This window comes from Paraburkholderia sediminicola (assembly GCF_046027825.1).
Classification (GTDB): Bacteria; Pseudomonadota; Gammaproteobacteria; order Burkholderiales; family Burkholderiaceae; genus Paraburkholderia; species Paraburkholderia sediminicola_D.
In genome coordinates this window covers 57,672-114,398 of the sequence record NZ_JAQQDU010000019.1, presented here as the reverse complement: position 1 = coordinate 114,398, position 56,727 = coordinate 57,672, and the positions used below count along the sequence as shown (strand labels likewise).

Genomic DNA, 56,727 nt, shown 5'->3' with positions numbered 1-56,727 from the left:
AGACGCCATCGCGCTCGCCACCTCCACGCCGATCAGAATCCCCGACAGGTAGTCCGGCAACCCCGTCGAGGGCAATTCATCCATCAGACGTGCCGTGCGCGCGGCAAACACGACATGCGTCGCCTGGTTCGGGTATTTCAGCCCGAGTGACACGCCCGCATGAAACGCGTCGTCGTCGCGCGAACCGAATTCCATCAGGCGCCCGAGAATGCCATGCTTGGTCAGCAAACCATACAGTTCTCCCGTTATGTATGTCGCGAAGTGAGTGATCATGGAGTCTTCACCGACAGAGACCCACTTGCTGTGCGTGCCCGGCAAGACGCAAAGACGTTCAGAGCCGACGCCCGCGCCCCAGATCTGCGTTTCTTCGCCCCGCATCACATCGTGTATCGAATCCGCACCGCCGCAGCGCACGCCTGGAATGATGTGCATGTCCACCTTGTCAGCTATCGGCAGCGTCGTGAACGCCAATGCGGCCGCGGCCGGCGTTGCCGGACAAGCCAGATAAGGCGCCTCGACCCAGCCCTGGCGGCTGCCGATCATCCCGCTTGCCACGATCGGGCAACCGTGAATCTCAATCCAGTCCTCACAGATCGCGTTCAACGGTGTATGAAAATCCCTGTCCTTCACGGTCATGACACCGCCAGGGGCGCTTCGGCTTTCCATGATCTCTCCGTCAGCCGAGACCAGCGTCGCCCTCAAACTCGATGTACCCCAATCAAGGCTGATAAAAGATGGATTCATAATAAGGTATCCTTAACTCACAAAGTACGCTCCGGGAATAGGCATCGGTTCCTTATTCCCGGTCTGTTGATATCAGGTTATGGTTCGCTTTCGCACGTGCTGCCAAACCTCGTCGCTCGGCTCGACACCGAGCCCGGGTCCCTGCGGCAATTGAAACACGCCATTCACGCATTGCATCGCCGTCTTCACATAACGCAGGTTGCGATCGAAAACGGAATGCTGGTACTCGTGCATAGGCACATTTGGCAGCGCTGCCGCCGCGTGCAGGCTGGCCGCCTGAAAAATGCCGATACCGATGGTCGCGTGAGGAATCACCTTCACGTGAAAGGCGTTCGCCATCCGCGCAATCTGCATGAACTGGCTGATGCCCGTATGCCCCATCTCCGGCTGGATAATCGACATCGAGCGCTTTTCCAGTCGCGGACGATATTCGTATACCGTGCGCCATTCCTCACCGAGTGCAAGCGGCATGCGAATCTGTTCGCCGACGCGCGCCTGCCCTTCCATGTCTTCGGGCGCGCACGGCGCTTCGATGAAATAGGGACGCCAGCGCGCCAGTTGGTCGGCAAGCTGAATCGCTTCCTGCGCGGTGAATTTCCAATGCAGATCGACCATGAGCTTGACTGCATCGCCGAGCCCTTCGCGCAACGCCCGCATCTCTTCAACGATGCCATCGAACGAGACTGCGGCGTGAAACTTGAAGGCGCCGAAGCCCTTGGTTACGAACGAACGCGCAAGCTCCACTCGTTCGTCGAGCGTACGACCGGGCAGCCCGGACACGTAGGCGGGAATCTCATCCAGACGCTGCCCGCCGATCAGCTTGACGACCGGCTGCCCGACGAGTTTGCCGAACAGATCCCAGATCGCAATATCAACACCCGCGATGGCATCGACGTAGAAGCCGCCGAAGAAACCGCGCACGCGCATCAGGTCATACAGATCTTCCTGTATCACCACCGCATCGCGTGGATCGCGACCGATAACAGCGGGCCCGAGTACATCGTCGATGATGGCCGTCACGGCCTCCGGCGCGACGATACCGTACGTCTCGCCCCAACCCACTGTTCCGTCCTCGGCAGTCACCTTGATCAGCACCGACATGTCGGTGGTCGGATAGATCGTTTTGTTGCCCTTGCGGATCAGATAGCCGCGATGATTGATCTGCTCGTCTTTGCCAAGTCCGCCGAGGTACGGTTCGTCGCGCGGAATCGACACGATGAACGTTTCGACGCTGGTTATTCCAGGCACGTTTGTCGCCATGGCTTGGCTCCTCATCGGGCTGGTGCGAGGAGATCCTCGATATCGTGCAGGAAAGCATCGACGTCGGCGGCATCCTCGTTATCGAGCAACGGGCCGGCTGCGCGTTGCAGACGGCAGGAAATCAGGCCACGGCGATGCAGCACATACTTCGTCAACGACCAGCGAAACACCGCCTGCACGTTCAGAATCGGCAACATGCGCGTGAACAGCTGCCGCACGCGATCGGTCTCGCCCGCGCGATGTGCGGCAAACAGGGCGACGTGAACTTCCGCCAGTTCGATCGCAGGCATCGTGCCGCACGCGCCGCGCCGCAGCTCGTCGGTGATATAGCGGCCGCCCGCGCCGCCCAGTACACCGAGCAGCGTGCGGGGCGCCGTGTTCCGGATCGACGTAAGCCGCTGGCCGCTCGGCAAGGTTTCTTCCTTGACGTAATGGATGCCCGGCACCGCGTTCAGGATGGCAACCAGCACGTCCGGATCGAGACCCGCACCCACGGGCGCCGGCACGTTCTGCAAGACGATCGGCGTGCCAGGCACGGCGCGCGCAACTGCGAAAAAGAACTCAATCTGCGCTTCAGCCGTCTTGCGATCGGGCGGCACGGCAATCATTAACGCGCTCGCGCCCTGCTCGGCAGCCGCTTGTGCAAGCTGAACCGTCTTCTGAATGTCTGTGCTCGACACACCCGCAACCAGCGGCAGACGACCATCGAGCTCGTCGAGCACGATTCCCGTCAATGCGAGTCGCTCCTCCGTCGTCAACTGGTTGAACTCGCTCGCGACACCCGGGTACGTCATGCCGTCGACACCCGCGTCGACGAGATAGCGCACCAGTCTGCGCAAACTGTCGACGTCAGGCTTGCCGTGTTCGTCGAACGGCGTCGGCAAAACAGGAAACACGCCTGAAATGGGCGCAATGCTTTCGTTCTTGTTCATGTAGTAGTCTCCACGCTCAATATGCAGGCTTGGTCGAGAACCATCCGGGGCGTCGTGCATCGAGATACGCGCCGCGAATGTGATCCGCCTTGTAGTGGTCCAGCTTGTCGAAATCCGGTTGCATGCCGAGGCCAGGGCCGTCCGGCAGTGAGAACACACCGTCCTTCACTGCGGGCGCCGAACGCACGACGTCGTCGGCGAAATAGGCGCGCTCGGAGTCGATCGAGATCGACATGTTTGGGATGCTGCTCGCGAGATGCACGTACGCAGACTGCGAGAAGCCCAGTTCGCCGCCGCTGTGCAGCGTGACGGGAATACCGTGCGCTTCCGCGATTGCGGCAGCCTTGATGGTCTGCCACAGCCCACCGATTTCGTGCGGATCGAGCAGGATCACATCGGCCGCCGCGTGGCGCACGATATTGCCGACGTCAGCGAGCGTATAGGCCGACTCGTCCAGCGCAATGGGAACGGGTTGCGCGCTACGCAGTTGTGCGTGGCCTTGCAGGTCGTCGAGTTCGAGCGGCTGTTCGACATATTGCAGATCGAACGGACGCAAACACTCCAGCATGCGTTTTGCCGTACCTGGCGTCCACGCGCTGTTGACATCCGCGCGCAGCGGCAAATCGCCCGTTACCGACTTCACGGCTTCGACATTCGACAGATCGCTCGAAGGCGTCATGCCGATCTTGACCTTGAAGCTCCGATAGCCGTCGTCCAGAAAACGCCGCGCACTGTCTTTCAACTCCGCCGCGTCCGTTCCGAACAGATACGCGGAGACCTCGACTTGCGAGCGATACACACCGCCCCACAGCTCCCCCAAGGGGCAATCAAAGCTGCGTCCCTGCGCGTCCCACATCGCCATCTCGACGGCGGCCATCGCCATCACGACCGCGCGTTTGTGATGGTAGTAGCCCGCCCCGAACACGTGCCGCGTGAACCGTTCGACATCGCAGGCACGGTGTTGCTTCGCAATCGGAATCACGGTGTTGAGCAGCACAGGCTCGATGAATTCGAGCAGGCAGATTGTTTCTCCGTAGCCCTTCACGCCATTGGCCAACGTCAATTCGACGACCAGCCGCGTCGCCGCGGGCCGTGCGCCGGAACCCCATTCGAGCGCCTGCCTGAACGGCATCGCCACTTTCCAGTGACGCACCTGGACGATTTGTAATGGATGTTGTGCCATCGTCTCAAGCCCGCAATGCTTGCGGTTCGGCGACAGAAATGCGCAAACCAGCCGAGTTGAAGAGATGCGCCTGTTGGGCGGGAATGGACAGGCCGATATTCTCGCCGGCGCGAACGGGCGAATCGCCCGCCGTCTTGACCAGCACCATCGCCGACGCCACCTGCGCATGCACGTAGGTTTCGCCGCCCAGACGCTCAGCCAGCACGACGCGACCGCTCAAATGGCCGTTGTGCGGATCGACCAGTTCGAGGTGCTCGGGTCGCACACCGAGCGTGATTGACCTGTCGGCCGGCAGGCGCACATCGCCGGCGAAGGACAGCTTTCCGCCGCCGGGCAGCGCGAGATCAAGCGCAGCGCCGCGTCCGCTCGTCGCGCCCACGTCGAGGAAATTCATCTTCGGCGAGCCAATGAAACCGGCGACGAAGCGGTTTGCCGGCTGCGCGTACAACTGCAGCGGTGAACCGATCTGCTCGATCTTGCCATCGCGCAGCACGACAATCTTGTCCGCGAGTGTCATCGCTTCGATCTGATCGTGTGTCACATAGACAAACGTGGTGCCGAGTTGCGCCTTGATCTTCGACAGCTCGACGCGCATCTCGACACGCAGCGCGGCATCCAGATTCGACAGCGGCTCATCGAAGAGAAACAGCTTGGGATCGCGCACGATCGCGCGTCCGATCGCCACGCGCTGGCGCTGGCCGCCCGACAGGTCTTTCGGGCGACGGCTCATCAGGTGCTCGATTTTCAGCGTCTGCGCGGCGCGTGCGACGGCCGCGTCGATCTGCGTCTGCGGCACGCCCGCCATCCTGAGCCCAAAGCCCATGTTCTGCGCGACGGTCATGTGCGGATAAAGCGCGTAGGACTGGAACACCATCGCAATGCCGCGACGCGCGGGTTGCGCGTCCGTGACGTCGACGCCGCCAATCGAAATGGTCCCTTCGCTGCACTCCTCAAGACCGGCAATGAGTCTGAGCAGCGTCGACTTGCCGCAACCCGACGGCCCGACGAATACGCAGAATTCGCCGTCGTCGATTTTCAGGTCGACGCCGTGAATCACGGTCGCGGCGCCAAAGCTCTTGCGCACCCCTTTCAGCTCAACTTGAGCCATTCGTAGTCTCCTTCATGAATGTTGTCCTCGATGGATCGCGCCGATGCCATCGCTGCGTCAAGCGTCCGGCAGTACGATCGGCGCACGGCCCCACCAGCCGCGAATTCGCGTCGACAGCACAGCGCTTGCGGCGAGCGAGGTCAGACCGCCATCCACGGCTAGGTCGACCCCTGTGATGAACGATGCTTCGTCCGACGCGAGGAACAGCACCGCATTGGCGACGTCGTCGGGCTCGCCAATGCGGCCGACTGGGTAGCACTCGCGGTTCAGGCGCATGTCGTGTTCAGTGACGCCTTCCATCGTGCGCTCGGTCGCAATGAACGCGGGCGACACCGCATTGCAGCGAATGCCCTGCGTGCCGTACTCGATCGCGATCTGCTTGCTCAGCGCGGCAACGCCGCCTTTGGCCGCCGTGTAGGCCGCCAGTCCAGGATTGGCGACGAGATGGTTGATCGAAGCCAGATTCACGATCGAGCCACCGTGGTGGCGAACCATCTGCGGAATGGCCGCGCGGCAGAAGCGGAAGGTCGAGCCGAGCGCCGAATCGATCGTGGCGGCCCAGTCCTCGTCCGTGCAGTCGACCACATTGCGCTCCGTGTAACGCACGGCGTTGTTCACCAGCACGTGCAAACCGCCGAACCGGGTCAGCGCCTGTTGCACGGCATCGTCCACCGTCGCTTGCAGATGGACGTCGGCACATATCAGATGCACGCGCTCTTCAGGCAAGCCCTCGAGCGCCGCCTCACCCGCCTCACGCGACCATTCGACGGCGACTACCCGTGCGCCCTCCTGCACGAACCGCCGCAACACCGCGCGGCCGATGCCCTGCCCCGTACCGGTAACGATGGCAACCTTGTCTGCGAGTCTCATGATTTGACTGCTCCTGCCGTGAGCCCCTGAATGAAGAACCGTTGAAGAAACGCGAAGCCGATCACGACGGGCAACGAACTGACGATCGATGCCGCCATCGCGCCGCCCCAGTCGCTCTTGCCCTCGCCCATGTAACCGAGCAGTAGCCCCGGACCGACCGTGCGCAATTCAGGCGACGTGATCAGGGTCAGTGAGAACAGCAGGTCGTTCCATGCCCACATGAACGAATACAGCCCCACGGTGACGAGCGCGGGCATGGCCAGCGGCAACACGATGCGATGCAGGATGTAAAGCTCGCTCGCACCGTCGGTGCGCGCGGCTTCGATGATTTCGTTCGGAATGTTGACGAAGTAGCTGTACAACATGTAAGTACCGCTCGGCAGCGCCAGCACGATGTACGCGATGATCAAGCCGATCCGCGTGTTGAGCAGCCCGAGTGCCTGCAGGATCGGATAGAGGCTGACCAGCAGCATGGCGAACGGAAACATCTGCGCTGAGAGCATCAGCACCATCAGCGCCTTGCGTCCGCGATAACGGAACTTCGCGAAACTGTAGGCCGCGTAAGTGGCCAGCGTGACCGTGAGCAGCGCACCGCCGCCCGCAGTCAACAGACTGTTGCGCAGATACCCGATCATCTCGCCTTGCGCAAAGAGGCTGCGATAATTTTCAAAAGTCGGCGCATGCGGCCAGAACGATGGAAACTGCACGAAGACTTCGCCTTGCGGCTTGATCGACGTCATCACCATCCAGACGATCGGCAGAAACAGAAACGCCGCGATGGCCACGAATGCCACGACGAATGTCGTTTTGGCCGGTCCAGTTCGAAGATTGAGCAGCATCATGACTCCCGCTTGAACAGCGCACGCAGATAAAACACCGTAGGCACGGCAATCAGCACGAACCACAGCACACCGACCGCGCACGCCATGCCCATGTCCCAGTTCTCGAACGCCTGTTTGTAGACTTCGACGGAGAGCATCGTGGTCGCGCCGACCGGTCCGCCTTGCGTCAACGCGTAAATCACGTCGAACGCCTGCAGGTTGCCCATCGCGCCGAGAATCATCACGATGATGAGGGTGGGCGCGAGATGCGGCAGCACCACGTGCCGCAGGACGCCGAAGTTCTCGCATCCATCGACGCGCGCGGCATCGACCTGGTCCTGTGAGACGCTTTGCAGACCGGCGAGAAAAAACGCCATGAAGAGCGGCACGGAGAGCCATACCTTCGTGACGACGACACAGGCCATCGCGCCTTGACGTTCCGCCAGCCAGATAATCGGCTCGCTGATCAGTCCCGTCGAAAGCAGGATGGCATTGAGCACGCCGTATTGGCCGTTGAAGATCCAGGCCGCGAGAAACGCCGTCACCGTCGACGGTAGCACCCACGGCAAGAGCGACGCCGCGCGTAGCAACGCCCGCCCCTTGAACGCCTGGTTCATCATCAGCGCCCATGCGAGCGAGATCACCATCGTCACGCAGGTCGCGCTAACCACGAACACCAGCGTGTTCAGACAGACGTTGACGATGGCCGGGTCGCGAAACAGCTTGACGAAGTTCTCGAAGCCGACGAACAGCGGCTCCGGCGTATCGATCGTGTACCTGAACAGCGACAGCTTCAGGGACTTCACGAACGGAATCAGGATGACCACGACGAACGCCGCCAGCGCGGGGAGCGCAAGCGCCACGCCGACCCTGCGCTCATGTTGCTTGAGCGTCGAATGGCGACGCGCTTCGCGCGGCGGATCCGCGGACGCGATGGATGAATCACTCATATCAGAACCTCGAAATGCCCGCTGTCTGTTCCTGCAAGCGTTTGCTCATGCTGTCGATCGCCTCCTGGGGCGACTTCTGGGCCAGCAACGCAGCCTGCACTTCTTCGCCGATCACCGTGGTGAGCTGAGCCGAATTCGGCCAGAACGACGCCTCGTCGCGCGTGGCGCTGCGTGCCGACTTCGACCAGACCGACACATACGGATCGGATGCCAGCTTGTCGAGCGCGCTGTTCGTGACGGGAAAGAGCCCGAGGTCCTTATAGATGCGCAACTGCGAATCGTCGTTGAGCGCGAGATACGCGAGCAGCTTCGCTTGCGGCGAGTTCGCGTCGATTTTCTGCTTGCCGTCGCTGAAAATGCTGAGCAGATGCCCCCATGCGAACGAGCGCGGCACATCGCCCGCGTGCAGCACGGGCGTCGGCATTGCAATGACGAGCGCGTCGAATTTGTCGCCGATGCTCGAATTGCTGCGGGCGAAGCCACGCGCGAGCGGCGCATCGTTATAGAAGCCCGTCTGGTACTGCGCGAACATGCGGCGCGCGTCCGGCCGGTCGACGTCTTTCGCAGCCAGTCCGTCCTTGACGAGGTCCGCCATGAAGCTAAGCGCTTTCACGCCTGCCGGGCTGTTCACCGCCACCTTGCCGCTGTTGTCGAACAGGTGGCCGCCGAACGTCCACAACCAGACCTGGAAGTCGGGGCTCAACGCGTTGTTGTTCTTCGTGGCCATCGCGTACGGCACGCTGCCGGGGTTCGCCTTCCTGATCGCCTTGAGTGCGCTCAAAAATTCGTCCACCGTTGCAGGTGGCGTCGGAACGCCCGCGTTCTGCAACACTTTCGCGTTCGCGACCATGCCGATCGAACCAGCCGACCACGGCAGTCCCATCTGCTTGCCGTGGTAATCGCCGAGTTCCAGCACGCCCTTGCTGATGCGGCTGCGTAACTGCGCCGCGCCGAACACGCTGTCGATATCGACGAGCCGGTTCGTTGCCGCGAATTGCGGCACCCAGCGTTCGTTCAGTTGCACGACGTCCATGGGCTGACCCGAGCGCAAACGCAGCAGCACGTTCTGCTGCATCTGCGCCCACGGATAACCGACCGTGTTGAGCGTTACGCCCGCGCTCTGGCGATAGCCGTTGAACAGCGCGGCCAGCGTCGGCTTGCTGGCGGCCTCTTCTTGCGACCAGCCGACGTACGTGATCCCGCGGGTTTGCGCCTTCACCCCCGCCGCCGAGAATCCCGACGCGACCGCTACCGCACCGATGAATTGTCTCCGTGATATCAAAATGCCTCCTGAACGTTGGTTCGTGGGACGTCGGCGTTCGGCGTCGACGATCCCTGACGCGCGCTTCGCCGCGAGCGCGCGCCGGTCAAAATACCTGCTTCAAGCCCACTGTAAACCCGGTTCCGCTCGCTGTCGTGCCAGTCGGCTGCCAGCCATTGGCGCCCGTCGTGCTGCCCGTGCGGTACGCGTATTTACCGCAATTGGCGTCATAAGTGGCATCGGCATAAACCGAGGTGCGCTTCGAAAGGAAATACGCGTAGCCCAGCACACTGCGGCTCTGGATCGTATGTCCGTAAGCGGTGGTGTGTGAGAACGTGGCGCGGACCACGCCGTACACACCCGTCGGGATCGAGATGCCCGCCATCTGGTTGTGCATGATCTGCTGGAATGTGTTCTGGCCGAAGCCATAGCCGGCGTAGAGCCGCGCCAGACCGACATCGTACTGACCCGACGTGTAGGCCCAGTGCGCGTTGTCGCTTTGCGGACGAAGCCACGACACGCCCAGTTTCAACGACTTGTCCTCGTAGATGAGCGATGCCGAATACGGAATGTTGCCCTCACCGGCCTGAATGGCGCTGTCGCGTGCGGCCACCATTGCGCGGAACGTCAGGTTGGCCCAGGTGTAGGCGTAATCCGCCGAGTTGTTGGTCCGCACGGTGTCGATCTGGCCTGGCCCGCCGTTTGCCTGCGAAATGCCGCCCCGCGCCCCATAACCGGCAACAAGGCCGTCCTGGCCAAACGGATCGGCGCTCACTTCCACGTAGTGGCTGGCGTTGACGTCGCGTCCCATGACGAGATGACCGAACCACCCTTCCAGTCCGACGGTCGACCGGCCACTGAAGAACGAGCTGGAGTTGTACAAGGTACCGTCATTCGGATTGAACTGCTGCTCCAGCCAGAAGACCGCGCGATACCCGCCGCCGAGGTCCTCCGAGCCCTTCAAACCCCAGCGGCTCGTCGCGCCCGTGTTTTCACGTATCGCCGTACTCCCGTCGTACTTGCCTACTTCCAGATCGACAATTCCGTACATCGTCACGCTCGATTGGGCCATTGCGGCCGATGCCCCCAACGCTGCCGTCGCCATGACGAGCAACTGTTTTTTTGCTTTCATTCTGGCTGGTCTCCTCCTGGTTATATGTTCCAATCATCGGAACAACATGGAGCGGAGTCTACCATTGAATGGGACGAATGGAAGGGCGTGGCGGCCAGGGATGTCCCGTATATTCGCAGCGCAAAACGTGTCAGCGCCCGCGATGAAATCGGGACATATTCAGCCGTAGCGGGGCTCTGCGCCGGTACGGCAACGATTTTCACCCCTAGTGTAATGTTGCAGACTTATGGGAGACTTAGCGACGAAATTCCCAACCAGTGGAACTTTGGCGACGAAAGCGCGCGAGAACCACCAGCGGAATTCCAAAGGGGGAAGGAGAATGCCCGATCAGGGCAGAAAGACGTATGCACCGGCCAGCGGCGCAATCTGAGGGAAAGGGAAAGGGAAAACGGAAGCTCAGCCCGCGAACGTCGCCTCGGGCAATCCGCGCACACCGGGAATTTCCATCGCGAACAGCGATCCCGACAGCGGCGCCTCGGCCAGCGCCTGCTCGCCAAGGCGCACGGAGGCGCTCGTGACATACAGCGTGTCGAGATTGGGGCCACCGAAACAGCAACTGGTCGGCCTCGGCACCGGCATGCGGATGCGCTGGATTTCGCGTCCGTCCGGCGCGTATCGGACAACGTGCCACGCGTCCCACATCGCGATCCAGATGCAACCTTCGTCGTCGACGGTCAGGCCGTCCGCGCGCCCCTCGGTGGGGGCAAATTCAATCAGCGTGCGCCGGTTCGCGATGGACCCCGACATCAGGTCGAAGTCATATTCGTACAGCGCGCGGCGGTGGGTGTCGACAAAGTACATGCGCGAGTCGTCAGGGCTCCAGCCGAGGCCGTTAGGCACCGTAAAGCCGGTGTCCATCTTGCGCCACGAGCCGTCCGCCTGGACGCGAAACAGGCTGCCGCGATTGAGCGCCGTCGCCATGTCCATCGACGCGATCCACAGGCGCCCGCGCCGGTCGCACTTGCCGTCGTTGAAGCGATTCGCGGGGCGCTCCGCTTCGGGATGGCACAACGGCGCCATGCGCCGCGTGGCGGGATCGAAGTTCATCAGGCCACCCGGCGTCGCGAGCAGCAGGCCGCCCGTGGCCTTGGGAATCGCGACGCTCGACATCGAGCCCAGCCGTACTTCCGAGCTCGAACCGTCCGCGGCATGGTACGTGTGGACGGAGGGCGTCAGGATATCGACCCAGTAAAGCGCGTTGTCGCGCGGCGACCAGATCGGGCCTTCGCCCAGCAGCGCCTGCGCTCGCGTGACACAGCGCACCTCCACGGTGGACGTCTGCTTCGGCTGTTCGCGCGGCGCGATCGACATTGCCGCGCCGGCAGCCGAATGAGAAATGCCGCGGGCCGCACCAATCAGAACCGGACTCAGGCCATGCAGACGCTCCGCCTTCAGGCGTGAAACGTCGCCCGTCACCGTGACCGCGCCGATCGGCCGGCCTTCATAGTCGAAGATCGGCGCCGCAACCGACACGCTTTGCGCGCTCCATTCGCCCTCTTCGAGCGCATAGCCCCGGGCCCGCGCCAGATCGAGGTCATCACGCAGCGCGGCCGTGGTAAGCAAGGTCCGGTCGGTGAAGCGCCGCATCTCGAGCCGCTCGATCAGCTTGGCCGATTGCGCCGGATCGAGATTGGCGACGATCGCCTTGCCCGCCGCCGTCGCATGGACTGGCAACGGCATCCCCACGCTCGACGTGCGCGCCATGTCGTGCGCCGCGTCGGCACTGGCGACGATCACTACTTCGTCGCCATTCAGAACCGCCAGTTGCACCGTCTCGCCCAGCGAGTCGCGCAGCGCGGCGAGCGTATCCTGCGCGGCCACGCGCAGGTCGAAATCGCTCCATACCTTGTGGGCCATTTCGAGTAGCCGCAAGCCAAGCTGAAACTTTTTGGTGTACGCGTCGTAGCGCAGCAGCCCCTCGTGGACGAGCGTCTGGGTGAGACGATGCAACGTGGACTTCGGCAACGCGGACGCGCGCTGCAGATCGGTGAAGCTCATGGGCGCGCGCTTCGCCGACACGATGTTCAGCAGCGCCAACGCCTTGTCGAGCACACCCAGGCCGGCGGAACCGGAGACTTCAGAGGCTGGCATGTCGTTGAGCATGGTCGAGAGCGTTGTGGCGACGGGAGAACACCGGCATTTGTTGGGAGCGCATGCTATCAGACTACTGGAAATGCCGGAATGTGACCGCCGACGGTGCTTCCGTTTAATGAAACAGATGTCGTTTTCAATCAGTTTTCCGGTCGATTGGTCGCGCAGAAGTTCCAATCAGTAGAACAGCTCCTGTGCATAATGGGCTTTCCGCGTACAATGCCAGCGCAGACCATTCCATTCGAAGCAGATCCGACACCTTGAACACCGTGAGAGAAAAACTGCCGGCCGCGCCCCGCTCGGCCACAACAGCGGCGCCGAAGCGGTCGGATGCCCCGGGATCCGACGTCGTTGCCGCCGACAAGAACGCGAGTGGAATCGGCGTGCTCGAGAAGGCAATGGCGCTGTTGAACATCGTGTCAAAAGCGCCAGCGCCGATGACATTCACCCAGCTCCTGCACGCGTGCGGTATGCCGCGCGCCACGCTGCACCGCATTCTCGCGACGTTGCAACGGGAAGGACTGCTCCAGCACGACGCCGGCGGCAAGACCTTTCGCCTCGGCCTGCGTTTTCTCGAACTGGCGCACGAGGTATGGAGCGACTTCGACTTGCGGGTTGCCGCCCAGGACGAACTCCTGCTGCTGCGCGATCAGATCGGCGAGTCCGTCCATCTGGTCGTACTCGAAGGCCATAGCGCCGTCGTGATCGCCGGAGAACAGGCGCGCCAGTCGGCGCGGCTCTCGCCGGGCGTCGGCGAACGTCTGCCGCTGCACGCGAGCGCGGTCGGCAAGGCGGTGATGGCCTGGCTGGACCCGAGCCAGCAACAACATCTGCTGGAATCGATCGGGCTGCCGTCGCTCGGTCCGCGCACCATTACGTCGATCGGCGCGCTGAAGAGCGAGCTCGATCTGACGCGTGCGCGTGGCTATGCGTTGGCGATCTGCGAGAGTTCGGCGGATACCGTGGCATTGGCGGCGCCAATCTTCGATTTCGAAGAGCGGCCCATCGGCGCGCTCGCGATCTCCGGCACGCTGACGGAACTGGACGAGACGCGCGCGCATAGTCTGTCGGCGACCGTCATCGGCGCCGCACGCAAGATTTCACACAACGCAGGTGGCCGCTCGATGTCGATCTCGGCGAAGGGACAACCGGAAACACAGTCGAACGCCGAGGTCCGCTGCGTCAGCCAGATTCCGTCGCTGCTTGGCGAAGGTCCGCTCTGGTCGCCGCGTGACGAGGCGCTCTACTGGGTCGACATCCTGACTCCCGCGATTCATCGCTTCGACGTGGCGACGGGCAAAGATACCGAAACGAAGCTCGGCTCGATGGTCAGCCTCGTCATTCCGAAGGCAACGGGCGGACTGCTGATTGCGACGCCCAACGGCTTGATGACGATAGATGACAGCGGCACGCTGACGCGGCTGTCCCACCCCGAGGCTGACCGGCCCGGCAATCGCTACAACGACGGCAAATGCGACCGCATGGGCCGCCTGTGGGTCGGCACGATGGACATGGGCGCGGCGCCGAACCGCGGCAACCTGTTCAAGGTCGACCCCGACGGCTCATGGATCAAGATGGACACCGGCTTCACGGTGGCGAACGGTCTCGGCTGGAGCCCGGACAATACGCGCATGTATTTCACCGATTCGCACCGTAAGCTCGTATTCCAGTACGACTTCGATTTCATCAACGGCACGATCGACAATCGCCGGCCGCTGATCTCGTTCGACGCGTCGGCAGGCTCGCCCGACGGTCTCACTGTCGATGCGGCAGGCTGCCTGTGGGTCGCCATGTGGGACGAGTGGTGCATCGCGCGCTTCGACCCGGAAGGCCGGGAGATGACGCGTGTCCGAATGCCGGTGCCGCGTCCGACCAGTTGCTGCTTCGGCGGCCCCAACCTCGACATCCTGTATGTCACGAGCGCGCGCGTACGGCTCGCACAAGATGTGCTCAAGAGCGCCCCGCTTTCGGGCTCGCTCTTTGCCGTTCAGATCCCTGGTGTACGCGGGATACCCGAGACCATTTTTGCGGGTTGAATCGAAACAGCCGACGAGTTTCTTGTCTCGCATCCAGTCGAGCACGATTGCGGCGATCAGGTCGATGTTATTGTCGGCGATCAATTCGAGCAATCCAGCGCGCCTGTCACGTCATTCACTTCCAGCGTGCAGTTGGTGAGGCGCGGCACGCGAAGCGAGCAGGTAGCACCATTCAGCGCAAGTGAATGCTCTCGAGCAATTGAGACACGCCCAGCCACAACAGTTGGACACCAATACAAAAGAGCACGAACGAAAAGAGGCGCATCGCGATCTGCGTGCCCACGTCCCCAAGCAGCTTTTCCAGACGCCCGGAGTAGCGCACGCAGAAGAAAATGCTCAGGCAAAGCAACACCAGCGCAACGCCTACACCCGCCAGATGGACTGGCTGCAATCCTGCGTGCGGCGAGCCCGTACCCAACGCGACCGCGACCGCGATCGATCCCGGCCCGACTGTAATGGGCAACGTCAGCGGATAGAACGCCTTGGCACGCAGCGACGCGGATCGATCGGGGGTTGGTTCGGGCGTGGAACTATCGTCGGAAGGCGCCTGCAATAAGTTCCAGCCAGCCATCGCAATGACGAATCCGCCTGCTACACGCAACACATCCTCCGAGATGCCGAAGAACGACAGCACATACGCGCCGACGGACAACGACGCGAGCAGAATCACGAAACCGTTAATCGCAATGCGGCGTGCGAGTTCCCCAAGGTCTTTGTCGCTGGCGCCCCGGACCATGCTTAATACGATTAGCGCAACCGCGGGAGGATTGATGATCGGAAAGAGCGTAGTGACGATCAGCAACACCGATTTAGAGAATTCGTTCAGCATCAATATGACATTAGACCGGTTGTACTTCAGTGTAGAAAGGTCGCTTTTGCGTTGCAGCGAAGGCCAGAGGACAGAACCGTCCATACTGCAATTTCCTGATCGCCCGGCGCTGGCCGTATGTCGTTCTCTAGCGGCTGGCCCGGCGCGCCGACCATCGCAAGCTCAGTGAGTAATATTCTTAATTTCCTCGTTACGCAGGCAAATCGCTGATCCACCGCTGATATTAGAGTCAGTAAATTAGCGCAGCGTTACAAGGTGATATCTGAAATCGCCGCCGTCAGCGACGCGGTCTGACCGAGAGGATTCATCCCGTTGTGTTGTATGTCGATAGACGAATCGTCGGGCATCTCTCCGGTTAACACTCGCCTAATTCTCAGGTTCTACGATACAGGGGACTACTGGCTTAGGTGTGCATCGCCAGTCTTCCACCTCTCTAGTCGCAACCATTGCGGCGAACCCGACCTTTTCACTTCATGGAGTGTTTGATGAAATCCGCCAAAATTCTCGTGGTTTTGCTTTGCTTAGCCGCTGCTCAAGCAGCTAGCGCATAGGAAAAAGATAAGCCCCGCGAAAATGACCTGTGCAGACTATGTTGCAGTCGACGAAGCGTATCGACCGGCCTTGATTTACTGGGTTGCCGGCGTCGACAAGCTCGGCGTCAAGGAAACCGACACACTGGTAGTCGATACGGCTCCCCCCGTAGGAGAGACCGTCGCGCAAGCATGCATCCTGGACCCGCACGCCTCGTTCGTGTCGAAAGTCAAATCCATGATCAAAACAAAGAAACTTTCGCTGTTCGAGCATTCATAAGCGTTCTCGCGGCGATCACGATCGACGGAATGCGTGCCGGTATGCCGGGCTAGCTGACTCCACCCTCTGACCACGCGTCCTAACCCACGCGTGGCGTATCTGTAATTCTGATCTAATTTTCGACTGGCATTCTGCGCACCATGCCTGATTGCCCGATATTTTCTGTCTGCCAAAAAGAGGATGGTTATGAAGCCTGGATGGACTACTGTGTTGATTGCAATAAGCACCAGCATTGCGATTTCCGGATGCGCCACGCCTGTCGAACGAGCCAACGAGAAAAATGACCTGCTGGCGGCCGCGGGCTTTCATATCGTTCCCGCGACGACCGATCAGCAACGCGTGCAGCTGGAGACGCTGCCACCGAATCGCGTCGTCCAGAAGGTGAAGAACGGAAAGGTTGTCTTTTTATACGCAGACCCGTATGCATGCGGCTGCCTCTATATTGGCGACGAAAATGCGTGGGATAGCTACAAGCGGGAACAGCTCCAGCAAAACCTGATAACCCAGGAACGCATGAACGCAGAAATGAATGAAAATTCGGCATGGAACTGGAGCATGTGGGGCCCGGGATGGTGGGCGTATTGACGAGCAACCATTCGAATGTCGCCGCACCATGAATACTCCTAGCATCAAACTAATTTCGCGCTAATTGTTCGCGTTCATGATGGCCTCATCAAATCGGAGGACATGAACATCATGAAGCTCTTCAAAATCACACGCATCGCATTGCCCTTCTGCGTGATCGCCACTGCGCTCACCGGCTGCGCCGTCATTCCTCCGACTGGCCCGTCTGTCGTCGCATTGCCACCAAATGGCAAACCGATGGCAGCGTTCCAGCAGGAAGACTACGCATGCCGGGACTACGCATTCCGCTCGGACCAAGGCGCCACACCAGCCGATGGCGCCATACCGAACGGCGTAGGCAGCAGTGCGATCGGAACCGTGGGAGGAGCGGCCGCTGGGGCGCTGTTCGGCGCCGCAGCAGGCAACGCCGGCATCGGTGCGGCGATCGGTGCGGGCGCGGGGCTGCTTCTCGGCAGTGCCGTCGGTGCAAACGGCGCTCAAGCCAGTTCAGCCACCCTGCAGGCGCGATACGACGCTGCCTACGCGCAATGCATGGCCTCAAAGGGCAACAGTATTTCGCAACCCGCCGTCTATACCACGGCTCCGGTCTACGCTCCGCCTCCCGCCGCGTACGCACCGGGCCCCGTCGTTTACGGTTACCCGCAACGCTTCGGCTACTGGTCTTATTGAGTGAGAAAAAAAACTAGCACTTGGCCACATCATGACCACGAACACATCCGCAAGCATGTCCGCGCCTACCGATGAACGTCTCAACACGTTGAGTGAGATTGCCCATGATTGTTTCGGCGTCGAGACATTTCCTTCTGATCAAACAGAGGCACGATATGTCGTCTGCGCCGAAAGCATCGCGCGCGCGTTGGAAAGCGCGTATGACATCGGACTGATCGCCGGTTACCGATTGACTCGGGCCATCCAGGCACGATGATGCTAATTCTCACCTCATTTCCTTCAGCGAATATAGGTCATGCGAATCAACGATTCGCCCCAACTGATCGAAATGGAGGTCCATTATGTTCTCACTCATCAACCCTCGCGCACGTTCAAGTGGCAACGGTACCGAGCTGCTTTCCACCGGTCAGGTTGCGACGCAGCCCGCATCCTTAAGTACAGGCGATGAGAGCAATGAAGTCGCAGAACGGGCAGCAACCTACGAGGAATTACTTCCGTACCTGATGCTTGCGATGGCCGCCGCTATCTGACGTCAGGCTATCGTCACGGAACCGAAATGAGGAAACGACCTCAAGCCTTGGCGGAGCCACCCAGCATGACGGTCCAGCCGAGGCCTCGCACATTGTGGATGACCGACTGCCCGAACTTCTTGCGCACCGAATGAATCAGCACGTCGATCGCATTGCTCTCCACTTCCTTACCCCAGCCGTATAGGCGGTCTTCCAGCTGAGCGCGCGAGAAGATCGTGCCGGGGCGTTCGAGAAGCGCCAGCATCAGCGCGAATTCACGCGCTGATAGCACCGACGTCACGCCATTGCAGCACAGCGTGCGCTTGTCGAGGTCGAGATTGAGGGAATCGTCGCCGAGGCGCGAAACCGCATAGCCCGCCTTGCGGCGCAACACCGCGCGAATGCGGGCAAGCAGTTCGGGAACATCGAAGGGTTTGAGGACGTAGTCGTCGGCGCCGATGTCGAGCCCTTGTACTCGCGCCTCCAGATCGTCGCGCGCGGTCAGGATCAGCACCGGCACCTTGTTACCGGTCGCTCGCGAGGTTTTCAGCAAGTCAATTCCGCTCATGCCCGGCAAGCCGAGATCCAGCAGCACAACCGTGTATTCAGCGGCCGCGATCGCCGCACTGCCGGCGTTGCCGTCGCGTACCCAATCGACGCTGTAGTCCGCGTCCTGCAACGCACGCAGCAGGCTTTGTCCAATCTGCAGGTCGTCTTCAACCAGTAGAACTCGCATGATGTCGTTTCCACAGCAACGAATAGTGTCGTTGGCCGCGGCGCAAGGAACGGAAAACGGGGTGCGATTCCCAGCCGGAGCCCGCCCGTGCAGTCGCTACGCGGGCACGGGTCAGATCGCATCATAACTGACGTGCGCCTGTGGCGGCCACCGCGCACATCGCCGTGTCAAAGCCTGAGGGAGTGTGCTTTCACGGCTTCAGGTTAAACGCGGCGAACTGGAAACGAATGGGTTAGTTGACACGCCTAAGAGGCTGACGGAAATCCGATCGACGCGACGATCCCCGACGGGCCGTCACGACGATTGCGAAGACTCGCCGCGCCGCCATATTTGCTCGCGATCGCCTTGACGATCGACAGTCCGAGGCCGCTACCCTCGATCTGCGTATTCGCTCGAAAGAAGCGGTCGAACACCCGTGGCAGCAGTTCTTCCGCAATGCCGGGCCCGGTGTCGGTCACGTCGATCCATACCATGTCGTCGCGCACCCGTACGCTCAGATCGACCTTGCCGCCGTCCGGCGTGTAGCGGATCGCGTTGCCGACCAGATTGCGCACGGCAATGCCGACATCGGCTTCGACTGCGTGGACAAACGCGCGGGTCATTTCGTCAGCGCCGATGTCGATGCCGTGCTTCATCGCGATCGGCAACACTTCGGCCACTGCGTTGACGACCACGGCAGGCACGTCGACGCGCGTCAGCGCATCGGCTTGCAGAGCCGCATCGGCACGCGCGAGCCTGAGCAGTTGCGCGATCAGACCGCCACTGCGTGCGATGCCGCTGCGCAGTTCGCGAAAGCGCTCTCGGTTGCCGGGCACAATAAGCGGCTGCAGATTGTCCGCCTGCAATTGAAGCGCGGTGAGCGGCGTGCGCAGTTCGTGCGCGGCGTCGGAAATAAACTTTCGTTCCGACTCGATCGATTGTGCGAGCCGATCGATCATCAGATTGATCGAGTCGATGAAAGGACGTATTTCGATCGGCACGCCCGCCGTCGACAATTGCTGAAAATGACTGACGTCGATCCTCTGCACTTGCGCACCCAAACGATTCAACTTGCGCAACGAGCGGCGCACGACAAGCAGCACGGCAATCCACACCAGCGGCACGAGTACGATCATCGGCCAAAGCGTATTGACTGCACTTTCTTGCGCAAGCTCGCGCCGCACCGCCGAGCGTTGTGCGACCTGAATCACCCTCGACGGCTCACGCAGCGTGTAGATGCGCCACTCCTCGCCGCCAACGGCTGCCGTCACGAAACCCGCCGGCGCCTCGCGCGGCAGCGCCAGGGACGGTTCGGTCGACCGGTAAGGCGTGACCTGATCGTCCTTCCAGATCGTAATGACAATGTCGCGTTCCGGTTGCGAGCCGCGCGCGGGAATGGTGGGCAGCGAATCCGCGAAACCTCCGCGCATACGGCCAGCGACCTGTTCGAGCCGAAGATCGAGCAGCGCGCTCATGCCCGCTTTCGACAACTGATACGAACTGACGCCCTGCACCACGCCGACGATGCTGACCAGCACGCAAAGCGCGAGGACAAGCTGGTTTCGTAGAGACTTGATCATAGAGACGCAGAAAAAGTGTTTCGTCCAACGAGTGATTCGTGGACGCCGGAACACCCAGGGCAACGCGAGAGACGGCTGAGACAGGCTTTTTTGTGACGCGATTCTACACCTTCGACCAGGCGCTTTCTGGCGTCGAAACGACGCCACGGACTTCACTATAAAGAAGAAGAATTAGCGAAGAATGAGGTGCCGTCTGGACGTGAGTCAGCGGGTCGCCGCTTCGGCTGCGGCCTGCATTTCGTAGCGCGCCTCCCGCATCAACTGGATCGCACGTCCAGCGTGGCCGCCCATGTCGTACTCGTTCGCACGTTGCGCGTCGCGCATCCGTTCGATAGCTTGCTGCGCGTTGAAATCGGCGGCTTCGATGTTCGGATGACGACTCATGAAATAGCCGTCGTCGGCAACTGCACAGCCCGAGATAAGGGAAAGCGCGATGGCGGTTGCAGCAACCATCGTCAACTGTCTTTGCTTCATGATGCATGCTCCATTGAGGGGATGAACGTCCCGTGTTCGGGCAGGTCGCCTGCCCGTGGCGATTGATTCAGCGGTTGGCTCAGGCGCCTGCACTAGCGCCAGTAGCCGTATCCATATCCGTGGTGCCGGTACCACCAGCGCGGGGGCCCGTAATAACCAACGACCACGGTCGGGGCATACGCGGGAGGTGGCGGCGCGTAATACACCGGCGCAGGCGGCGGGGCATAGACCGGCACCGGCGCGACGGGCACCGCGGCCACTATCGGCGTCACCGGCATCGCCGGCACCTCAATGCCGACACCGACGAACACATGCGCCTGGGCAACACTCATGAGGCCGATGCTTAATGCGGCGGCGACTACCGCCTGGCGAATCCCTTTCATGTTTTTCTCCTTGACCTCCGGCGCAACGAATTGGCTGCATCGGTTGACGTGCATTCTGGTCGTTGAGTGTTAGGAAAGAATGAGCGGCTGTGGTTGTATGAAACAGGCGCTGAATCACAACGTGTTTCATTCGCAGAGTGCCGCGCACGCACCTCATTTCCGCCTAATTCACGGCGCCTACGATTCGTTCGTCAATGCACAGGTTCGAGTTCGAACCGCCAGTCAGACGCGAAAAACGCGTTTGGCACGCACCGGACTGAAGCGACGATGCGGACCGCCGGCCCGACATGCGTCGCGCCACTCAAGGAGCGCATCATGTTTGCCGCATTTTCTAAAGCACTGGGGTCGTTGTTCTCGCCTGCACACTACGACGAACGCGAAGCGTATCTGGCGTCATCGTCTGATCTCGTGGATCTCGAACGCCGCATGCGTCATCTCGATCGTGGCGACTATCCGTTCAGTCTGCATTCGCAGCGTTATGCCGCGCGACAAAGAACTGTGAACGATCAACGGACAAACTCCGTGGCCGATATCCGCGGCCCTCAATTCGCGTGTTGCGAATCCCGTCAGTCAACGTCGGCTAAACAAACTTGCGTTGGAAAGCCTCATCAGGAATAAACTGCCGTGCAAAGCCGTCGGACGTCGAGCGAAATCTGCGCTCTTGTGTCTGAGGTCGGTCGTCAATAGTGGAGAGCAATGGGTTAAGCCGCGAGTCGCGTTTTATAAAATCGCTGCATGAAGGCAGCAGGCGACAGATAGTCAAGGCGCGCCTGCTTGCGTTGCCGGTTGTAGAAGATCTCGATGTATTCGGTGATGACCTGGCGGGCCTCGGCGCGTGTCGTGAATCGGCGGTGATGCACGAGTTCGGTTTTAAGCGAGCCCCAGAAGCTTTCCATCGGTGCGTTGTCGTGGCAAATCGTGCTTCGAATCCGTCGTGTTTCTGAACTTGCGCTTCTGCTTGCAACGCAGCCCCAGCTTGGTGCGAATGCGCCTAATGCGGTGAAGGCCAACGGACACACCGTGATCAAGCAGATCCGCCTGCAATCGCTCGCGCCCATACGTTTGCCGAGTTCGTTCGTGCTTCGCTGCAATCTCGATTTCAAGGCGCGCGTTCTCTCGCGCGTTCTCTCGCGCACGCGGCGAGTCACGCGGCGAGTCACGCGGCGAGTCGAGCCGTCGGCGCCAAGCGTAGTAACTGCTGGACCCTACCTCAAACACCCGGCACAGCACGGAAATCGGGTAATCTTGCCGCATCATTTCGATAGGGTCACATCTCACCGCGACTCCTTCGCGAAATAGACCGTCGCTTTTTTTAAGACATGATGGCCATACGCTAAATGCTGGGTTGGCGTTCGTTCGATAATCGGACGACCTTCACTGAACGGCGGAGACGGTCATGGATGAGGTCAAGTTTTACGTCGGGCTCGATGTGCATAAAGACTCGATCGCAATTGCATTCGCCCGGGCGCACGCGAGGGACGACCCCCAATTTGTCGGGACGACCCGTTACAGCATGATTTCGCTGACGAAAGCACTTTCGAAACTGGGCAAGCCATCGGAGCTCAGTGTCTGTCACGAAGCGGGGCCATGTGGATACGGGCTTGTGCGGGCATTGCGAGAGCAAGGCTACCGATGTGATGTGATCGCACCATCGCGGGTTGCCCGGCGGCCGGCCGACAGAATCAAGACCGATCGTCGCGACGCATTACTGCTCGCAAGACTCCATCGGGCCGGTGAACTGGTGCCCGTTGCAATTCCTGAGCCTCCGGACGAAGCCATCCGCGACCTGGTGAGAGCTCGCGAGGATGCAGTGAACGACCAGCGCAGAGTGCGGCAGAGGTTGAAATCCTTCCTCCTCCGTCATGGTCATGCTTATACCGGCACGCGCTGGGGACCGAAGCATGAACTCTTCCTCTCAAAGATAAAATTCGAGAATTCCGCCCAGCATATTGTCTTCACCGAGTACCGGCTGGCGGTGCGGTTTGCCACAGAACTCGTTGAGCGCCTTACGCAGTCGCTGCGCACCCATGCCGAAACCTGGCGGTGGTTGCCGATGGTGAAAGGCCTGATGACCCTGCGCAGTATCGACTTCGTCTCAGCACTTACCATCGTCGCCGAACTGGGCGACTTGCGCCGCTTTCCGCATCCACGCGAATTCATGAGCTACCTGGGACTTGTGCCGTCAGAACACTCCAGCGGAAACTCGAAGCAACGAGGCAGGCTGACCAAAACGGGTAACACACACGTGCGCAGGATACTTGTCGAGGCAGCATGGAATTACCGGTTGCCGGCGAGAATAGGTGAATCTCTGCAGCCCAGGCTGGAAGGGCAACCTCGGCAAATCATCGACATCGCATGGAAGGCGCAGCTTCGGCTCTGCCACAGATTCCGTCGCCTTCGGGCACGAGGCCTACATCAGAACAAAACGTGTGCGGCGATCGCTCGTGAACTATGCGGATTCATCTGGGACATCGGAACGCGACTGCAGCCAGCCTGAACGTTTCAGAAATTTTATACACGCCATTTCATTTAAGGAATTGCTATCGCAAGATCTCTATCTTCCACCTGATCGGTAACGCGGCACCGGGCGCGATGTGGGGAATCCTCGAGATTTTTTTGTGAGCACGCAACTGCGTGATCTCCGTTTTTAAGAGCGAGGCAGCCCCGTGACGGAAAGATGAAATGCGGTAATCAGCCCGCGGATATGAGCTTGATCCATCGTCGACAAACAGCCCGTGTACCGCGTTACCAATCAGGTCGGATACGTTGACATTTGAGATCGCGGCAGCGAGGGGGACACTCGTTCTGCTTGCAAAAACAGGCCATATGAAATATCGCGTTCCATCGTGACCGTCGCCAGCTCGCGCTTGACCCGCGCCAATTCCGCCTCCAACTCGCTCTGCGGCTTTTGCGTCTCGCCTACCTTCGTTAGCGTCCCTTTACGCTCGGCAACGACCCAAGCGCCAAGTGTTTTAACCGACAAAGATAATCGGCCCGCAACTTCTCGCTGTGACAGTCCACCGACAAGAACGAGCTTCACCGCCTGCTCGCGAAACTCCTTCGTGTAGCGGCCTTTCGGTCCTCGATTCATTTGATCTCCATTTCGCTCATTCTACGAAACATTGATCTCCACTTTCTTCAGCCTATCTCAATATCTTGACGGCCTTCGTACGCGTGACCAGCATGCGCTCTCAAGGTTTTCACGAAACGAAAACCGTATGGCGATCCACATGCTTTTACGCCTGGTTCACTTCGAGACAAGATATCTGCGAGAACATCCGATCCCCGGCGCCGAACTGATCGAGAGCTGACTTCCGGGTCATACGCGCCACTTATAGCGGTATCGGGAGACAGTATTTTTCCTAAGGATCGAATTCGCGCAGACTCCGGTCCGTGGCATCAGAAGGACGACATGTCGTTGTCCGGTGTGTGCAGCGGGAGAGATTGAATGGCGAAGTTGATCTACCGGGTGGTGTCCGCGTGCGGCGCGCTGGGCTACGGACTTCCACGGGAATCGTTGCAAAAGGCCAGGCCTGGATCATCGAACTGTGCCCGGAGGGTCTTCTCATGACCAGGCACACTCGTCTTAAACGTTCGGCGCCCGTCGCGCTCAGCAGTCTCAAGCGCCGCCCGCTCTATCAAGTCCTGGCGTTGTGGGGTGCCGCCGTGACATGCGGAAGCGCTTCGCTGGCAGGCAATGTAGCTGTAGCGGCTCTGCAGGTCACCGAGAATCTGCCGGCGCCCAACCAACCTGCGGTCATCGCGATCAGTACGGGCACGCCGGGGCCCTATGGAAGCGGTCAGCAGGGAGGCAACGGGAGCGATGGCAGTATCGGACTTGCCGCCCCGGATATTCTTCCATCGATTCTGTTCAGCAGCGTGGGCGGTGCGGGCGGCACCGGCCAGGATGGCGGCGACCCCACCGGCAACGGCGGCGCGGGTGGCAACGCGGGGGCGTTGGTACTGATCCTCGGCGCGGGTAGCGGGGTCAACAGCGTACTCGCCGGTCCGGCGGCCGTATGGCTCAGCAGTACCGGCGGTAACGGCGGCACGGCCGGCAAAATGGCTAGCTCGTCGGGTTATCCCGGCCAGCCCGGTGCTGGCGGCAATTCTCAAAGCATCAATTTCAGCCAGTATGGTTCGGTCATCAGCACCAATGGCTGGAATGGCAGCACGCCGGGTACCACGGCCATCCTGCTGACCGCCAATGGCGGCAACGCGGCCCAACCGTTGGGCAGTGATGGCGCGGATGGCGCCGGCCAGGTCACCGGCGCCAACGGCAGCATGGGTGGTTTGGGTGGGGATATCGCCTACTCTCTCTATCAGGGCGATGTCATATCCAAGGGCTCCGCCATCGTGGTGAGCAGCCAGGGCGGCAACGGCGGCGATGGCACGATGGCGAATTCCGATATTGGCGAAGGCAAGGGCGGCAACGGCGGCCAGGGGGGCGAGGCCGGACAAATGCTGCTGGTGATCGGCCAAGGCGGCAGCAGCGCGCCCAACATCGTCGCCACCGGCGCTCCCACCGCAGCGGCGGGAGCTTCCGTGCCGATCGACGCCAACGGCGACACCGTGCAAGCCGCCGTCATGGCGGCAGGCATTCAAGCGCAGAGTCTGGGCGGCTTGGGTGGCTTGGGCGGTGAAGGTGATGGCACCGTCGCTAAAGGGGGCGCAGGTGGTGCTGCCGGCGCCGGCAACAGCCTCAATATCGCCCTGAACAACGCCAACATCAGTACCACGGGATTCGCTGCGGCGGGCGTGCTCGCGCAGAGCATTGGTGGCGCGGGCGGCAATGGCGGCGGTGCAGGCGGCATGTTCTTTTCGGGGGGCGGTAACGGTTCGCCGGGCGGAGCGAGCGGTGCCGTCACCATCACCATGGGCAATGCGTCCACTACCTGGCCTAGCGACCTGATCTCTACCACGGGCGATGACTCCATGGGCGTGGTGGCGCAAAGCATTGGCGGCGGTGGTGGTGCCGGTGGTTCGGTGCAGACAGGGTCGCTGTTAGCCGGCATCACTATCGGCGGCAACGGCGAAACCGGTGGTGCGGCCGGCACGGTCACCTTGAACAACGGTGCCCTGGCTTCGATCAATAATCCAGTGGAAGCGGGCTTCATCGTGGCCACGCAGGGTGAACGTTCGAGCGGCCTGGTGGCGCAGAGCATCGGCGGCGGCGGTGGTACGGGTGGTTCGGCCAGCAACACCGTCCTCGGTCCCTTCAGCCTTACCATCGGCGGCAGCGGCGGCGATGGCGGCAGTGCGGGCACGCCCGGTACCACGCAGGTCAGCGTATTGAATCAGGGCATCGTCAGCACGGCGGGCAATCACGCCAAGGGTGTCGTGGCACAAGCGGTGGGCGGTGGCGGCGGTGACGGTGGTTCGGCCCAGTCGCTTAGCGTGAGCAGCCAGCTCAATGTCAGTGTCGCCGTGGGCGGCAACGGTGGCAAGGGCGGCACTGCGGGCGACGTCATCGCGACCAACAACGGCGAGATCCTGACCTCCGGTAGCGATGCGTGGGGATTGCTTGCGCAGAGTGTGGCCGGTGGTGGAGGCAATGGCGGGTCAAGTATCTCCGATGCGTTCCAGTTACCCAGCGCGCCGGATGCTCCGACGCTCGTTGTCAATTACTCCGTTGGAGGCAGCGGCGGCGACGGGTCTGCGGCCGGGAATGTCTATGCGTACAACAACGCCGTCATTATGACGGCTGGCGCCACCGCGCATGGACTTATGGCCCAAAGCATTGGTGGCGGTGGCGGCAATGGCGGCGACTCAAGTGCGTTCACGGTGGCGGTCGGTAATGGGACCAAGGCAGACGTATCGATCGCCGTGGGCGGAAAGGCCGGCGATGGCGGTACGGGAGGCAACGTTACCGTCGATAACAGCAGCAACTCACTTATATGGACGCTCGGTGACAGCGCCGATGGCATCTTCGCTCAAAGCGTGGGCGGTGGTGGTGGTTCGGGTGGCGTGTCGAAAAACACCGATGAGTTCCTGGGGAGTAGCAAGCCAGCGAGCGGCTCTCTGACCGTGAATCTGGGTGGCAACGGCGGTGTCGGCACCACGGGTGGCAACGTCACCGTCACCAATGAAGGCAACATTCTCACCATGGGCGACAGCTCCAACGGCATTTTCGCGCAAAGCATTGGCGGCGGTGGCGGAGTGGCGACGGGTGGAACATCAAAGAGCGCGGTTGGCGATAACACCGAGACGGTAACGACCAGTGGATCCGGTAATGGATCGGGCACAGGTGGCGCGGTGTCCGCCACCAACAACGCTACCGTCGTCACCTACGGCGGCGATGCGGCGGGCATGCTAGTCCAATCGGTGGGCGGTGGCGGCGGCAAGGCGGGAACGGGAAGCACGGCGGGCCTGCCCGAAGCGAACGTGTCACTGTCCGATTACCTCGCTTCCAGCAGCGCATTAAAGAACGTGGTGGCCAACTATGCGGGCGTCAATGCCTTTGGTCCGGCAGGCTGGACGCTAACCAGCCTGCAACAGATGGAAAGCTGGGCGCAGGATTACCTGGCCTATGCGGCCGCTCATCCCGCTGATACGGCGCCCGATGGTTCGGGTGGCACGGTAAGCCTGCAAACCTTTCTGGGAAGCAGCGCCAATGGTCCAAACCCCGGGGCGTATTCCAATGCGGGTGACGGCGGCATCGTGAGCGCCACCAACAACTTCACGCTACAGACGTTTGGACCCGCATCACCGGGCATCGTCGCGCAAAGTATTGGTGGGGGGGGGGGTGAAAACGGTGCAACCATGGTGACGCAGTACCAGACCGACGCCAAAGGTCTCAGTTCAACGGCCAGCATCACGTCGGGCAGCCTGGCCAACAATTCGGGTAACGGTGGCAACGTCACGGTCACCAACACCGGCAACATCGCAACGGGAGGAGATGCCTCATTCGGCATTCTCGCCCAGAGCGTCGGTGCAGGCGGCGGTCAGACGACAGTGACAGCCGCCAACTATGCATCGTCCAGCGGGGTCCCCATCACGATCATGCTGGGCAGTGAATACGGTGCGTATGGGGAAGGAGGCGCAGTGACCGTCAACAATACGCAAGGGTCGGGCAGTGCCACAATTAACACTTCCGGCAACGATGCTGTGGGTATCGTCGCGCAGAGCATCGGCGCGGGCGGTGGCGATGCCGTGATTATGCAATCTGCGGCGTCGAGCGGAGGCTATGCCGCTGGCGTGACCAATCCGCTAGTGGACAGCAGCGGTAGCGAGAATGCGGTGACAATCGGCGGCAATCTGTCCACCGCCGGGAAATGGACGCTCACCTGTCCGGAACACGGCCACTTGTTCGCGGTGTGCGGCGACGGCGGCGCTGTAACAGTCAACACGTCGGGTAATAACACTATCGGTACTTCAGGGCGTAATGCGCATGGCATTCTGGCGCAAAGCATCGGCGGTGGCGGCGGGTGGATTGTGGGCCTTACCGAAGCGAGTAGCCCCTTCAATAAGCCGAACCTCGTCGGCGATGGTGGCAACATCGCGCTGACGTTAGGCGGCGATATCGGCACCAGTGGCGCGGGCGCTTACGGGGTGCTCGCGCAGTCGGTGGGCGGCGGTGGCGTGCTGGGTGGTGACCTGGCGCTTGCGACCACACCGGCAAGCTTTGCCCACGATTTCTTCAACGGCGACGACAACACCCGCTGGGGTAATGGCGGGAACATCGACATCGCCAATAGCGGAACGATTGTGACATCGGGCGCCAATGCGCACGGCATTTTTGCGCAGAGCGTCGGCGGCGGTGGCGGACTTTACGCCACCACCGGCGGGCTCTTAATGGGCACCACGGGCGGCCAGGGCAACGCGGGATCCATCGAGATCAGCAACAGCGGCACCATCACGGCCTCGGGCCAAGGCTCAAGCGCCATCTACGTCAATTCGCAGGGCAACAACAACACGTCGCTTGTCACCATCAATAACAATGGCGTGATCACTGGCAACATTTCCGCACCGGCCATCATGCTTACCGGTGGCAACAAGAACGGCGATGGCCTTGTGACCAACGCGGGCACCATCCGGGTGGCCAATGGCACCGCCATTTCCGCGCCCGACGGCTTTGCGGTCGTGAACAACGATGCTGCCGGCGTGATCTATGGCAACGTCAATATCGGCGCCAACAACGGGATGCTCACCAACGATGGCTACTGGGGCACCAATGACAACAGCACCGTCGAGAATGTGTACAACTACGGCACGTTGAAAATCTACGGTGCCAACAACAACGCGATGGGGAACACCAACCTGAATGGTTTCCTCACCAGCTCGGGCCTCATTGAGGCCACTGTCGACTTCTACAACAACCATGCTTCGGTACTCAACGTTACCCAGGGCGCCAACCTGGAAAACGGCACCACGATCCTCGTCCAGCCGGTTACCTTGACGCCGAACAACGCCGTAACCATCATGACATCCCCCGGCGGCAGCAACTTCATTTCGATTCCCAACTACATCGGCGTTACCGATCCGGGCGGCAATTTCATCTTCGGCTATGGTGTGACGCACACGACGTCCAACTCCCTCGGTGTAGTACCTCTCACCTCGCAGTTCGCCGCGCAGCAGCAGGCCTTTGCGCCAAGCAATGCAAACCTCTCGGCGATCGCGAGCAATCTGGATGCCGCATTCTACGGTCACAACGTCAGCGCTTCATTGGCGAGTACCTATGCCAGCTTCGCGACCATCAACAACGGCCCGGCCTACATCAACGCGTTGAACAATCTATCGAGCGAAAGCACGCAGGCGGCATCCGTGGCGACCCTTACGGCCAGTGCCGCTTTCGTCGAGCGCATGAATAGCTGTCCGCTCTTCGAGGAAGGTGCACAATTCGCGCGCGAGCACGACTGTGTATGGAGCCGCGTGATCGGCAGCGATGGCGATCGCGATGCTTCAGGCGACAGCGTGGGCTACCACCAGAGCGGCCAGGTGTTCCAGCTTGGCGGGCAAAAAGAAGTCGCGCCCGACTGGTTCGTGGGTGGCTCGGCGTCATCGGACAACACCAGCATCAATACGAACACGGTGTCGGATTCGGTCGACGGCCACGGCTGGACGGTGGGTCTAGTCGCCAAGCACCAGATGGGCGACTGGCTGGTATCGGCAGCGCTCGATGCCGGCAAGATGTCGTACGACTCCGAGCGCGACGTACAGATCCCGGGGCTGAGCGGCATCGCACACGCATCCTTCGACGAAGTGCACTTTGGATTGCACTCGCGCATCAGCAGGCAGGTCGTGTTCAAGGACTGGTACCTGAAGCCGTATATCGACCTGCACATGTCGCATGTCGAATCGGGCGGCTACACCGAACAAGGCGCAGGGGCACTGGATCTCAAGGCGGCATCCTCCCGCGCCAACGTATTCGGCGCGTCGCCGATGCTGGAGGCAGGCACCAAATTCGAGTTCACCAATGGCATGACATTACAAGTCTATGGTGGCCTCGGCGCCACGTTCTACAACCAGAGCAATCTGGGCACGAACATGCAGTTTGCGGACAGTGCGCCGAACGCGGGCTGGTTTCACATTACCAGCGACGTGCCGCAGGATCGTCTCAAGAGCACGGCCGGACTGGACCTCAAGGCGGGCGCTAACCTGGACATTCGCCTGGAATACAGTGGCGAATTTGCCAAACACTTCCAGTCGAACGCTGGCGCAGTGAAGGTCAGCTATCGGTTCTAGTGGCCAATCGACCTGCCTGATTTTGTGCGCCGAGAGGTTGTCGGCAATGACATGAATCTCTTTACCGCGGGGCTGGTTGGCGACGAGGGGTTTTGTCGCAGTAAGGCGCGGTGGATGATGAAATTCGATTGCCATGTATTGCTTATTAAACGAGCGAGTAAAACTGCTGCGCGGCGGACAGTGGGATTTTTTCCAAACGAATACGCTGACGCCATCTTCGCCAGTACAGTTTCGAGCGGCGATCGTAGTTACGACAGCGATGCGTCCTTGCGCGGCCGCAAGGACGCATCGCATAAACAGGGGCGCGGGATAGGCGGAAACATCAAAATCGTGGGCACGCCCGAACAGGTCGTGGAGCAACTGGTCGCGTTAAAGCAGGCGGGAATCGACGGCGTGCAACTCGGATTTTTCGATTTCCTGCCCGATTTCGTTCATTTCGGATGAGCGGATTTTTCCTTTAATGAGGCAGGCTGGATTGCGCGTTTGATGAACGCGTTTCCTGGCGCAATCTGCGAGGGCGGTGCGCATCCGCTCATCGAAGGATCAGCAATAACGATCCATCAATCGCTTCGTTGAGCCTGAAGGCCTCAGGCTCGTACGCTATGTCTAGTCTCAGGCACTCGCAGGAACGGGACTGCGCCATATTGCGGACCATTCGACGTGATTGCATTTGGGTTCAGCGTCATCGCATCGTTTAAGATTACTTGACATATGAATTTCACTCCATGAGTATCCGACACATTCATCGCGCGACACCGCAGACCTGGTTGACCGAAAGCGGCCTTGGCAGCGGCAACGAACTCGCCCTGCTCGACCTGAGGTCAATCGAAGACTTTCCGAAAGGACATCCTTTATTTGCTACGAATCCGCCCGCCAAAAATCTGGCGCGGGACGCGCAGCGTTTTGTACCTAGAAAATCGGTTCGACTCGTTCTTGTTGACGGTGGTGACGATGCTGCGCTAAAGGGCGCGGAGGAATTGGAGAAGCCTGACTATATAGACTTCAACGTCTTAAAGGGAGGCATTCCCGCCTGGACCGAAGACGGTCTTAACGGTCTGCCCACCTTCGATATTCCCGGAATCATTTTTTCGAAAAGCGTGCGTGATCTTCGCGGCACACCGCCTATCGAGGCATCGATCTGAAAGAGCTATACGACGCCAAAGAAGACGTCATCGTGATCGACACGCGGACCCGTGACGAATTCGCTCGAGCTCACGGGCACCCCGCTCGACGGCATTGCCCGCGAGGAAAAGCCGCACGCAATCAACGCGCTCGCGGGCGCGCTGAATCTCGACATGACCCGGTGCTGGACGCCGACCCGTGCCACGTATTGCAATCACGTCAGCAAGGCGCGCATCGCGGAAGTCGTGTCTGCCGCCGTGTCCCGAAAGGTCGCCGCCGACCTCGGCAAGATGAATAAGCCCGACGCCGCTGCCACCGCCGAACTGCGTCTCGCAAAGGCCGCCTGGCCCCCGGAAATCCTCACCGATCGCGAAATCCCGGCATTACCTTCATGGGATATCCACGACGATGAAGACGAAGACGACGCGGACCCCGGGAAGGGCGCAGGCGAGACGCAAGACAGCGAGGATGGCGACGCCGAACCTGATGCAGACAACGGCAGCGAGCACGTCAACAACACGCCTCGCAATGCAGACGCGTCCCCCGACACGCGCAGTGAACAGTCTAAGTGGCCTTTCCCGACTGCTGCCAGCGTGAGCACCGCGCAGGCTGACCGGCGCATCGCGTAAGCCCGACCTGTTGCCCTGGAAACAGGTCAAGGTAGACGGCGGCCCCTTCAAGGCACTAATGAAAGGTACCGAGTTCCATCGCACCCTCAGCGTACCTGTGATGGCATACTTCCTTCGGCAAATTGGAAGCGACCACGGTATCGACGCGAAACGATGCGCACTCAACGCATACATGGCAAACATCGAACACTACGAGCGAGATGTGTTGCGCTGGACCGGACACCCGACCACACTGCATGAAGCTAGGAGCTTGCACGCAAGCGAGGTAACCAGCCTAGCAATCACCGTTGTTTATCCCGATGATGTCCCCAAAGGCACCGCCCTATTAACCGAACGAGCCGTTTCCCAGGTACAGGTCAATCAATATGAGCGCAACCCCGAGGCCCGTACAATCGCAATCCAGCATCGGAAGTGCCAGTGCTATGTCTGTGGCTTCGACTTCGAACCCCAGTACCGAGAGCTTGGGCGAGGCTTTATTCACCGTCCACCACATCGTGGAAATCTCGTCGATAGGTTCCGAATACAAAATTGATCCTATCAATGATCTCAGGCCGGTCTGCCCCAATTGTCACGTCATGTTGCACACACGAAGACCGGCAATTCCAGTGGACGAACTGAAAATCCATCTTGAAAACCGACACTCGAGTTAAATAGAACGCCTGACCACTGGCACCTTGCACAGTTACCTCGTCTGCCTCTGGCAATCGCCCGCCATTCACCAGCGTGCATGGGCTGACAGTCAAACGGCAAGTCCGTAGCCGACAGCGGACGTTCGCCGCGTCGACTCCCCATCGGGTGATTGGCCGGAGGGGCAGTTGGAGCCTTCCTGCCACGACCGGCGACGAGTGTCCCTCTGCCGAGCTCGTCCAAAGCGTTTGGTTGGCACTCTCGTCCCGCATATTCCAATAAGATTGGCCTTATCAGTCAGACACAGAGTGTCGTCGCTATGTCGAAGTCATCCGCATCTACGAACCGTCCGATTTTCACCAGCATTGAGCACGAGGTCATCATCCTGTACGCCGTGTGGGACATGATTGACGAGATGGTCAATTTCAATATGTTCGAAAAGTTTGCGAATCCCGAGGGCTGGTACCGCCACATCACGCTGGCGTTGCTTGCGCACGCGGTGCTTGCTGCCCTGAGGGCACAGGATAAAACAGCTGAAGGTTCGCTGCCCTTCAGCGTACAAGAGATCCGCAGACCACTGTGCCGTCTGATATGGCGAACATTGCACTCGATCGAACATGTGATGTCGTTGTCAATGTGGCGGCGCCGACATCAGTACCGGGCCCAGCTGCGTCATTACCGACGATTTGGCGGCGTGCCTCCCACATATCTACAGCTGTAGTACTAAGTGGTCCCAGTTTCGTCTGCGCGCATGACCGTCCAGCCGAGGCCACGTATGTTGCGAATCAAGGATTGGCCGAATTTCTTGCGCATGGAATGGATCAGCACGTCGATTGCGTTGCTCTCCACTTCCCTACCCCAGCCGTATATCCGCTCTTCAAGCTGGCCTCGCGATAAAATTGCACCCGGTCTCTCCATAAACGTGTGCATGAGGGCGAATTCACGCGCGGAGAGCGCCGAAGCGACTCCTTTGCAGCACAAGGTGCGCCGCTCAAGATCGAGTTGGAGCGACTCGTCTCCTATGCGCGAGGTCGCGTAGCCCGCCCTGCGCCGCAACACTGCACGCAAGCGTGCAAGAAGTTCGTGAACATCGAAGGGCTTGAGCAGGCAATCATCGGCACCGGTATCCAGCGTGCACACTCGTGTCTCCAGATCGTCCCGCGCAGTGAGAATAAGCACTGGCACGCAGTTGCCCGCCGCACGCAGTTCTCTTAGCAGATCGATGCCTCCGACGCCCGGTAAGCCGAGATCGAGCAGCACGACGGTGTAACTTGCCGCGTCGATGGCAAGTCTGCCGGCATTGCCGTCCCGCACCCAATCGACGCTGTAATGTGCGTTTATCAGCGCGCGACGCAGGCCTTTCCCGATCTGTAAATCGTCTTCCACCAGTAAAACTCGCATAACTCTCCATCCTTTGAAAAGCGCTCGTTCCACTTCACGCATGCTATTGCGTCATGAAATCCATTCTATTTACTCGCATGCCTAATTTATGGATGAGCTTTCTATCACCCGAAACTCACGCCCGCGATTATCGTGTCGCTTACGTGCGGGCAGACTCCGGATCGCATCAGGATATAGGGCCGTCCCGACACGACTGAAGCAGTGTGCGCGCTTTTCAAAAATGGGAAAAATACTGTCTCACGATGCCGGTATAAGTCGCATGTATAGCCCGTTTCGGCCCAGCCCCCCACCGGCGCGGCGCCGGGAGAGATTGATCCCTACTCTCCAGCTCGTTTGCAAACCGGCTTACCGCTCAAACAAAAGCGGCTTGCATCATAGCGAGCCGGTCGTGTTCTTGCGCAGACCCTAAAAGGGTTGAGATGTCCGCACGCGGTCCGTCATCCATCGGCGGCCGGCATCGATGATCCACGCGGCGCCGACTTCGAGCGCAATAATGACAAAAAGCAGCACAACGGCCGCCATAATTTTGATGATGATCACGATTACGCTCAAATAGCGGTGTAAATGTTTCAAACCATCCCGTTCCGGCAGAACGCACTGTGGCCGCGACTTGATTGAACACTTCCCAGCGCCGCACGGCATGCCAGATTGAACGAATCGACAACCCGCTCAAACGGCGACGCATCATGCACGCCCCCAGCGAGAAGAAAATAACAGAGATACGGAAAAATCTGCTCACTGAGAATTTGACTGCATTCCACCGGCAACATAGCGGTGATGTTATCTATCGCCATGATGTCGATGCCATCTGGCGTTCGAAACACCGGTTTCTCAAAGTCAGTCGGCGTCGAATAAATCGGGATCGGATTGCCGGGATGCGTAGGCTCGCAGCTCACATCTCCAATCAGCTTGATTCGAGTCCGCGCATCGATCATGTCCTTCGATAGAAATATCGGCGTATCCTTCGATAGCTTAATGCAATTAAACACGATATCGTACTCGTGCAGCAACTCTCTTCGCCGGATATTTTCGTGGGTAATCTTCAGTGATCGATCGTATCCGAGCCCAAGCTCATCGAGCAGATGTGTCACCCCGCTGCCCGACTTTCCCCGATGACCAATGACCAGGATCCTGGGGATCGAGACATGCGCGGCGAGAAGTGACCTCGAATACGCGCTGAGGTCTGCACAACTGGCGAACTGATTCGGAATGCGATATGACTCGGTGCGTTCACAATGTTTCTGCTTCCAGATGTCCAGACATGCCGTTGCGGCACACATTCCCGCCAGGTATCCGGCGCCGCCGGTAACGAGCTGTGCGCCTGATGAGTCCTTGATCTGTTCAAGATCATAAAGAAAGCCGCCCCCTCTCTCGAATCGCTCGAGCAGTTCGACTGATCCCCCTTGTCCCTCGTAGGCATGTGCGAAGTAGAAGTGCCGATGTCTCAGCGGAAAGGATCCTTCCGGAAGCTCCTTTAGCCCCAGAATCAAAGTGTCGCGATCGGCGAATCTCCAGCTTCCCTTCTCGAGCAGAATGCAGCCTTGCTCGCGATATGCCGAGTCGCTGAAAATGCGGTCCTCCGACGCCTCCACGCACACACGGTAGCCATTTCTGACGAGTATCCCCGCGTGAACCGGAATCAATGGAGTTCGCCGTTCGTTCAACTTGGTTTCAGAACGTAGCCACAGGGTTTCCATGTTTGCGCTCCAGAAAGTAACGATGACCTTAGTCAATCAGAATGCCTAACGTCCTGACATCGTGGATTCTTCCCGGACAGGCTCTTCAATCAGGTCCGCAAAGAAGCGTCTTTCAAACTCGCGGAACCTGAGGTAGTCCCGGCAAAGCTCCTCGCGACCTTCCGCCAGGAACATTGCATACCCAGGGTGACCAAGCGAATACTTGGTCCTCTCGAGTTTCCCGCCAGCTTGGATAGTCAGTTTGATACTCATCAAACTTGGAATTTCGAAGAATCCATCCACATCTATATCGGATTTTATCGAGCCCGTTACGTCAGCGGACATGTAAACGAAGCGCGCAAATCTGGACGGGGCGGCTGAGTAGAGTGCTGTCCTGCTTGCAAAAAGCTGGGGGGCAATCACACTGTCCGCAAGAACAGAGACCTGGCTGTATCCGTTGCACTCTTCGACAACCGCGAAGTCGATGCCACCGGCCAGTCTCGCATGCGTTTCGATCAGACGCGGGCCGCGATGGGTCAACATCACTTCGGAATGGGCTGGACCGTTCCGTATCTGCAACGCGTCGAGCACTTTCTCAACGTAGCTCGATACAGCGGCAAATTCCGGTGACGCGCGACTCACGGAATCCGAATACTCGTCAATCAGGAAGGTATCCTCGTGGTGGTTCACGTCGTGCCAGACGTCCGTAATGAAATGCCTTCCCTCTACCGAGACCGTGTTGGCAACATAGTGTTGCCCCTCAAGGCATTCCTGGATCACGTATTCGTCGTTCGTTTGCCCCGTGCAGTTGATCTTGTTGATATTCTTTTCGAAGACGCCAACAATTTCGTTCTCGTTCTCGCAGACTCCCACACCGTCAGAATAGCCGCCAAGGCTTGGCTTCATCACTACGCGTGCAAACTCGCTGCTGCGATACCACGAGACGATTTCATCTATCCTGCTGGACGCGAATTGTTCGGAACAGGGAACGCCCTCGTGTCTGAGGGCTTCGATCATGTGATATTTGTGCCGATGATATCTCCAGCTTCCCGCTGGATTTCTCGGCACGTTGAAATATTGCGCGATCTTGTTCGCAGCCACGACGCCGGTATCGCCTGCCGCGAGCACAGCTTTCACCCTGTATCGATTCAACTTGATGACGAGCTCGGCGATGGCCCAGTCGTCGTCGGAGGGAATCCTGAACTCCGTCTTAAAGCAGGTGGAAGTGCCGGGATTCTTGCGCGACAGGTTGCCAACATCGACGTGGATGCATTGATAGCCGCGTCCCTGCAGCGTTGGGGCGATGTAGTAACCGTCAGAATCTGCGCCAACGATAATAACTGCTTGCCTTTGCTGTTTCATGTTATGTGCTCACCAAAATCTGTATCGAATGCAGTAAGGGATTTGCGCTCAAGTCGCGCACTTCCGGATTACAACCACGACCTGCCCCGGCTCGGTCGCCGTATCGGTTGGCAAGGTCCCGAGGAGATGCTTGAGACGCCATCGAAGAAAGTGCGTCACCGCTAACTGATCCATGTAAGGGCTGAAGTATTTCAGCCATTCGTTGACGTCCCATTGCGCAATTCCCAGCTCGTAAAATACTTCAGCGGATGCAGCTTCGAAGTCGACCAGATCCAGAATCTCACCAGCAGAAAGACCTTCGCGATGAAAGTAGCCCTGGCTCTGCACCAACGCATTCGACCACTGGCAGAGCGCATACGTCGTTCGCTGTGACTCTATGGTCTGATCGCACCATGGCTCACAAATCACGACTCCGTGACGGGCCACTCTTGCACCTTCTCGTAAGGCATCCTGCGGATTTGGAATGTGATGAAGCGAATTGGCAATCAGCACCCAGTCAAAATGCCCATCGTCGAATGGCAGTTGTCGCATGTCGCCAACCATCGCCCCTATTCCCGCGCTGTTTAGCGAGGACACCGAAGGCTCATGGCTATCGACCCCATATGCGTCGACGTTATGGCTGCGCTTGAGCGCCACCAGTTTGTGCCCTTCGCCACATCCCATCTCCAGCACAGACGAGGGAAACGGCTCCATTCGTGACAAGCGATCTATCAATCGCCGGTCGCCTGCGCTTAAACGCGAATCACACATGTTGAACGGCCTCCCTCATTGAATCAAGGACCATGCGGCCACGCTTGGTGAATTGGGCATGCGATCGAAGAATCGCATCGCCCTGCATGAACCTTGCAGCGTAGACGGCCTGTCGCGTGCGGAAAGAGAGCGGCAGCGCGCCAAGCGGCAGATGCGCAGCCGCCTCGGCCGACAAGTCCGGCTCGTCCACGTTGCCTGCCAGATCCGATGCACTTCGGTAAGCATGCAGCAGGCGAAAGAACACAAAATGCGCGTGCAGGACCCCTTTGACCGGTCTCAAGGTTTGTCGCGCCGGCGAAGGTGCCGGCGTCGAGCCATTCGTTACCAGCGGATCAAACGTCATCAACAGATTCAGATAAAGGTGCGACGCTTCATGAACCAGCCGGTCGAAATAGAAAAGTTGCTGCTGTTGCTCGCTGACATTTTCCAGTGGTCGAACGAGAATCATGCCGAAACTCGCCAAGCTCGATGCGGCTTCTGTCGCAAACGAAGCAGGCATCAACTGGACAACCGACACTATGCTGTCGAGTTCGTCTGCAAGATCAGGATCGCGGGCCGCAATGAAGGTTTTCGTTGCAGCACAGTGACGTCTCGCCATCTGCGCGACGGATGAATGGACCGCGATGCACTCATCACTTGTGCGCTCCTGACGCTCTATCGCGCCAGTAGAAAAATCAGGACGACATGCCTCGGACTGAGCAACGGTGTTACGCGTCCGAGTGAAAGAGAGGGTGATGTCATCAACATCCTGCCGAATTTCAAACTCGTCGCAATAGGGTGCGTACAGACACTCACACAATGCAACGCAACGCTGAACGACAGCCATCGAGTCTGAGCGAGCCATGCTTTCCAGCAGGCTGAAATACGCGAAGTACAGATTCGGGGCGTATCTCCTGGACGGGTCAAGCGCCGCGATCATGGCGCGCTCCTGCGTGAACGGTTCCGGAATAACGCGCGCTATCTCCTGCAACACCTTGAAGAACGAATCCTTCAAGCGTGTCTGTAGTTCTGTTCGCAGTGTTCTGCTCACTCCAGTGCGCGGAAGGACCAACTCTCGCCACTCGGAATGTTCGTGCAACGTTTCAGTAATGGTTTTCATAGCGATGGACAGTTCTGCGCCTGGAGAGGGGAGACTCGTCTGTTGCCTCGAAGACGCCAAAAGCAAATCCGCGCCTCCCCGCGTTGCCGTTACATCAGGTGCTGAACGGTCGGCACGAGATCCGTGCCGTCGACGACGATGCCCTCGGGCACCTTGAAGCCTTCTTTCTGCTTGCCAATGAGGGCGTTGATGCTTTGAGTTGCGAAGGTATCCGGCTTGTTGGATGTAGACATGAGTGACTCCTGTTGTGAATAGACAGTTAGGGATTAGAAACAACGCATTCTCTTTTGAATCGAAAACGTGCTTCCGGAATTGAGTATCCGGTGCCTCTCTTAGGCAAGAATTAGGTCGAGCGTCGTCCGGCTGCATGATGGAATGCTGAACGCTTAAGTCTCGGCTAACTTTTCCCGCCTACTCTCTGTTCCGAAGTATCAGTAAATTTGCAGCCCAAAGTACGCTCGATATCCGCGCAACAGCGCAGCATCTCGACGTGCGGAAAGCTGGAGAGGAGAGAACCATGAGTGCGCTAACCGACGAACGTCGGAACACCTTGAGCGAGATTGCGACAGAGTGCTTCGATGTCGATACGTTCTTTTTGAGCCCTGAGATGCCTGATTTACGCGTTGCGGTGCGACCGGTCGATATCGCCCGCGCACTCGAAAGCGCGTACGACATGGGCCTGGTTGCCGGATATCACCTGACACGCTCCGGCCGGACAGGCTCCTGACGAAAACGGCGACTTTTCCGAGGTCGCCTGGTCGGCTGCGAGCACGCGGCATCGGCGATCGGTCTTGTCGAACGAGGCCTCCGAACTTCTGTGTTCATAACAGATGTGAAGTTGCTTCACCGATGACAGGAATGTGGCTGTCGGACTTCTGAAACTGAGGATGGCGCCGGGCCATTACGAAGTACATCAACGCCGCCGACACCAGACCGAACTCGAAGCTCAGATCGCCCCAGCGCAGGTAGTCATGCATCAACGGGCTGACGTAGGTCGGCGAATTGGAGAATGCGATCGAAGCGGCGATCCCCACCAGCAGGGCCACCACACCCGGCCAGTAGATACCGCCTGTGTACCAGTACGCGCCGCTGCCCCATTTCAGCCAGTCTTCGGCCTGATACCGGCCGCGACGCATGAAATAGTCGACGATCACAATGGCCGCCCACGGCGCTGTCCAGAAGACCATATAGCTCAGGAATACCTGGTACAGGTCAAAGAACTGTCCGTAGAACACGGTTATCACGCGAAAGCCCAGCGTGAAGAGCGCGATGATCGTCAGCGACGCGATCCGATTGATCGGAATACGCAACGCCAGCAACCCCAGGCCTGCCGTATAGCCGTTCGGCACGTTGGCCGCGATGCCGCCGAGAATAATCGCGAACAGCAGCGGGACAATGAACCACGTGGGCAGAAACCGGCCCAGCTGGCTGACCGGATCATTGCCCAGGGTGCCACCCAACGCCGCGGCGAACAGCACACCGATGACTTCGCAGAACATCAATGCGACGAACTGTCCGCCGCCGGCCGCGAGCGCGATCTTCTTCCAGCTGGTTTCAACCGGGAAATAGCGGCTGTAGTCCGATGCGAAATTCGCCCAGCCGATCGGGTAGGAGAAGATGATCCCCATTGCGATCAGCCAGGTGCCAACCGATCCACCACCATGATTGATCACAGACGCGGCGGCCAGGCTCGTATGGGGCAGCACGAAGGCCGCGAGCCCGCCAAACAGGATTGCCAGCGCCAGCGCGATCCATTTCTCTGCGGCAATGATCGTTGCGTGACCGAAGATCGCGAGCATGATTTCCGCCAGGAGAATGATCGCAAGCGAGACCCACACTAATGCATGGCTGTGGAATCCCCCCATCTTCAGCAAGCTTTCCAGTGCCTGGGTCGCGACCACCGAATTGATAGAGAACCAGCTGAGCGCCGAAACCAGGCTCACGGCCTTCGGCAGGAACGAGCCGAGTTGGCCGAATGAACTGCGCGAAGTCATGATGCCGGACGTGCCCGTGCGGGGTCCCATGATCGTGGTCAGACCGAGCACGAAACAACCCAGCAGGTTGCCCACCAGAATCGCCCAAAGCGCCTGCCACAGCGATAATCCCTGCGTAAGTGCCAGCGCTCCCGTCACGACGACCACATAGTTTGTGTTGGCACCGATCCACATCTTGAACAGCTCGGCCGGTGTGCCATGACGGTCCTTTAGCGGAATCGGATCGATGCCATGCTGCTCGATGCTCCATGCCTTGTTCGCTTCGACAGCGCCCTGTGTGTCCTGCCTATCGTGATTTTCCATGTGTGTTTTGCTCATAAGCCCGCAATACGCATGCCGTCTGTCATACATGTGCATCGTATGGGCATTGAATTAGCTCAGAGTTACGTCGCTGTAAAAACCTTGGCGAGCCGAGTCAGGCGTCTGAAATCTCCCCATCGCACGACGTTTGCACAATATGCCGGCGAGAGCGGCCAACTTCATCTCCAGCTAATTCACTGAAGCTAAGCTGACTTCTGTTTGATACCGGGGTGACCGGAAGGAGTTATGGATGTACGTGCTCGTCTACATCGCAGCCGCTGCCGCTGCTAACCTGACGGTCGCCCACTTTGGGCCGGCCTCCACGCCGATCGTCGGCTTTCTGCTGATTGGGCTTGATCTCGCGGTGCGAGACCGACTCCATCTCAACTGGCGTGGCCGCGCCCTGTGGGGGCGCATGCTCGTGTTGATCGTCGCGGCTGGTGGCATCAGTTACGTGCTCAATCCGGAATCTGCTTCAGTCGCGCTCGCATCCCTCGTCGCATTCAGTGCCGCAGCAATCGCGAGCGCTGTCGTCTTTCAGGCCGCGCGACGCTATCCGGTTCTGGTGCGTGCAAACGCTGCGAACGTCGCGGGCGCGGCCATCGACTCCATTATTTTTCCGTTAATCGCATTCGGCACCATCTTCCCGACTATCGCAGCGCTGCAGTTCGCTGCGAAGGTCGGGGGCGGAGCGTTGTGGTCGTGGATCGTATTCCGCAATGTACGAGTTTCCTGATCCAGACCCACGTGACAATCGGCAGGCATCGTGCTTCCATATGACCAAAAGAGCAATTGCCGCCTGCTCTCCAACTCGTTCACGAACCGGGTTACCGATAACGGCTTAACTGTTTCAGGTTCAATGTCCGGGCTTTGCCGCCGCCCCATCGGTGACAGATGCATCAGCCTCGCTGATATGTTCCAGCGAGCTGGACATCGTTTCTACGCCGACAGCTAGCACGGCACATATAAGCAAAACCAGCAGCCCGCATACAATCATCAGGACCCCCGTCAGTCCTGCACGCCTATACGCCAGAACCACGACAAACGGCGACGCGATGGATGCCGCTCGACCGCACATGCTGCAGAAGCCCGTACCGCGAAGCCTGATCGAAGTGGGAAACAGTTCCGGTACGTACAGGTAGATGCCCAACGCCACGAACGTATAGATGGCGGTCACCAGCGCAAGGCCGACAATCAGGACAGCGGCACTACTCCGAAGCAGTGGATAGATCGTACCCAGTACGATAATCGCGAGGCATGTGAGAACAATCGACTGCCTCCTGAGCATGCGATCCGCAATGAAGAACCCGACAAGACCTCCAAGAGGAGCACCAACCGACATCACTGTCGAGAATCCCAGCGAAGTGGCCACCGGAAATCCCGCTTTGAGCATAAAGGTCGGCAGCCACGAAACGAAGCTGAAAATGGCGACAAATGTCGAAACCCCTGTCAACGCGCCGAGTATCGTTAGCGGCAACATTCTGGAAGCGAAGAGCGCCGAAAGAGGCATCGGTGCACTGCGGGGATGATCCGTGCGTGTGACCAGCGGCAGCGCGCCATGTTCTTTGCGCACCGATGCCTCAATCGCCTCTAGCACTCGCTCCGCTTCTTCCGTACGGCCAACCGATTCAAGCCAGCGCGGCGATTCCGGCAGACCTTTTCGCGCTGCCCAGACCGCGATTGCGCCCAGCCCCGCAATGCCAAACATCCAACGCCACCCGAGCGCCGGGATCACGAAATAGCCTATGACAGTCGACGCAAGAAAGCCGCAGTTGACGACAATCACAAGCAGCGACATCCATCGTCCACGATGCAGCGGAGGGATAAATTCGAGCAGCGTGCCCGACGCCACGACGACCTCGGCGCCAAGTCCGACTCCCATAATGACACGCAGGAGGGTTAGCGCTTCGATCGACGGCGCGATTGTGGCGCCTAAGGAAGCCAGACCGAATATCAACAGATTGGCCTGGTAGGAATAACGGCGGCCGAACCGGTCTCCGAAGTACCCCGCAAATGCGGCGCCCACCAGCATGCCGGCGGCACCCGCGGACAGGAACCAGGCATTCGCATCGACTGTGGAGAACGCTTCCTGCACCATCTTCGCCATCGCGCCGCCGGCAAGATAGACGTCAAAAGCGTCGACGAACGCGCCTGCGCCGACCAGCCAGAGCAATCTTCTGTGAAAGACGCTGATGGGAAGGCGGTCAAGTCGAGCACCAGCATTCACTGTCCGCGCCATGTTCATTAGGTACCCTGTTCGCCAGGCAGGCGTCCAGGACCATAATAGGCTAAATTTATCGCCCGCGAAGCGCGCCGTCATCCGCTAGCGGACGCGGGGACGAGCATCCATCGGACCGCAGAAGTTCGTTTCAGCACAGTGGACACAGTCTTCTCCCGTCCGGAAATGCTCAATCAGGGCTCTGTTGCCTTGAGCGTCGATTCGCGGCGCCCGCGGCCTCGGCCAGCGCACGCAGTAGCGGCGGGACGTCCAGGCGCGGCACGACGGCCTCGATCAGCGCAAGCCGGTCGTTGAACGTGGCGGCTGTTGCAAGTGCGTCGCGCAACTGCCCCACCGTCGAAACCCGCGCGCTGAAGCTGTGACACCCTTTGCCTAGCGCCGCAGGCAAGGCGGTCCAATCCCAATGGGCAATATCGTTGTACGCCGCTTCCGGGCCATGAATTGCACGCTCGACTGTGTAACCGTCGTTGTTGACCACGACGATAAGTGCATTCACATGCTGTCGGATCATCGTGCCCAGTTCGGCAATAGTTAGTTGCGCCGATCCGTCACCGATCAGAAGAACCGGGCGGCGTTGCGGTGCAGCGAGTGCCGCGCCGAGAAGGGCGGGCAACGTGTAGCCAATGGACGCCCAAAGCGGCTGCCCGATAAACACTGTATCGTCGGGTAAACGGTGCGATCCCATGCCGTAGAACGATGTGCCTTGCTCCGCGATAACAAGATCCCCGGGACGCAACGCCGCACTCACGACATCCCATAGCGCTTCCTGAGAAAGCGGTTTGCCGTTGCCGGTTTCCTGAACCACGCGCTCCTGCACCGGGGCGGCCCTATGCGCCGCAAACGGTCCACGGGCGGCACAGATATCGCGCAGGGCATCAAGCGCGTCGGCAAGTCCGATCGGCCCATACTGTTTTCCTGCAACGCTCGACGACCGAGCTCCGACATTAATCAGCCGCTCAAGCGCCAGTTGCTGCGTAAAGAAGCCACTCGTCAGGTCGGTGAATCGCACGCCGGCCTGTATCAGCACATCCGAATCCTCGATCGCTTCGCGCACCTCGGGAGCGCTAGCGGCGCCGTTGTATATGCCGAGGTACGCAGGGTGCGCCTCGTTGACCACACGGCGCCCCCACAGCAGTGTTGCGTGCGGCAGATTTCCAGCGTCAATGAGCGCGCGCAGGTTCTCCTGCGCTCCCATCTTGTAGACGAATACATCGGCGAGCAGCGCCGCACGGGAGGCGTTTTCCATCAGGTCCCCTGCAGCCGCAGCGAACCGCCGCAGTGCGTCGGGGTCTGTCACGTTACCGGCGCCGGCGAGCGGCTCCGCGGGTGGGCACACCTCGAGTTCCGTCAGATCCGAGGGCAGCACGAGATACCCCGGCTGCCGGTGCGTGATGACACTGTGTAAAACACGATCGATCTCGGCGCAGGCGTTGTTTTCATCGAGCGCCGCTTGTGCACAGACCACTTCGCTTGTCATTCGCGCAAAGACGCCGAAATCGCCCGTGCCGAGGCTATGATGCGTTCGCTCGCCAGCGGATTGCACGGCGCGAGCCGGCGCGCCTACAAGATGAACAACAGGCACATGCTCCGCATAACTGCCCGCGATAGCATTGATGGCACTCAGTTCGCCGACGCCGAAGGTCGTGCACAGCACACCGATGCCACGAATTCGCGCGTAGCCATCCGCGGCGTAACCGGCACCGAGTTCATTCGCGCAGCCAACCCACTGCACGCGTTCATCACGCTCGATATGGTCGAGCATGGTCAGCGTAAAGTCGCCTGGAACACCGAAAATCCGGTCGGCCCCGAGTTCGGAAAGACGCTCCAGAAGATAGTCGACTACGGTATAAGCTTTTGACATGTCAGTACTCCCTTGTGTCATCCCGCACTCCGCGGGGCGTCGGAATACATTGGGACCACCATCCGCTCCAGCATGGATTGCTGTTGTGCGCCGAATACGTCACGTTCACCAAGCGACGCCGAAATGATCGACCTCTCTACGGTGATCTTGATCGCATTGCAGTTATCGACGAAATAAGCGCCCACCACTGAGGCCAGCTCGTACCCGAGTTCGTCCGCCACATTGCGCGCGCAAAAGAAGTTCGAGCGCAGCGCCGCCTCATACGCGTCCTTCGATACGAAAAGCACATCGAAGGTCAGCCGGTTGATGCCTGCGTCCTTGCTTCGGATCACGCGGGCCATGTCGAGCAGACGCTGGCTTCCCGATGGCGTGCCATGTGGCGGCACGTCCTCGATCACGGAGAGCGTCCTGTCATCGAGATTCTGTGCACCGGCCGGTTCGCCCACATCGAAATAGTCCGCTTGTGCCACGCCCGCCTCGCTCCATTCACGGCCATTTGCATGGTAGTAGTGGATGGGAAACAGCCGGTTGCGAATGACTTCCTCGTTTTGAAGAAGGTGATAAAGCGTCCATTCATAAGCATCGCTCGCATCGATGTCGAGCAGCGACCCTGCGCCGACCGACGCGACCGATGCAATGCGTTCGATTTCCGCGCGATGCCGCCCGGCAAGCGTATCGGCGTCGCGGTCCACCGTGCGAAGCAATGCTACAGGACGCTCAGCGTCCGCCTCGACGAACGCGTACTCGGCCTCGGAGAGTGCCTCGGGAAACTCGCGCCGCACGAGATCGACGACGCCCTGCCGGATCGACACGTACTTCGCAAGGAAGATGGGATCACGCGTGCCGCTCGGCACGATCGCGCCGTAAGCACCATCGGCATAGCGAAAACTCACCAGATTCGGCGAGAGCGGATAGGCGATATTGCCGGCCGTCGATTCGCGCCCCGGGTAGCCATAGTGGATCAGGTAATGCGTCAGCAGGCTTGCGAGCTTGTCAGCCGCAGCGGCCGTGCGCGCACGCGTTCGAACAATGATCCCGAGCTCCCGCTCCGACGATGCGAGGTGCCTCTCCTGCACACCATTGCGCCCATAGACGAGAATATCGTCGGGTATCGCGTGCAGATCCGCGGGATCCAGCTGGATCAGCGAGACCTTGCGCAGACCGACGCGGCGCGCACCTTCGAGCTTGATGCTCAACGGCCACGGCTTGCCGGTGCGATAAAAGCGACTCTTGCGAATGCCTGCGGTGTGCGTGTCGACCGCAAAGAACTCCGTTCTGGCCATCGCGAGCACGCCTTCAGGATAGAACTGCAACTGCGGGTGAGCTTCCTCATAGAGCGAATGCGCAGCGATGGAATACGGCGTGCAGCGGCGGTTCTCGTCGGGTGCAACAAAAACCGCGCTGCCGTCGTCGTAAATTTCCGCCACGAGACAGTCAGATGGCGACCCGGGATCGCAGGCGAGCGCGCCGCACTCGAGCACATGTCCCACGTGATAGGCAAGTCCCGGCGCGATACCGCGCCGGATCATGTCGGCTGCGAAGAGCGCCACGTCACACGAACGACCCGCGAAGACATACTTCGCGCCGCTATCCAGCGCCGCAAGTAGCGGATGGATGCCCATCTGGCCGACGATCGTGCTTTCGCGCAGTGCTGCTTCATCCAGTGCGGGTCCCGCGCCGACCGGGCGCAATGCGCCGGCGCGTAGTTCGTCGATCACGATAGCCGGATCGAGTTCCGACCGGATCACTGCCACCTTCGTATCGCGCACGTCGAGCTCTTCGAAGACCTCTCTGGCGACCTCGAGCATCCAGTCGAGATTGCGGTCGCCGCCTGCCATCCCACAGCTACCCAGGATCACCGGCCCCTCGATAAGCTCGCCCGCCTCGACCATCTTGCGAAAATCGTTCTTGACGGCATCACGCTCGAAGTACTGACCGCCGCTGCCAAGATAATACGGGCCCGCGTCCATCGAACCGGCGTCGGAGATCACCGCGTCGATACGGCCAAGCAGTGCCTTTTGCAGCGATTCCTGCGGGAATCCATAGCCCAACGCCCCGCACGCGGAGACCACCCGATAGATTAATTTTGCCATGCCATCTCTCCTGCTATGCATCCGACGACAACATGTCGTCATCTAGATGCTGCAGGCAAAGTCTGCATGCTTTTTTTGAATGGGAAAAATACCGTCTTGCGATGCGGGTATAAGCAGCGAATATAGCCCGCGAAAGATCATTCCGCTGCCGATTCGACGCCGGATACCGGGTGATCGGCCAGGTACTTTTTCACAAAACCAGCAATGAAATCACGCACGGCTTCCCCAGCGGCAGCGAGCGGCGTCTCCGCAGAAGAAACGATGCCGGCCGTCAGCGAAACTGCCGGCTCGATGGCTTGCGCAAAAAAAATACCTGGTAGCTCGTCCGTGCCGCCAAGCGGCAAGATGCCATCTCCGACACCGGCCTGCACGGCCGCGAGCATACCGGTGCTCAGGTCGGTTTCGGCAGTGATATGCGGCTCGAATCCAGCCTGTACGAACAGCCGGTCGAGTACGACTCGCGTGATATTCGGCGGATTCGGCAGCACGAGTGGAAGGCCCGCGAGTTCCTGGAATGTGATCGATCCAGGCCTAACCGATCCGCTTGCACGCCGCACCAGAAAGAGCCGTCGCTCGAATAGCGGTACACGGACGCAACCGGCGAACGGCTCACCTTCGAAGAGCACAGCGAGGTCGAGGGTTTGTTCGCGAATGCGCGCGGCCAATTGAAGGCTGCCCGCGGACGAAAACTTCAGTCGCACCTTTGGCAACGCAGTGCGGCACGCCCCCATGATCGGCCCCCCGAGCTGCGACACGAGGGAAGAAGCCATGCCGAGGTACACGCTGCCCTCGACTTCTTCGCCCTGTCCAAGCACGACTTCCGGCAAGCGTTCGATGCGCCGCAGAATCGCGCTCGCTTCCACGTAAAGCCGCTCGCCTGCGGCCGTGGCGCTCACGCCGCGCGCGCTCCGCTGCAGCAGCGTGATGCCGAGCTGCTCTTCGAGATCGGCGATTTGCTGGCTCAACGCAGGCTGGGCCACATGGGCAACCTGTGCCGCACGCGAGAAGCTGCCAGCATCGACGATTGTCACGAAATAACGCAACTGTCGGAGTTTCATCAAGCGGCACCTCGCATGAGCGACCAAGGTGAAGGCATGCGCGTCTGGCGCATGGTGGTTCCGCATGGGCTGGAAAACGCCCCAGGTTGGAGCAGATAGTTTGCTCGTTGGCTACGGGCAGCCAATTCCTGAAAAGCGAAACGATGGGCGCTCAATCAGTCTACAGCGTTGCCGGCTCACGCACAATCCGCGCTATTGAATACCAGCGAGAGGGGTACGAAAGCGGTCGTTCGCCATCGCGCCCCGTCGGTAGGCCGACAACGCGCAGTGCATGGGAGTCTTAACGACTTACCTCGTTCGATGCCGATGGCATATGCAGCCTGCTGGTCGCGAGCATCACCCCTGCCAGCGCGACAATTCCGGTGAGAATGCCGGATAGCCGCATGAGCGCAGGTAACGGATCGGCTGACCAATGATGGTCCTGGACGAATACCATGATGAACGCGATCGTGAATTGCCGGCCAACGTAGCTTGCTCCTTCCCGCCCCGTCTGAACGTGACATCCTGTCCACACGCCGACCGAGAGCGCGAGCACGCATAGAATCGCTTGCCCCTGCATGAGAGGTAGTAGCGCCACCGCGAGCGCACCGGCCAGCAAGCAGCCAGCCACACGTTGCACCATCTTTTCCATTACCGGCTGCCGCGTTCTGTCTGCTGGCAAGCCTGCGGGCAATATCAGCACCGCGATCGCGGTAACCATCGCTTGCGCGAAACCAGGTAGATGCAAAATGTAGGTAAGGGCTGCAAGGATCACGATTGCCAGTGCGCCCTGCACGCCCAGCAGCATGCGTGTCGAGTGCCCGGATTCCAGAGGCGGAGCCGGATCCGAAGTGGAAGGCGCACCGGATTTGCCGGCCGCGCGAGCGGTTGCAGATACCGATGGCGGCCTGTTCTTTCTGTACCACTTCGGCCCGAAGTGAAACACACTCGCCACCAGCAGGCAGGCGAGCGTTCCAACCGTGACCTCGGCGACTCGCAGCGCTGCAAATGATGCGGTCGATCGGACTGATACGAGCCTATGCGCCTCGTAGGTCACCATCAGGGCAGTTACTCCGCCTAGAACCCAGGCGTAGGCCGCTCTGGACCCATTGGCGTAATACACCGCAACACCGCCGATCGCCCCCAACGCGGGCACAAACAACCACGGCCGATCGCCAATCAAGGGGCCCACTATGGTTCCAAGCGCGGCGCCGATCAGCGTGCCCATGATGCGATGTACGGCGCGCTGCACGGAGCCGGAAAGACTCGTTTGCATGACTGCGAAGCCGCTGATTGCTGCCCACCACGTGTCTGAAAGATGTAGCGCGTTTGCGAGCGCGACCGAAAGTGCGACCGAAAGCATCGCCTCGGTCCCGAATGTCGCGCGTTCCCTGGACGGCTTCCAGGCCGCCAGTTCACGACCGAGCGACGACATGGCCGCTCGGCAGAGTTGAGCAAGCGTACCGGCGAGCGTCACCTGGGCCTCCGAGGATCTTCACTTTCCGTGAAGTAATTCTGAGCTAATTCTTCGACGTCATTATGCCATCCGTGTTCTCACTGAATATCCACATCAGCAAACGCTTACACCTCGCGTGCGCGGCAACACCTTTATTAGCGGGATCGAAATAATTCCTGTAGCGAAAAATGGCAGAGTACCTGGATACGGAACACACGCGAGACTTGAAGGCGCTACAAGCAGGCTTTACGGCGCGCACCGAGTGGCCAACATGGCTGCTGATCGCAGCAATTCACGGCAGTTGGCTGATGGTTGTGCTACTCGTGCACGAAGGCCGGCTTTCAATAGAAGCTGCGACACCGCCACTGATCGTGCTGTGCACGTGGCACCTTTCGCTCCAGCACGAACTCCTTCACGGTCACCCCACGCGTTCCGCGCTCACCAATGAGTTGCTCGGCAGCGTTCCCCTGTCGATCTGGTATCCGTACACAATCTATCGCGATGCCCATCTCGCCCACCATCACGAGGAAAGTCTCACCGAGCCTGAGGTCGATCCGGAAAGCAACTATCTCCTTCGCCGACAGTGGGAAAATCTGCCTGGCTGGCAGCGGGCCATATGGCGGGCAAGGAAGAGCTTCATTGGCCGCCTGGTGGTAGGTCCGCCGCTGAGCATCGTGACCCAGTTCACCGGGACGATAAGGGAATGGCGGCGAGGGAGCCAACGCTACGCCGGCACGTGGGCCGCACACGTCACACTAGTGACGGCGATGCTTGTCTGGTTGCAGTGGTATGCCGGCATTCCGTGGTGGTATTACCTGCTCGCCGTCGCATGGCCGGCGCTGTCGGTCGCCATGATCCGATCACTATACGAACATCGTGCCGCGCGTGATCCGAAGCACCGGACCGCAATCAACGAAGCGGGCTTCCTGATGCGGCTGCTCTTCCTCAACAACAACTACCACCTCGTCCATCACGATATGCCCGGTCTGCCGTGGTACCACCTGTCCTACGCATACCGGACGCGCAGCAAAGCCTACGCGGCCAGGAACGGCGGGTTCGTCATTCGCGGGGGATACTGGGAACTGTTCAGGCGCTATGCATGGCGTGAGACGGACGACCCCGTACTTCCGCAGTCCATCAATGTTCCAGCAGAGCCCATGCACGATCTGGAGCGCGTCCGGTAGGCGCTCGCCCCCGAACGAGTCGTGCCCGGGAGCACCTGTGGCTCTCACAAGCACATCGCCGACCGATCACCGAGTCGCTGGAGCAGGCGGATGAGGAACGAAGGGCTGCCTGCCGCAAACGCACACCTCAGCAGATTGCATCGCTGGCCGATGTTTTTCAACAGTACGCATTGCTAATTTTCCGCTCACTCTTCAGGCCTACGATGTACTCCATCGACAAGCGGCGCAATGATTTACGGCTAATTCCAATTGCCTGCCGCAATCGTCGCGACGCGGTGGACCGCCGGTCCGCCATGAATCGAATCACTCACTGGAGTGCATCATGTTTGCTAAATTTTCCAAAAAGCTGAGCGAGTTCTTCGTCACCACTGAAGATCAGGAGCGCGAGTCCTATTTGGCGTCGTCAGTCGACTTCGCCGATCTCAACCACCGCATACACGCCTTCGAAATGAACCACCAGCCGATCACCTTGTATTCGAATGGCGCGCCGCGTGACCGGCACGTTTGATTTCGCGCGAAACGCGGGCACGTGATTCTGAGGCTCTTCGAATATCGCCATCGTGTCGGCCGGCGTAGTGAGCACGCCCGAACGTGCTTGCACTGGAAAGCACATACGACATGCTCGCTACTGCGTCGCGATGAACCTGACGATCCGGTCAGCCAGCTGACGAGGGTACTGATACATCATCGCGTGACCGCCGGCCTTCACTTCCACCAGCGTGGCATCGGGCAGGATGTGAGTGAGCGCAACCGAATTGCGCGGCCACAGCACCTTGTCACTCGTGCCGACCAGGATCAGCGTCGGCACCGTGACGCGATCGAGACCCCGGAGCGCCTGATTGTCCTGCTTCCACCGCTGCAGAATCAGGTCTTGGGCATGCGTCACGGCGTCCTTGATGTGCGGTTCGGCGTAACCCTCAGGTGCGAACATGTCGTCGATAAAGCACGCTTTGGCGCTCGGCAGTGCGGATGCAGGAAACAGAACTTCCATCACGCGGTCGAAATGTCCGCTGCCGCTTCCCGACAAGACCTGATCGACGCCAGCGGGCGGCAACGCAGCGCGCGGGCCGGGAGGCATCGACGACAGCAGAATGAGCTTCGAGACCAGCGAAGGCTCGTCGATCGCGAGTTGCTGCGCGATGATGCCGCCCATCGACCAGCCCAATACCGTCGCGTTCTTCAGGTGGAGGCCGCGAATCAGCGCAGCGGTATCGCCTGCCAGATCGCGCACGCTGTAACTCGCGCCGCGCATCTGCGACTGCCCGATTCCGCGATTGTCGAAGACGACAACCTCATGATGCTTCGCCAGATCGGAGAGAAAGTACGCATTCCATTCGGCCATGCTCGCGCGATAACCGGTAATCAGCACGATTGGACTGCCGTGACCGAACCGGAAGTACCCGATCGAGCCGTTCGGCGTCTCGAGTACCTGCTCCTTCAGTCCTGCGCCGCGATCCTGACGGGACGTGTCGGACCCACATCGCATGTCCTCCTGCCAGGCGACCGTTCCGGCATAGGCGACAGGCAACATCTGCGGGACGAGCAACCCACAGCAGACCAGCAACTGTGCGATCAGGCGACGGCCATTGCGCTTCTGGCGCGACGGCAAACCGCCGGTCGCGTCCGTTCGATACGTGGATGTCATGCTGACTCCTCTTGACCCGATGCATGTCAGCGTAGCGATCGTTTGTTAGCGCAAAGTGAGCACGCGTCGCTTCGTCGTTTCCGCGACGTCGTTCGAAAAAGGCTGGCGATGTCCGTTGCCTGCAACTTATCCAACGCTAATTTTCCTCTCATTCTGCCGCGTCAGCATACGGCTATGGATCACGAGCGGCACAGGCCGCATTGTTCCACTGTCCCACTATAAGAAGGCACCCAGAATGTTCAAAAGGATTCTAGTTGCGGTTAGTGCAAGCTCGGTCGATGCGGTATTGGGATCGGCCATCGAAATTGCCCAAAAGCACGATGCGCGCATTTTTGCGCTGCACGTGGTCGACCCCACGCCCTGCTTGATGGGGCCAATCGACTACGACTTCGGACTCGTCGTCGAAGCGATGGAAGCACATGGACGCGAGCTCGTCACGCAAGTGACGGGTGTGCTGGACGACCATGCGCGTCCCGCCGAAATCCGCACGGTCACGCTGCCGATATCGGGTCTCTCGGTGGGCCGAGCGATCGCCTCTGCCGCCGACACATCGGGTGCCGACCTGATTCTTCTCGGCGAGCGGAAATCGGGCTGGTGGCGCTGGCTGAGCGTAGACGTTGCCTCGGAGGTGCGGCGCTACACGAATACGCCAATTCAGATCGTCCCCGGAGAAGTCAGCGCCGGCTCGACGCGTCGTCCTGCTACACGCTGGACCAAAGCGCCGGCCCCTGACGCCCGATAACCCGGGCGCCAGGATTTATTCAACGATGAACCCCAACCCTCGGCAGAACACACCGATAATTTCGTTTTCCTTAGTTAGCGGATGCATGGGGTGAATTGAATTGCCACGGTGACTTACCTGGATCATTTAAAAGTCCGTTTCACCGAGCCATTCTTGCCGAAATAGCAAGGAGTATAGAATGCGTCACTATGATTGCAACAGTCCCGAGGCAGCGGGCCGCATCCTGGCGGCATGTCTGCTTTCCGACGGACACCTTAGCCTCACAGAGCTTGAGGCACTCGATCGCTGCGGCATGGAAAGGCGGCTGTTGTTAAATCGAAGCCGCTTGCTCTCCATCGTGCAGACGCTGTACGAAGACCTGACGCGCTGCGGGTACCTGAGCTGGAGCGACGTGTGTCAGGTTGATCCCGAGACACTCGCCTGGCTGGCGGCCGATGTGCAGGACCGGCAGCTCCGTCGCGACATCATCGATCTGTGCAACGAAGCCATCACGGCGGATCGTAGCTACTGCGATCGGGAAGCCGACTTCCTGAGACTGCTGCACAACGCGTGGCAACTTCCGGCGCCATCACACCGGGCACATCGCGACGCTGCCGCAGACGACCAAAAGCGTGCACGCCTGGCTGGGAATTGATCCTCGACCTTCACTCCCACCGTACGCCAGCCAGGTCGTTCGACTGATCCCACAGGCGAGTCGAGAGATCCGTGTCGTTCCCTTGCGACAGGATCTTCGCCGAAGAAGGCGCACCCTTCATCTCGTAGAATCCGCACGGTCCGTAATAGGCCGCGGCGGCCGCATCCGGTGACGTAGCGGCGAACAGTGCAGGAAGTGCGCCGTCCGCGGCAGATTGGCTGAGCAGCGGCGCAAGGAGCAACGCCAGGCGCCATAGGAATTTTTTCTCTCTGGGGCCATTGGCGATCAGTTCGGTCCGGGCCGAGCCGGATGCGCCGCATTGCTCACCAGACCCCAGCCGTTCGCATCGCTGCGGCGCTGCGGTTCCGTCGAAAACAGCAGCATCGCCAGCTTTGACTGCGCGTATGCCTTCCACAGATCATAGGAACGGCTGGCCTGCAAATCGTCGACATCGATGCGTCCCTGACGATGGACAAGGCTACTCATGCTGACGACGCGAGCACGATGGGTCCCGCGCAGCAACGGCAACAGTTGTGCGGTCAACGCGAAGTGCCATAGATAATTCGTAGCGAACTGGAGCTCAAGGTTATCGGCGCTAACCCGACGGTCGGCTAGCGCCATAATGCCCGCGTTATTGATCATCAAATCGACGTGGCGCCCATTGGCACAAAGACGGTCAACGAAGTCCGCAACGGAAGTCAGGCTGGCGAGATCGAGCAATTCAAAACTCACTTTCGCGCCGAGATGCTTGTCCGCGATCAGACGGCTCGCCCTTTCACCTTTAGTCATATCGCGCGCCGCCAAAATCAGTTCCGCGCCTGCTCCCGCCAGCGCGAGCGCAATTTCATAGCCGAGTCCACCGGTTGCCCCGGTTACGATAGCCAGCTTGCCGGTCTGCGAAGGTATGTTGGCCGTAGTCCATTCTATCATTAGTATTCCTAAAAACTTCTATGAGACAGATCCCGGTCTTCAGTAACCGAATCCCCTCTGATCGACTATCGTCGCTGCCACGCCACGTCCTGGCATATCAGCGGATTGACGCACCGGTTTGCACAGGAGTTCCTTTTTCAGGAATCCGCGAGTTCCGCCCGATGCGGGGTATCCGCAAATACAGGCGCACGCTGGCCTGTCACCTCGAAGCGCGCCGTCCGGGCGAGATCGGTCAGATAAAACCGCAACGCCAGCACGGCCCCCACCACAATCAGCGCGCCGCTGACTACCGTAACCGAAGCCAGCGCGAAACGCAGGCCGAAGCGGTCAGAGAGTAGTCCGGTCAGATAAGGTCCTGGCATCGAACCAAATAACGCGCTAGCAATAACGCCGCGCGTTCCGGAAAAGGCGCGCCCCCGTGGATGAACCAGTTCCTGGGTCATGCTCATCGGCGTACTGACTGCAGTGGAGCCGATGAACCCGGCAATCAGAAGCAGACCATACTGGGTTTGCCAGGTTACCGCGAAATGAAACGTGACAAGGTAGAGTCCGGTACATAACCCTGCCGCTACCGCGATATACACTAGCTTCGCCCGCCGAAACCGCAGCGTGAGCCTGTCCATTATCCAGCCGCCGAGTGGCGTTCCGACGATCGGCAACAGCATTAACGAACTGGCCAGGAAGGCAGCCTGCTGCAACGGCAACCATGAATGCGATTCAACTGGTTGCTAGTTTCGACGCTGGTTTTGTACAGAGCGGCCGAACAAGCCCGAGGCGCAAATCGATGTCGGGAACGGCTTGCCGAAGATGCGACGATATGTTTCGGTATGCGAATATGAAGGTATCAACAGGTCGAGCACGATCGCGACGCTGGGCAGAGCGCCGACGATGCTACGAAAGGCCTGGACGTGAGATCAGTTTCGGCAGTAGTGCCGCAGATTGATCATCGTGTAGGCGAGCGTCTTTAACGCGTAGTGCACGTCACTGATGCGTTCGAAGCGCAGCAGCAGACGGCGGAACTTATCTTCCCAGGCAAAGACGCGTTCGATGGTCCTGAAGCGCTCCTCGAAGATCGCCGGATCAAAGCGCTGCTTGCGGCCCCGCTTCGGTATTTTGCGCCCACGCGGGTTCTCGGGGATGTTCGGGATCATGCCGCGATTGAAGATCGCCTTGCGGTTGGTCCGACAATCGTAGACGCCATCCAGACCGACGGTTGAACCTTGCAGGTCTGCGCCAATGGCGCGGGCCATTCCGGTGAGTCTGGGTAGCGCGTCGCGCAACAGCGGCGATTCGTTGCGGTTGCCCGGGGCCGTCACAAAC

Annotated in this window: 55 protein-coding genes and 1 pseudogene (2 of these 56 running past the window's edge); 19 read left to right on the top strand and 37 right to left on the bottom strand. The window is 59.8% G+C overall.

Going from position 1 to position 56,727, the window contains the following annotated elements:
* From PQQ96_RS13405 to PQQ96_RS13350, 12 genes are all read right to left on the bottom strand, one after another.
* Positions 1 to 744, bottom strand: the 5' portion of a protein-coding gene (locus PQQ96_RS13405; RefSeq protein WP_408292325.1) for a 2-dehydro-3-deoxygalactonokinase. Its footprint begins 180 nt before the window's first position; only the first 744 of its 924 coding nucleotides appear in the window; the start codon lies at positions 742 to 744; the stop codon falls past the left edge of the window.
* A gap of 72 nt (positions 745 to 816) precedes the next feature.
* Entirely contained in the window at positions 817 to 2,004 is a 1,188-nt protein-coding gene (locus PQQ96_RS13400) for a mandelate racemase/muconate lactonizing enzyme family protein (RefSeq protein ID WP_408292323.1), read from the bottom strand.
* 11 nt (positions 2,005 to 2,015) lie between these two features.
* Positions 2,016 to 2,936, bottom strand: a complete 921-nt coding sequence (locus PQQ96_RS13395) for a dihydrodipicolinate synthase family protein (protein WP_408292321.1) — start codon at positions 2,934 to 2,936, stop codon at positions 2,016 to 2,018.
* A 16-nt stretch (positions 2,937 to 2,952) separates the two neighbouring features.
* Positions 2,953 to 4,119 (bottom strand): mandelate racemase/muconate lactonizing enzyme family protein, encoded by a 1,167-nt coding sequence (locus tag PQQ96_RS13390; RefSeq protein WP_408292319.1) that lies wholly within the window; start codon positions 4,117 to 4,119, stop codon positions 2,953 to 2,955.
* A gap of 4 nt (positions 4,120 to 4,123) precedes the next feature.
* Positions 4,124 to 5,227, bottom strand: coding sequence for an ABC transporter ATP-binding protein (locus PQQ96_RS13385; RefSeq protein ID WP_408292317.1), 1,104 nt, complete (start codon positions 5,225 to 5,227; stop codon positions 4,124 to 4,126).
* A 57-nt stretch (positions 5,228 to 5,284) separates the two neighbouring features.
* Entirely contained in the window at positions 5,285 to 6,097 is an 813-nt protein-coding gene (locus PQQ96_RS13380; RefSeq protein WP_408292315.1) for an SDR family NAD(P)-dependent oxidoreductase, read from the bottom strand.
* The gene (locus PQQ96_RS13375; RefSeq protein ID WP_408292313.1) at positions 6,094 to 6,891 is read right to left on the bottom strand and encodes a carbohydrate ABC transporter permease; all 798 of its coding nucleotides are present in this window, start codon (positions 6,889 to 6,891) and stop codon (positions 6,094 to 6,096) included. The genes PQQ96_RS13380 and PQQ96_RS13375 overlap by 4 nt, the downstream gene beginning before the upstream one ends.
* A 44-nt stretch (positions 6,892 to 6,935) precedes the next feature.
* Positions 6,936 to 7,868, bottom strand: coding sequence for a carbohydrate ABC transporter permease (locus PQQ96_RS13370; RefSeq protein ID WP_408292311.1), 933 nt, complete (start codon positions 7,866 to 7,868; stop codon positions 6,936 to 6,938).
* Between the two features lies 1 nt (position 7,869).
* On the bottom strand, positions 7,870 to 9,150 hold the full coding sequence (locus PQQ96_RS13365) for an ABC transporter substrate-binding protein (protein WP_408292309.1): 1,281 nt from the start codon (positions 9,148 to 9,150) through the stop codon (positions 7,870 to 7,872).
* 85 nt (positions 9,151 to 9,235) lie between these two features.
* Positions 9,236 to 10,261 carry a porin gene (locus PQQ96_RS13360; RefSeq protein ID WP_408292307.1) on the bottom strand — a complete coding sequence of 342 codons (1,026 nt, stop codon included), beginning with the start codon at positions 10,259 to 10,261 and terminating at the stop codon, positions 9,236 to 9,238.
* A 396-nt stretch (positions 10,262 to 10,657) separates the two neighbouring features.
* Positions 10,658 to 12,364, bottom strand: a complete 1,707-nt coding sequence (locus PQQ96_RS13355) for an SMP-30/gluconolactonase/LRE family protein (protein ID WP_408292305.1) — start codon at positions 12,362 to 12,364, stop codon at positions 10,658 to 10,660.
* A gap of 124 nt (positions 12,365 to 12,488) precedes the next feature.
* On the bottom strand, positions 12,489 to 12,800 hold the full coding sequence (locus PQQ96_RS13350) for a hypothetical protein (RefSeq protein ID WP_408292303.1): 312 nt from the start codon (positions 12,798 to 12,800) through the stop codon (positions 12,489 to 12,491).
* On the opposite strand from PQQ96_RS13350, the gene PQQ96_RS13345 reads away from it, so the two are divergent.
* Positions 12,790 to 14,388, top strand: coding sequence for an SMP-30/gluconolactonase/LRE family protein (locus PQQ96_RS13345; protein WP_408292301.1), 1,599 nt, complete (start codon positions 12,790 to 12,792; stop codon positions 14,386 to 14,388). The two genes, PQQ96_RS13350 and PQQ96_RS13345, sit on opposite strands and share 11 nt — an antisense overlap.
* Before the next feature lie 172 nt (positions 14,389 to 14,560).
* On the opposite strand, the gene PQQ96_RS13340 is transcribed toward PQQ96_RS13345, so the two are convergent.
* Positions 14,561 to 15,301 carry a MarC family protein gene (locus PQQ96_RS13340; RefSeq protein WP_408292299.1) on the bottom strand — a complete coding sequence of 247 codons (741 nt, stop codon included), beginning with the start codon at positions 15,299 to 15,301 and terminating at the stop codon, positions 14,561 to 14,563.
* A 489-nt stretch (positions 15,302 to 15,790) separates the two neighbouring features.
* On the opposite strand from PQQ96_RS13340, the gene PQQ96_RS13335 reads away from it, so the two are divergent.
* The 4 genes from PQQ96_RS13335 (at position 15,791) to PQQ96_RS13320 (ending at position 17,811) form a co-directional block, all read left to right on the top strand.
* Positions 15,791 to 16,027, top strand: coding sequence for an HdeA/HdeB family chaperone (locus PQQ96_RS13335; protein ID WP_408292297.1), 237 nt, complete (start codon positions 15,791 to 15,793; stop codon positions 16,025 to 16,027).
* A 186-nt stretch (positions 16,028 to 16,213) separates the two neighbouring features.
* Positions 16,214 to 16,612 carry a hypothetical protein gene (locus PQQ96_RS13330; protein ID WP_408292296.1) on the top strand — a complete coding sequence of 133 codons (399 nt, stop codon included), beginning with the start codon at positions 16,214 to 16,216 and terminating at the stop codon, positions 16,610 to 16,612.
* Positions 16,613 to 16,723: 111 nt separating this feature from the next.
* Complete coding sequence (locus tag PQQ96_RS13325; protein ID WP_408292294.1) at positions 16,724 to 17,281, top strand: glycine zipper family protein; 558 nt, start codon at positions 16,724 to 16,726, stop codon at positions 17,279 to 17,281.
* Positions 17,282 to 17,622: 341 nt separating this feature from the next.
* Complete coding sequence (locus PQQ96_RS13320) at positions 17,623 to 17,811, top strand: hypothetical protein (protein WP_408292292.1); 189 nt, start codon at positions 17,623 to 17,625, stop codon at positions 17,809 to 17,811.
* 40 nt (positions 17,812 to 17,851) lie between these two features.
* On the opposite strand, the gene PQQ96_RS13315 is transcribed toward PQQ96_RS13320, so the two are convergent.
* From PQQ96_RS13315 to PQQ96_RS13300, 4 genes are all read right to left on the bottom strand, one after another.
* Positions 17,852 to 18,526: a response regulator transcription factor gene (locus tag PQQ96_RS13315; protein WP_408292290.1), complete on the bottom strand. Its 675-nt coding sequence runs from the start codon at positions 18,524 to 18,526 to the stop codon at positions 17,852 to 17,854.
* A 245-nt stretch (positions 18,527 to 18,771) separates the two neighbouring features.
* On the bottom strand, positions 18,772 to 20,085 hold the full coding sequence (locus PQQ96_RS13310) for an ATP-binding protein (protein ID WP_408292288.1): 1,314 nt from the start codon (positions 20,083 to 20,085) through the stop codon (positions 18,772 to 18,774).
* A gap of 204 nt (positions 20,086 to 20,289) precedes the next feature.
* The gene (locus PQQ96_RS13305) at positions 20,290 to 20,559 is read right to left on the bottom strand and encodes a hypothetical protein (RefSeq protein WP_408292287.1); all 270 of its coding nucleotides are present in this window, start codon (positions 20,557 to 20,559) and stop codon (positions 20,290 to 20,292) included.
* 92 nt (positions 20,560 to 20,651) lie between these two features.
* Positions 20,652 to 20,942 (bottom strand): hypothetical protein, encoded by a 291-nt coding sequence (locus PQQ96_RS13300; protein ID WP_408292285.1) that lies wholly within the window; start codon positions 20,940 to 20,942, stop codon positions 20,652 to 20,654.
* Between the two features lie 315 nt (positions 20,943 to 21,257).
* Here PQQ96_RS13300 and PQQ96_RS13295 point away from each other — a divergent pair, with 315 nt between their 5' ends.
* Positions 21,258 to 21,560, top strand: coding sequence for a DUF3563 family protein (locus PQQ96_RS13295; protein ID WP_408292283.1), 303 nt, complete (start codon positions 21,258 to 21,260; stop codon positions 21,558 to 21,560).
* 83 nt (positions 21,561 to 21,643) lie between these two features.
* Here the strand turns inward: PQQ96_RS13295 and PQQ96_RS13290 are convergent.
* Positions 21,644 to 22,259, bottom strand: a pseudogene (locus PQQ96_RS13290) (IS3 family transposase); the annotation flags it as partial.
* Between the two features lie 79 nt (positions 22,260 to 22,338).
* Here PQQ96_RS13290 and PQQ96_RS13285 point away from each other — a divergent pair.
* Complete coding sequence (locus tag PQQ96_RS13285) at positions 22,339 to 23,439, top strand: IS110 family RNA-guided transposase (RefSeq protein WP_408292281.1); 1,101 nt, start codon at positions 22,339 to 22,341, stop codon at positions 23,437 to 23,439.
* A gap of 255 nt (positions 23,440 to 23,694) precedes the next feature.
* On the opposite strand, the gene PQQ96_RS13280 is transcribed toward PQQ96_RS13285, so the two are convergent.
* A complete protein-coding gene (locus PQQ96_RS13280; protein WP_408292279.1) occupies positions 23,695 to 24,033 on the bottom strand; it encodes a transposase in 339 nt (112 codons plus the stop codon).
* Positions 24,034 to 24,509: 476 nt separating this feature from the next.
* Here PQQ96_RS13280 and PQQ96_RS13275 point away from each other — a divergent pair, with 476 nt between their 5' ends.
* The 6 genes from PQQ96_RS13275 to PQQ96_RS13250 all read left to right on the top strand — a co-directional run bounded on the left by PQQ96_RS13275 (position 24,510) and on the right by PQQ96_RS13250 (position 33,725).
* A complete protein-coding gene (locus PQQ96_RS13275; RefSeq protein ID WP_408292277.1) occupies positions 24,510 to 30,626 on the top strand; it encodes a hypothetical protein in 6,117 nt (2,038 codons plus the stop codon).
* Positions 30,627 to 30,677: 51 nt separating this feature from the next.
* Entirely contained in the window at positions 30,678 to 31,070 is a 393-nt protein-coding gene (locus PQQ96_RS13270) for a hypothetical protein (RefSeq protein ID WP_408292275.1), read from the top strand.
* Between the two features lie 281 nt (positions 31,071 to 31,351).
* Positions 31,352 to 31,768 carry a rhodanese-like domain-containing protein gene (locus PQQ96_RS13265; RefSeq protein ID WP_408292274.1) on the top strand — a complete coding sequence of 139 codons (417 nt, stop codon included), beginning with the start codon at positions 31,352 to 31,354 and terminating at the stop codon, positions 31,766 to 31,768.
* A 51-nt stretch (positions 31,769 to 31,819) separates the two neighbouring features.
* On the top strand, positions 31,820 to 32,377 hold the full coding sequence (locus PQQ96_RS13260) for a hypothetical protein (RefSeq protein WP_408292273.1): 558 nt from the start codon (positions 31,820 to 31,822) through the stop codon (positions 32,375 to 32,377).
* A 365-nt stretch (positions 32,378 to 32,742) separates the two neighbouring features.
* The gene (locus PQQ96_RS13255) at positions 32,743 to 33,027 is read left to right on the top strand and encodes an HNH endonuclease (protein ID WP_408292271.1); all 285 of its coding nucleotides are present in this window, start codon (positions 32,743 to 32,745) and stop codon (positions 33,025 to 33,027) included.
* 296 nt (positions 33,028 to 33,323) lie between these two features.
* Positions 33,324 to 33,725, top strand: a complete 402-nt coding sequence (locus tag PQQ96_RS13250; protein ID WP_408292269.1) for a hypothetical protein — start codon at positions 33,324 to 33,326, stop codon at positions 33,723 to 33,725.
* Between the two features lie 2 nt (positions 33,726 to 33,727).
* Here PQQ96_RS13250 and PQQ96_RS13245 read toward each other — a convergent pair whose 3' ends face one another.
* The 7 genes from PQQ96_RS13245 to PQQ96_RS13215 form a co-directional block, all read right to left on the bottom strand.
* A complete protein-coding gene (locus PQQ96_RS13245; RefSeq protein ID WP_408292267.1) occupies positions 33,728 to 34,405 on the bottom strand; it encodes a response regulator in 678 nt (225 codons plus the stop codon).
* Between the two features lie 405 nt (positions 34,406 to 34,810).
* The gene (locus PQQ96_RS13240; protein WP_408292265.1) at positions 34,811 to 34,945 is read right to left on the bottom strand and encodes a hypothetical protein; all 135 of its coding nucleotides are present in this window, start codon (positions 34,943 to 34,945) and stop codon (positions 34,811 to 34,813) included.
* A gap of 29 nt (positions 34,946 to 34,974) precedes the next feature.
* Positions 34,975 to 36,102: a Rossmann-fold NAD(P)-binding domain-containing protein gene (locus tag PQQ96_RS13235; protein WP_408292263.1), complete on the bottom strand. Its 1,128-nt coding sequence runs from the start codon at positions 36,100 to 36,102 to the stop codon at positions 34,975 to 34,977.
* A 45-nt stretch (positions 36,103 to 36,147) separates the two neighbouring features.
* Complete coding sequence (locus PQQ96_RS13230; protein ID WP_408292261.1) at positions 36,148 to 37,443, bottom strand: ATP-grasp domain-containing protein; 1,296 nt, start codon at positions 37,441 to 37,443, stop codon at positions 36,148 to 36,150.
* A gap of 48 nt (positions 37,444 to 37,491) precedes the next feature.
* Positions 37,492 to 38,193, bottom strand: coding sequence for a class I SAM-dependent methyltransferase (locus PQQ96_RS13225; protein WP_408292259.1), 702 nt, complete (start codon positions 38,191 to 38,193; stop codon positions 37,492 to 37,494).
* The gene (locus tag PQQ96_RS13220) at positions 38,186 to 39,187 is read right to left on the bottom strand and encodes an aKG-HExxH-type peptide beta-hydroxylase (RefSeq protein ID WP_408292257.1); all 1,002 of its coding nucleotides are present in this window, start codon (positions 39,185 to 39,187) and stop codon (positions 38,186 to 38,188) included. Before PQQ96_RS13220 ends, PQQ96_RS13225 begins: the two co-directional genes overlap by 8 nt.
* A gap of 194 nt (positions 39,188 to 39,381) precedes the next feature.
* The gene (locus tag PQQ96_RS13215) at positions 39,382 to 39,525 is read right to left on the bottom strand and encodes a hypothetical protein (RefSeq protein WP_408292255.1); all 144 of its coding nucleotides are present in this window, start codon (positions 39,523 to 39,525) and stop codon (positions 39,382 to 39,384) included.
* Positions 39,526 to 39,809: 284 nt separating this feature from the next.
* On the opposite strand from PQQ96_RS13215, the gene PQQ96_RS13210 reads away from it, so the two are divergent.
* Positions 39,810 to 40,019 carry a hypothetical protein gene (locus PQQ96_RS13210; RefSeq protein WP_408292253.1) on the top strand — a complete coding sequence of 70 codons (210 nt, stop codon included), beginning with the start codon at positions 39,810 to 39,812 and terminating at the stop codon, positions 40,017 to 40,019.
* Positions 40,020 to 40,113: 94 nt separating this feature from the next.
* On the opposite strand, the gene PQQ96_RS13205 is transcribed toward PQQ96_RS13210, so the two are convergent.
* Positions 40,114 to 41,589: a purine-cytosine permease family protein gene (locus PQQ96_RS13205; protein ID WP_408292251.1), complete on the bottom strand. Its 1,476-nt coding sequence runs from the start codon at positions 41,587 to 41,589 to the stop codon at positions 40,114 to 40,116.
* Between the two features lie 247 nt (positions 41,590 to 41,836).
* On the opposite strand from PQQ96_RS13205, the gene PQQ96_RS13200 reads away from it, so the two are divergent.
* On the top strand, positions 41,837 to 42,322 hold the full coding sequence (locus tag PQQ96_RS13200; protein WP_408292250.1) for a VUT family protein: 486 nt from the start codon (positions 41,837 to 41,839) through the stop codon (positions 42,320 to 42,322).
* A 120-nt stretch (positions 42,323 to 42,442) separates the two neighbouring features.
* Here PQQ96_RS13200 and PQQ96_RS13195 read toward each other — a convergent pair whose 3' ends face one another.
* From PQQ96_RS13195 to PQQ96_RS13175, 5 genes are all read right to left on the bottom strand, one after another.
* Complete coding sequence (locus tag PQQ96_RS13195) at positions 42,443 to 43,831, bottom strand: MFS transporter (protein WP_408292248.1); 1,389 nt, start codon at positions 43,829 to 43,831, stop codon at positions 42,443 to 42,445.
* A gap of 163 nt (positions 43,832 to 43,994) precedes the next feature.
* A complete protein-coding gene (locus tag PQQ96_RS13190) occupies positions 43,995 to 45,686 on the bottom strand; it encodes an alpha-keto acid decarboxylase family protein (RefSeq protein WP_408292246.1) in 1,692 nt (563 codons plus the stop codon).
* Between the two features lie 17 nt (positions 45,687 to 45,703).
* Complete coding sequence (locus PQQ96_RS13185) at positions 45,704 to 47,779, bottom strand: DUF4387 family protein (protein WP_408292245.1); 2,076 nt, start codon at positions 47,777 to 47,779, stop codon at positions 45,704 to 45,706.
* Between the two features lie 137 nt (positions 47,780 to 47,916).
* The gene (locus PQQ96_RS13180) at positions 47,917 to 48,837 is read right to left on the bottom strand and encodes a LysR substrate-binding domain-containing protein (protein ID WP_408292243.1); all 921 of its coding nucleotides are present in this window, start codon (positions 48,835 to 48,837) and stop codon (positions 47,917 to 47,919) included.
* A gap of 280 nt (positions 48,838 to 49,117) precedes the next feature.
* The gene (locus PQQ96_RS13175) at positions 49,118 to 50,251 is read right to left on the bottom strand and encodes an FUSC family protein (RefSeq protein ID WP_408292242.1); all 1,134 of its coding nucleotides are present in this window, start codon (positions 50,249 to 50,251) and stop codon (positions 49,118 to 49,120) included.
* Positions 50,252 to 50,460: 209 nt separating this feature from the next.
* Between PQQ96_RS13175 and PQQ96_RS13170 the strand changes: the two genes are divergently transcribed.
* Together PQQ96_RS13170 and PQQ96_RS13165 are read left to right on the top strand one after the other, a co-directional pair.
* On the top strand, positions 50,461 to 51,456 hold the full coding sequence (locus tag PQQ96_RS13170) for a fatty acid desaturase (RefSeq protein WP_408292240.1): 996 nt from the start codon (positions 50,461 to 50,463) through the stop codon (positions 51,454 to 51,456).
* A 322-nt stretch (positions 51,457 to 51,778) separates the two neighbouring features.
* On the top strand, positions 51,779 to 51,964 hold the full coding sequence (locus tag PQQ96_RS13165) for a hypothetical protein (protein WP_408292238.1): 186 nt from the start codon (positions 51,779 to 51,781) through the stop codon (positions 51,962 to 51,964).
* Positions 51,965 to 52,081: 117 nt separating this feature from the next.
* Here PQQ96_RS13165 and PQQ96_RS13160 read toward each other — a convergent pair whose 3' ends face one another.
* Positions 52,082 to 53,101 carry an alpha/beta fold hydrolase gene (locus PQQ96_RS13160; RefSeq protein ID WP_408292236.1) on the bottom strand — a complete coding sequence of 340 codons (1,020 nt, stop codon included), beginning with the start codon at positions 53,099 to 53,101 and terminating at the stop codon, positions 52,082 to 52,084.
* Between the two features lie 235 nt (positions 53,102 to 53,336).
* On the opposite strand from PQQ96_RS13160, the gene PQQ96_RS13155 reads away from it, so the two are divergent.
* Positions 53,337 to 53,843, top strand: a complete 507-nt coding sequence (locus PQQ96_RS13155; RefSeq protein ID WP_408292234.1) for a universal stress protein — start codon at positions 53,337 to 53,339, stop codon at positions 53,841 to 53,843.
* A gap of 178 nt (positions 53,844 to 54,021) precedes the next feature.
* A complete protein-coding gene (locus PQQ96_RS13150; RefSeq protein ID WP_408292232.1) occupies positions 54,022 to 54,477 on the top strand; it encodes a TerB family tellurite resistance protein in 456 nt (151 codons plus the stop codon).
* Positions 54,478 to 54,487: 10 nt separating this feature from the next.
* Here the strand turns inward: PQQ96_RS13150 and PQQ96_RS13145 are convergent, their stop codons facing one another.
* From PQQ96_RS13145 to PQQ96_RS13130, 4 genes are all read right to left on the bottom strand, one after another.
* Positions 54,488 to 54,718: an SDR family NAD(P)-dependent oxidoreductase gene (locus tag PQQ96_RS13145; RefSeq protein ID WP_408292230.1), complete on the bottom strand. Its 231-nt coding sequence runs from the start codon at positions 54,716 to 54,718 to the stop codon at positions 54,488 to 54,490.
* A gap of 44 nt (positions 54,719 to 54,762) precedes the next feature.
* Positions 54,763 to 55,407 (bottom strand): SDR family NAD(P)-dependent oxidoreductase, encoded by a 645-nt coding sequence (locus PQQ96_RS13140; RefSeq protein ID WP_408292228.1) that lies wholly within the window; start codon positions 55,405 to 55,407, stop codon positions 54,763 to 54,765.
* 137 nt (positions 55,408 to 55,544) lie between these two features.
* Positions 55,545 to 56,105, bottom strand: a complete 561-nt coding sequence (locus PQQ96_RS13135; RefSeq protein ID WP_408292335.1) for an MFS transporter — start codon at positions 56,103 to 56,105, stop codon at positions 55,545 to 55,547.
* Positions 56,106 to 56,321: 216 nt separating this feature from the next.
* A protein-coding gene (locus tag PQQ96_RS13130) for a transposase (RefSeq protein WP_408292227.1) crosses the window boundary here: on the bottom strand, positions 56,322 to 56,727 show its end. The gene runs 422 nt beyond the window's last position; only the last 406 of its 828 coding nucleotides appear in the window; the start codon falls outside the window, past its right edge; its stop codon occupies positions 56,322 to 56,324.

What these genes read in the sequence shown, in the direction of transcription:
- PQQ96_RS13400 (WP_408292323.1), bottom strand. Translation starts at nt 2,004, where the DNA reads ATGGCGACAAACGTGCCTGGAATAACCAGCGTCGAAACGTTCATCGTG.
- PQQ96_RS13395 (WP_408292321.1), bottom strand. Translation starts at nt 2,936, where the DNA reads ATGAACAAGAACGAAAGCATTGCGCCCATTTCAGGCGTGTTTCCTGTT.
- PQQ96_RS13390 (WP_408292319.1), bottom strand. Translation starts at nt 4,119, where the DNA reads ATGGCACAACATCCATTACAAATCGTCCAGGTGCGTCACTGGAAAGTG.
- PQQ96_RS13385 (WP_408292317.1), bottom strand. Translation starts at nt 5,227, where the DNA reads ATGGCTCAAGTTGAGCTGAAAGGGGTGCGCAAGAGCTTTGGCGCCGCG.
- PQQ96_RS13380 (WP_408292315.1), bottom strand. Translation starts at nt 6,097, where the DNA reads ATGAGACTCGCAGACAAGGTTGCCATCGTTACCGGTACGGGGCAGGGC.
- PQQ96_RS13370 (WP_408292311.1), bottom strand. Translation starts at nt 7,868, where the DNA reads ATGAGTGATTCATCCATCGCGTCCGCGGATCCGCCGCGCGAAGCGCGT.
- PQQ96_RS13360 (WP_408292307.1), bottom strand. Translation starts at nt 10,261, where the DNA reads ATGAAAGCAAAAAAACAGTTGCTCGTCATGGCGACGGCAGCGTTGGGG.
- PQQ96_RS13355 (WP_408292305.1), bottom strand. Translation starts at nt 12,364, where the DNA reads ATGCTCAACGACATGCCAGCCTCTGAAGTCTCCGGTTCCGCCGGCCTG.
- PQQ96_RS13345 (WP_408292301.1), top strand. Translation starts at nt 12,790, where the DNA reads ATGACATTCACCCAGCTCCTGCACGCGTGCGGTATGCCGCGCGCCACG.
- PQQ96_RS13340 (WP_408292299.1), bottom strand. Translation starts at nt 15,301, where the DNA reads ATGGACGGTTCTGTCCTCTGGCCTTCGCTGCAACGCAAAAGCGACCTT.
- PQQ96_RS13335 (WP_408292297.1), top strand. Translation starts at nt 15,791, where the DNA reads ATGACCTGTGCAGACTATGTTGCAGTCGACGAAGCGTATCGACCGGCC.
- PQQ96_RS13330 (WP_408292296.1), top strand. Translation starts at nt 16,214, where the DNA reads ATGAAGCCTGGATGGACTACTGTGTTGATTGCAATAAGCACCAGCATT.
- PQQ96_RS13325 (WP_408292294.1), top strand. Translation starts at nt 16,724, where the DNA reads ATGAAGCTCTTCAAAATCACACGCATCGCATTGCCCTTCTGCGTGATC.
- PQQ96_RS13320 (WP_408292292.1), top strand. Translation starts at nt 17,623, where the DNA reads ATGTTCTCACTCATCAACCCTCGCGCACGTTCAAGTGGCAACGGTACC.
- PQQ96_RS13315 (WP_408292290.1), bottom strand. Translation starts at nt 18,526, where the DNA reads ATGCGAGTTCTACTGGTTGAAGACGACCTGCAGATTGGACAAAGCCTG.
- PQQ96_RS13310 (WP_408292288.1), bottom strand. Translation starts at nt 20,085, where the DNA reads ATGATCAAGTCTCTACGAAACCAGCTTGTCCTCGCGCTTTGCGTGCTG.
- PQQ96_RS13305 (WP_408292287.1), bottom strand. Translation starts at nt 20,559, where the DNA reads ATGAAGCAAAGACAGTTGACGATGGTTGCTGCAACCGCCATCGCGCTT.
- PQQ96_RS13300 (WP_408292285.1), bottom strand. Translation starts at nt 20,942, where the DNA reads ATGAAAGGGATTCGCCAGGCGGTAGTCGCCGCCGCATTAAGCATCGGC.
- PQQ96_RS13295 (WP_408292283.1), top strand. Translation starts at nt 21,258, where the DNA reads ATGTTTGCCGCATTTTCTAAAGCACTGGGGTCGTTGTTCTCGCCTGCA.
- PQQ96_RS13285 (WP_408292281.1), top strand. Translation starts at nt 22,339, where the DNA reads ATGGATGAGGTCAAGTTTTACGTCGGGCTCGATGTGCATAAAGACTCG.
- PQQ96_RS13280 (WP_408292279.1), bottom strand. Translation starts at nt 24,033, where the DNA reads ATGAATCGAGGACCGAAAGGCCGCTACACGAAGGAGTTTCGCGAGCAG.
- PQQ96_RS13275 (WP_408292277.1), top strand. Translation starts at nt 24,510, where the DNA reads ATGACCAGGCACACTCGTCTTAAACGTTCGGCGCCCGTCGCGCTCAGC.
- PQQ96_RS13270 (WP_408292275.1), top strand. Translation starts at nt 30,678, where the DNA reads ATGAATCTCTTTACCGCGGGGCTGGTTGGCGACGAGGGGTTTTGTCGC.
- PQQ96_RS13265 (WP_408292274.1), top strand. Translation starts at nt 31,352, where the DNA reads ATGAGTATCCGACACATTCATCGCGCGACACCGCAGACCTGGTTGACC.
- PQQ96_RS13255 (WP_408292271.1), top strand. Translation starts at nt 32,743, where the DNA reads ATGAGCGCAACCCCGAGGCCCGTACAATCGCAATCCAGCATCGGAAGT.
- PQQ96_RS13250 (WP_408292269.1), top strand. Translation starts at nt 33,324, where the DNA reads ATGTCGAAGTCATCCGCATCTACGAACCGTCCGATTTTCACCAGCATT.
- PQQ96_RS13245 (WP_408292267.1), bottom strand. Translation starts at nt 34,405, where the DNA reads ATGCGAGTTTTACTGGTGGAAGACGATTTACAGATCGGGAAAGGCCTG.
- PQQ96_RS13235 (WP_408292263.1), bottom strand. Translation starts at nt 36,102, where the DNA reads ATGGAAACCCTGTGGCTACGTTCTGAAACCAAGTTGAACGAACGGCGA.
- PQQ96_RS13230 (WP_408292261.1), bottom strand. Translation starts at nt 37,443, where the DNA reads ATGAAACAGCAAAGGCAAGCAGTTATTATCGTTGGCGCAGATTCTGAC.
- PQQ96_RS13225 (WP_408292259.1), bottom strand. Translation starts at nt 38,193, where the DNA reads ATGTGTGATTCGCGTTTAAGCGCAGGCGACCGGCGATTGATAGATCGC.
- PQQ96_RS13215 (WP_408292255.1), bottom strand. Translation starts at nt 39,525, where the DNA reads ATGTCTACATCCAACAAGCCGGATACCTTCGCAACTCAAAGCATCAAC.
- PQQ96_RS13210 (WP_408292253.1), top strand. Translation starts at nt 39,810, where the DNA reads ATGAGTGCGCTAACCGACGAACGTCGGAACACCTTGAGCGAGATTGCG.
- PQQ96_RS13205 (WP_408292251.1), bottom strand. Translation starts at nt 41,589, where the DNA reads ATGGAAAATCACGATAGGCAGGACACACAGGGCGCTGTCGAAGCGAAC.
- PQQ96_RS13200 (WP_408292250.1), top strand. Translation starts at nt 41,837, where the DNA reads ATGTACGTGCTCGTCTACATCGCAGCCGCTGCCGCTGCTAACCTGACG.
- PQQ96_RS13195 (WP_408292248.1), bottom strand. Translation starts at nt 43,831, where the DNA reads ATGAACATGGCGCGGACAGTGAATGCTGGTGCTCGACTTGACCGCCTT.
- PQQ96_RS13190 (WP_408292246.1), bottom strand. Translation starts at nt 45,686, where the DNA reads ATGTCAAAAGCTTATACCGTAGTCGACTATCTTCTGGAGCGTCTTTCC.
- PQQ96_RS13185 (WP_408292245.1), bottom strand. Translation starts at nt 47,779, where the DNA reads ATGGCAAAATTAATCTATCGGGTGGTCTCCGCGTGCGGGGCGTTGGGC.
- PQQ96_RS13180 (WP_408292243.1), bottom strand. Translation starts at nt 48,837, where the DNA reads ATGAAACTCCGACAGTTGCGTTATTTCGTGACAATCGTCGATGCTGGC.
- PQQ96_RS13175 (WP_408292242.1), bottom strand. Translation starts at nt 50,251, where the DNA reads ATGTCGTCGCTCGGTCGTGAACTGGCGGCCTGGAAGCCGTCCAGGGAA.
- PQQ96_RS13170 (WP_408292240.1), top strand. Translation starts at nt 50,461, where the DNA reads ATGGCAGAGTACCTGGATACGGAACACACGCGAGACTTGAAGGCGCTA.
- PQQ96_RS13165 (WP_408292238.1), top strand. Translation starts at nt 51,779, where the DNA reads ATGTTTGCTAAATTTTCCAAAAAGCTGAGCGAGTTCTTCGTCACCACT.
- PQQ96_RS13160 (WP_408292236.1), bottom strand. Translation starts at nt 53,101, where the DNA reads ATGACATCCACGTATCGAACGGACGCGACCGGCGGTTTGCCGTCGCGC.
- PQQ96_RS13155 (WP_408292234.1), top strand. Translation starts at nt 53,337, where the DNA reads ATGTTCAAAAGGATTCTAGTTGCGGTTAGTGCAAGCTCGGTCGATGCG.
- PQQ96_RS13150 (WP_408292232.1), top strand. Translation starts at nt 54,022, where the DNA reads ATGCGTCACTATGATTGCAACAGTCCCGAGGCAGCGGGCCGCATCCTG.
- PQQ96_RS13140 (WP_408292228.1), bottom strand. Translation starts at nt 55,407, where the DNA reads ATGATAGAATGGACTACGGCCAACATACCTTCGCAGACCGGCAAGCTG.